General features: G+C 73.1%; 50 protein-coding genes, 1 tRNA gene and 1 CRISPR repeat array (2 of these 52 cut by a window edge). Of the genes, 36 read left to right on the top strand and 15 right to left on the bottom strand.

Annotated features, from left to right (window positions below):
• A CRISPR array of direct repeats spans positions 1–723; the repeat unit is 37 nt; unit sequence GTCGCACCGGCCGCACCAGGCCGGTCACCGTTGGAGG (it extends 271 nt beyond the left edge of the window).
• 371 nt (positions 724–1,094) lie between these two features.
• The gene (locus BTM25_RS18150) at positions 1,095–2,396 is read right to left on the bottom strand and encodes a sensor histidine kinase (protein ID WP_103564041.1); all 1,302 of its coding nucleotides are present in this window, start codon (positions 2,394–2,396) and stop codon (positions 1,095–1,097) included.
• Positions 2,397–2,404: 8 nt separating this feature from the next.
• The gene (locus BTM25_RS18145; RefSeq protein ID WP_103564715.1) at positions 2,405–3,058 is read right to left on the bottom strand and encodes a response regulator transcription factor; all 654 of its coding nucleotides are present in this window, start codon (positions 3,056–3,058) and stop codon (positions 2,405–2,407) included.
• Positions 3,059–3,321: 263 nt separating this feature from the next.
• Here BTM25_RS18145 and BTM25_RS18140 point away from each other — a divergent pair, with 263 nt between their 5' ends.
• The 14 genes from BTM25_RS18140 (at position 3,322) to BTM25_RS18070 (ending at position 19,272) form a co-directional block, all read left to right on the top strand.
• Complete coding sequence (locus BTM25_RS18140; protein WP_235828466.1) at positions 3,322–5,343, top strand: ABC transporter ATP-binding protein; 2,022 nt, start codon at positions 3,322–3,324, stop codon at positions 5,341–5,343.
• A gap of 309 nt (positions 5,344–5,652) precedes the next feature.
• Complete coding sequence (locus tag BTM25_RS18135; RefSeq protein ID WP_103564039.1) at positions 5,653–6,810, top strand: peptidoglycan-binding protein; 1,158 nt, start codon at positions 5,653–5,655, stop codon at positions 6,808–6,810.
• On the top strand, positions 6,807–7,562 hold the full coding sequence (locus BTM25_RS18130; protein ID WP_103564038.1) for an ABC transporter ATP-binding protein: 756 nt from the start codon (positions 6,807–6,809) through the stop codon (positions 7,560–7,562). The genes BTM25_RS18135 and BTM25_RS18130 overlap by 4 nt, the downstream gene beginning before the upstream one ends.
• Positions 7,559–8,755, top strand: a complete 1,197-nt coding sequence (locus tag BTM25_RS18125) for an ABC transporter permease (RefSeq protein ID WP_205648139.1) — start codon at positions 7,559–7,561, stop codon at positions 8,753–8,755. Before BTM25_RS18130 ends, BTM25_RS18125 begins: the two co-directional genes overlap by 4 nt.
• 39 nt (positions 8,756–8,794) lie before the next feature.
• A complete protein-coding gene (locus BTM25_RS18120) occupies positions 8,795–9,799 on the top strand; it encodes a ParB N-terminal domain-containing protein (RefSeq protein ID WP_235828465.1) in 1,005 nt (334 codons plus the stop codon).
• A 344-nt stretch (positions 9,800–10,143) separates the two neighbouring features.
• Complete coding sequence (locus tag BTM25_RS29265) at positions 10,144–11,079, top strand: helix-turn-helix domain-containing protein (protein ID WP_146059074.1); 936 nt, start codon at positions 10,144–10,146, stop codon at positions 11,077–11,079.
• A gap of 265 nt (positions 11,080–11,344) precedes the next feature.
• Positions 11,345–11,698: a hypothetical protein gene (locus tag BTM25_RS18105; protein WP_146059073.1), complete on the top strand. Its 354-nt coding sequence runs from the start codon at positions 11,345–11,347 to the stop codon at positions 11,696–11,698.
• 254 nt (positions 11,699–11,952) lie between these two features.
• Positions 11,953–13,017: a 4-hydroxyphenylpyruvate dioxygenase gene (hppD, locus tag BTM25_RS18100; protein ID WP_103564034.1), complete on the top strand. Its 1,065-nt coding sequence runs from the start codon at positions 11,953–11,955 to the stop codon at positions 13,015–13,017.
• Between the two features lie 112 nt (positions 13,018–13,129).
• Complete coding sequence (locus BTM25_RS18095) at positions 13,130–14,623, top strand: tryptophan 7-halogenase (protein WP_103564033.1); 1,494 nt, start codon at positions 13,130–13,132, stop codon at positions 14,621–14,623.
• 13 nt (positions 14,624–14,636) lie between these two features.
• A complete protein-coding gene (gene aroH, locus BTM25_RS18090) occupies positions 14,637–15,002 on the top strand; it encodes a chorismate mutase (protein WP_103564032.1) in 366 nt (121 codons plus the stop codon).
• A 531-nt stretch (positions 15,003–15,533) separates the two neighbouring features.
• Positions 15,534–15,758 (top strand): MbtH family protein, encoded by a 225-nt coding sequence (locus BTM25_RS18085; protein WP_103564031.1) that lies wholly within the window; start codon positions 15,534–15,536, stop codon positions 15,756–15,758.
• 67 nt (positions 15,759–15,825) lie between these two features.
• The gene (locus BTM25_RS18080; protein WP_103564030.1) at positions 15,826–16,665 is read left to right on the top strand and encodes an alpha/beta fold hydrolase; all 840 of its coding nucleotides are present in this window, start codon (positions 15,826–15,828) and stop codon (positions 16,663–16,665) included.
• A 74-nt stretch (positions 16,666–16,739) separates the two neighbouring features.
• Positions 16,740–17,786 (top strand): 3-deoxy-7-phosphoheptulonate synthase, encoded by a 1,047-nt coding sequence (gene aroF / locus BTM25_RS18075; protein ID WP_103564029.1) that lies wholly within the window; start codon positions 16,740–16,742, stop codon positions 17,784–17,786.
• Between the two features lie 481 nt (positions 17,787–18,267).
• Complete coding sequence (locus BTM25_RS18070) at positions 18,268–19,272, top strand: ParB/RepB/Spo0J family partition protein (RefSeq protein WP_103564028.1); 1,005 nt, start codon at positions 18,268–18,270, stop codon at positions 19,270–19,272.
• Positions 19,273–19,563: 291 nt separating this feature from the next.
• Here the strand turns inward: BTM25_RS18070 and BTM25_RS18065 are convergent, their stop codons facing one another.
• The 3 genes from BTM25_RS18065 to BTM25_RS18055 all read right to left on the bottom strand — a co-directional run bounded on the left by BTM25_RS18065 (position 19,564) and on the right by BTM25_RS18055 (position 21,971).
• Entirely contained in the window at positions 19,564–20,703 is a 1,140-nt protein-coding gene (locus BTM25_RS18065; protein ID WP_103564027.1) for an alpha-hydroxy acid oxidase, read from the bottom strand.
• The gene (gene hppD / locus BTM25_RS18060; protein WP_103564026.1) at positions 20,687–21,784 is read right to left on the bottom strand and encodes a 4-hydroxyphenylpyruvate dioxygenase; all 1,098 of its coding nucleotides are present in this window, start codon (positions 21,782–21,784) and stop codon (positions 20,687–20,689) included. The genes BTM25_RS18065 and hppD (BTM25_RS18060) overlap by 17 nt, the downstream gene beginning before the upstream one ends.
• Before the next feature lie 111 nt (positions 21,785–21,895).
• Positions 21,896–21,971 (bottom strand) — tRNA-Leu (locus tag BTM25_RS18055).
• Between the two features lie 286 nt (positions 21,972–22,257).
• Here BTM25_RS18055 and BTM25_RS18050 point away from each other — a divergent pair.
• From BTM25_RS18050 to BTM25_RS18040, 3 genes are all read left to right on the top strand, one after another.
• Positions 22,258–23,523: a prephenate dehydrogenase gene (locus BTM25_RS18050; protein WP_205648138.1), complete on the top strand. Its 1,266-nt coding sequence runs from the start codon at positions 22,258–22,260 to the stop codon at positions 23,521–23,523.
• A 641-nt stretch (positions 23,524–24,164) separates the two neighbouring features.
• Positions 24,165–26,870, top strand: a complete 2,706-nt coding sequence (locus tag BTM25_RS18045; RefSeq protein ID WP_103564025.1) for a helix-turn-helix transcriptional regulator — start codon at positions 24,165–24,167, stop codon at positions 26,868–26,870.
• A gap of 128 nt (positions 26,871–26,998) precedes the next feature.
• Positions 26,999–28,315 carry an aminotransferase-like domain-containing protein gene (locus tag BTM25_RS18040; RefSeq protein ID WP_205648137.1) on the top strand — a complete coding sequence of 439 codons (1,317 nt, stop codon included), beginning with the start codon at positions 26,999–27,001 and terminating at the stop codon, positions 28,313–28,315.
• Between the two features lie 20 nt (positions 28,316–28,335).
• On the opposite strand, the gene BTM25_RS18035 is transcribed toward BTM25_RS18040, so the two are convergent.
• Positions 28,336–28,791 (bottom strand): cold-shock protein, encoded by a 456-nt coding sequence (locus BTM25_RS18035; protein ID WP_235828464.1) that lies wholly within the window; start codon positions 28,789–28,791, stop codon positions 28,336–28,338.
• A gap of 360 nt (positions 28,792–29,151) precedes the next feature.
• Between BTM25_RS18035 and dpgA the strand changes: the two genes are divergently transcribed.
• The 8 genes from dpgA to BTM25_RS18000 all read left to right on the top strand — a co-directional run bounded on the left by dpgA (position 29,152) and on the right by BTM25_RS18000 (position 36,935).
• A complete protein-coding gene (gene dpgA / locus BTM25_RS18030; RefSeq protein ID WP_103564711.1) occupies positions 29,152–30,321 on the top strand; it encodes a 3,5-dihydroxyphenylacetyl-CoA synthase DpgA in 1,170 nt (389 codons plus the stop codon).
• Entirely contained in the window at positions 30,318–30,980 is a 663-nt protein-coding gene (gene dpgB / locus BTM25_RS18025; protein WP_103564712.1) for an enoyl-CoA-hydratase DpgB, read from the top strand. Before dpgA ends, dpgB begins: the two co-directional genes overlap by 4 nt.
• Before the next feature lie 156 nt (positions 30,981–31,136).
• Complete coding sequence (dpgC, locus tag BTM25_RS18020) at positions 31,137–32,429, top strand: (3,5-dihydroxyphenyl)acetyl-CoA 1,2-dioxygenase DpgC (RefSeq protein WP_103564023.1); 1,293 nt, start codon at positions 31,137–31,139, stop codon at positions 32,427–32,429.
• Positions 32,426–33,226: an enoyl-CoA-hydratase DpgD gene (gene dpgD / locus BTM25_RS18015; RefSeq protein WP_103564022.1), complete on the top strand. Its 801-nt coding sequence runs from the start codon at positions 32,426–32,428 to the stop codon at positions 33,224–33,226. The genes dpgC and dpgD overlap by 4 nt, the downstream gene beginning before the upstream one ends.
• Positions 33,227–33,371: 145 nt before the next feature.
• Positions 33,372–33,896, top strand: a complete 525-nt coding sequence (locus tag BTM25_RS30370) for a hypothetical protein (protein ID WP_235828463.1) — start codon at positions 33,372–33,374, stop codon at positions 33,894–33,896.
• A gap of 8 nt (positions 33,897–33,904) precedes the next feature.
• On the top strand, positions 33,905–35,023 hold the full coding sequence (locus BTM25_RS18010) for an efflux RND transporter periplasmic adaptor subunit (RefSeq protein ID WP_235828462.1): 1,119 nt from the start codon (positions 33,905–33,907) through the stop codon (positions 35,021–35,023).
• Complete coding sequence (locus BTM25_RS18005) at positions 35,020–35,739, top strand: ABC transporter ATP-binding protein (protein ID WP_103564020.1); 720 nt, start codon at positions 35,020–35,022, stop codon at positions 35,737–35,739. Before BTM25_RS18010 ends, BTM25_RS18005 begins: the two co-directional genes overlap by 4 nt.
• A 59-nt stretch (positions 35,740–35,798) precedes the next feature.
• On the top strand, positions 35,799–36,935 hold the full coding sequence (locus BTM25_RS18000; RefSeq protein ID WP_103564710.1) for an ABC transporter permease: 1,137 nt from the start codon (positions 35,799–35,801) through the stop codon (positions 36,933–36,935).
• Between the two features lie 43 nt (positions 36,936–36,978).
• On the opposite strand, the gene BTM25_RS17995 is transcribed toward BTM25_RS18000, so the two are convergent.
• Positions 36,979–38,298, bottom strand: coding sequence for a cation:proton antiporter (locus BTM25_RS17995; protein ID WP_103564019.1), 1,320 nt, complete (start codon positions 38,296–38,298; stop codon positions 36,979–36,981).
• A 368-nt stretch (positions 38,299–38,666) separates the two neighbouring features.
• Between BTM25_RS17995 and BTM25_RS17990 the strand changes: the two genes are divergently transcribed.
• The 3 genes from BTM25_RS17990 to BTM25_RS17980 all read left to right on the top strand — a co-directional run bounded on the left by BTM25_RS17990 (position 38,667) and on the right by BTM25_RS17980 (position 41,860).
• Positions 38,667–39,140 carry an SCP2 sterol-binding domain-containing protein gene (locus BTM25_RS17990; RefSeq protein ID WP_103564018.1) on the top strand — a complete coding sequence of 158 codons (474 nt, stop codon included), beginning with the start codon at positions 38,667–38,669 and terminating at the stop codon, positions 39,138–39,140.
• Between the two features lie 180 nt (positions 39,141–39,320).
• Complete coding sequence (locus BTM25_RS17985; RefSeq protein WP_103564017.1) at positions 39,321–40,127, top strand: MerR family transcriptional regulator; 807 nt, start codon at positions 39,321–39,323, stop codon at positions 40,125–40,127.
• A gap of 446 nt (positions 40,128–40,573) precedes the next feature.
• On the top strand, positions 40,574–41,860 hold the full coding sequence (locus BTM25_RS17980; RefSeq protein WP_235828461.1) for a PucR family transcriptional regulator: 1,287 nt from the start codon (positions 40,574–40,576) through the stop codon (positions 41,858–41,860).
• A gap of 137 nt (positions 41,861–41,997) precedes the next feature.
• On the opposite strand, the gene BTM25_RS17975 is transcribed toward BTM25_RS17980, so the two are convergent.
• From BTM25_RS17975 to BTM25_RS17965, 3 genes are read right to left on the bottom strand one after another with little or no spacing between them, the layout of a single operon-like run.
• The gene (locus BTM25_RS17975) at positions 41,998–43,839 is read right to left on the bottom strand and encodes a CocE/NonD family hydrolase (RefSeq protein ID WP_103564016.1); all 1,842 of its coding nucleotides are present in this window, start codon (positions 43,837–43,839) and stop codon (positions 41,998–42,000) included.
• 52 nt (positions 43,840–43,891) lie between these two features.
• Positions 43,892–44,623, bottom strand: coding sequence for an aspartate/glutamate racemase family protein (locus BTM25_RS17970; RefSeq protein ID WP_205648136.1), 732 nt, complete (start codon positions 44,621–44,623; stop codon positions 43,892–43,894).
• On the bottom strand, positions 44,620–46,122 hold the full coding sequence (locus BTM25_RS17965; protein ID WP_103564015.1) for an NCS1 family nucleobase:cation symporter-1: 1,503 nt from the start codon (positions 46,120–46,122) through the stop codon (positions 44,620–44,622). Before BTM25_RS17965 ends, BTM25_RS17970 begins: the two co-directional genes overlap by 4 nt.
• A gap of 135 nt (positions 46,123–46,257) precedes the next feature.
• On the opposite strand from BTM25_RS17965, the gene BTM25_RS17960 reads away from it, so the two are divergent.
• The gene (locus BTM25_RS17960) at positions 46,258–46,863 is read left to right on the top strand and encodes a helix-turn-helix domain-containing protein (RefSeq protein WP_103564014.1); all 606 of its coding nucleotides are present in this window, start codon (positions 46,258–46,260) and stop codon (positions 46,861–46,863) included.
• On the opposite strand, the gene BTM25_RS17955 is transcribed toward BTM25_RS17960, so the two are convergent.
• Positions 46,864–47,727 carry a hypothetical protein gene (locus BTM25_RS17955; protein ID WP_235828460.1) on the bottom strand — a complete coding sequence of 288 codons (864 nt, stop codon included), beginning with the start codon at positions 47,725–47,727 and terminating at the stop codon, positions 46,864–46,866.
• 44 nt (positions 47,728–47,771) lie between these two features.
• Between BTM25_RS17955 and BTM25_RS17950 the strand changes: the two genes are divergently transcribed.
• The 3 genes from BTM25_RS17950 to BTM25_RS17940 are packed head-to-tail and all read left to right on the top strand — an operon-like array spanning position 47,772 to position 50,557.
• The gene (locus BTM25_RS17950; RefSeq protein ID WP_103564013.1) at positions 47,772–48,605 is read left to right on the top strand and encodes a 2,3,4,5-tetrahydropyridine-2,6-dicarboxylate N-succinyltransferase; all 834 of its coding nucleotides are present in this window, start codon (positions 47,772–47,774) and stop codon (positions 48,603–48,605) included.
• Between the two features lie 48 nt (positions 48,606–48,653).
• A complete protein-coding gene (gene dapE / locus BTM25_RS17945; protein ID WP_103564012.1) occupies positions 48,654–49,709 on the top strand; it encodes a succinyl-diaminopimelate desuccinylase in 1,056 nt (351 codons plus the stop codon).
• Between the two features lie 47 nt (positions 49,710–49,756).
• A complete protein-coding gene (locus BTM25_RS17940) occupies positions 49,757–50,557 on the top strand; it encodes an LOG family protein (protein WP_103564011.1) in 801 nt (266 codons plus the stop codon).
• A 12-nt stretch (positions 50,558–50,569) separates the two neighbouring features.
• On the opposite strand, the gene BTM25_RS17935 is transcribed toward BTM25_RS17940, so the two are convergent.
• Complete coding sequence (locus tag BTM25_RS17935) at positions 50,570–52,018, bottom strand: FAD-dependent oxidoreductase (RefSeq protein WP_103564010.1); 1,449 nt, start codon at positions 52,016–52,018, stop codon at positions 50,570–50,572.
• Between the two features lie 63 nt (positions 52,019–52,081).
• Here BTM25_RS17935 and BTM25_RS17930 point away from each other — a divergent pair, with 63 nt between their 5' ends.
• Positions 52,082–52,651 carry a TetR/AcrR family transcriptional regulator gene (locus BTM25_RS17930; protein WP_103564009.1) on the top strand — a complete coding sequence of 190 codons (570 nt, stop codon included), beginning with the start codon at positions 52,082–52,084 and terminating at the stop codon, positions 52,649–52,651.
• On the opposite strand, the gene BTM25_RS17925 is transcribed toward BTM25_RS17930, so the two are convergent.
• Together BTM25_RS17925 and BTM25_RS17920 are read right to left on the bottom strand one after the other, a co-directional pair.
• Positions 52,623–53,507, bottom strand: coding sequence for an alpha/beta fold hydrolase (locus tag BTM25_RS17925; RefSeq protein ID WP_103564008.1), 885 nt, complete (start codon positions 53,505–53,507; stop codon positions 52,623–52,625). The two genes, BTM25_RS17930 and BTM25_RS17925, sit on opposite strands and share 29 nt — an antisense overlap.
• 21 nt (positions 53,508–53,528) lie before the next feature.
• Complete coding sequence (locus tag BTM25_RS17920; RefSeq protein ID WP_103564007.1) at positions 53,529–54,386, bottom strand: helix-turn-helix transcriptional regulator; 858 nt, start codon at positions 54,384–54,386, stop codon at positions 53,529–53,531.
• A gap of 171 nt (positions 54,387–54,557) precedes the next feature.
• On the opposite strand from BTM25_RS17920, the gene BTM25_RS17915 reads away from it, so the two are divergent.
• Entirely contained in the window at positions 54,558–55,580 is a 1,023-nt protein-coding gene (locus BTM25_RS17915; RefSeq protein WP_103564006.1) for a zinc-dependent alcohol dehydrogenase family protein, read from the top strand.
• Here BTM25_RS17915 and BTM25_RS17910 read toward each other — a convergent pair.
• On the bottom strand, positions 55,558–56,061 hold the full coding sequence (locus BTM25_RS17910; RefSeq protein WP_103564005.1) for a winged helix-turn-helix transcriptional regulator: 504 nt from the start codon (positions 56,059–56,061) through the stop codon (positions 55,558–55,560). The genes BTM25_RS17915 and BTM25_RS17910 overlap by 23 nt on opposite strands.
• Before the next feature lie 87 nt (positions 56,062–56,148).
• Here BTM25_RS17910 and BTM25_RS17905 point away from each other — a divergent pair, with 87 nt between their 5' ends.
• Positions 56,149–56,742: a dihydrofolate reductase family protein gene (locus BTM25_RS17905; protein ID WP_103564004.1), complete on the top strand. Its 594-nt coding sequence runs from the start codon at positions 56,149–56,151 to the stop codon at positions 56,740–56,742.
• A 17-nt stretch (positions 56,743–56,759) separates the two neighbouring features.
• Positions 56,760–56,770, top strand: the beginning of a protein-coding gene (locus BTM25_RS17900; protein ID WP_103564003.1) for a PPOX class F420-dependent oxidoreductase. It continues 367 nt past the right edge of the window; the window shows 11 of its 378 coding nt (coding positions 1–11); the start codon lies at positions 56,760–56,762; its stop codon lies off the right edge, out of view.

Raw genomic sequence — 56,770 nt, 5'->3', positions numbered from 1 at the left:
TCGCCCGGCACGGCGACGCGTCGCACCGGCCGCACCAGGCCGGTCACCGTTGGAGGTTGCAGAAGCCGCCGCACGCTACGTCGTCGATCATCTGGTCGCACCGGCCGCACCAGGCCGGTCACCGTTGGAGGTGATGATGGGATTGTGCGCCCATACCGCAATGGCCCACGTCGCACCGGCCGCACCAGGCCGGTCACCGTTGAAGGGCGATGGCGCAAGCGCCACCCTTGACAGAACCGTCCGGGTCGCACCGGCCGCACCAGGCCGGTCACCGTTGGAGGTTTCGCGGCCGGATGGCTGGCGGGGCGCGGCGAAGTCGCACCGGCCGCACCAGGCCGGTCACCGTTGGAGGGCCCAGCCGATGAACGCGGCGTCTTCGGCGGCGCGCTGGTCGCACCGGCCGCACCAGGCCGGTCACCGTTGGAGGTCCATCGCCTCGTCGGCCAGCGCCCGGGACTTGGTCGTCGCACCGGCCGCACCAGGCCGGTCACCGTTGGAGGCACGCCCGGCGGGCCTGGGTGGACAGGTCCTTGATCCGCGTCGCACCGGCCGAACCAGGCCGGTCACCGTTGGAGGATGTCGGGCGAGGACGAGGCTCCCACCACCGCGCAGGTCGTCGCACCGGCCGCACCAGGCTGGTCACCGTTGGAGGGCCGGGCCAGGGGCGGGTGGCGGCCAGGTCGCAGGTCGCACCGGCCGAACCATGCCGGTCACCGTTGGAGGGGCGGCCGAACGTGGACGTGGTGGGCGTACGTTGGCGGTCGCACCGGCCTAACCAGGGCCGGTCACCGTTGGAGGGCCAACGCGCCGAAGCGGACGCAGCGCACCGAGGGCTGTCGCACCGGCCGAACCAGGCCGGTCACCGTTGGAGGACGTCACCCACACGCCGCACCGCACGGGCTGCGGGAGGTCGCACCGGCCGCAGCGGGCCGGTCACCGGTGGAGGGTTGGGCGAACTGTTTGGGCCGAGCCACATCGCCCGGATCGCGCCGGCCGCAGTGGCCTTGGCGGCGCGCAGCTGTTCTCGCGGGTGGTGCCGCTGACCGCGCGTGTGCGGAACGCCTCGCGTGGCTGGGTGGCGTTCGCTGAGTGGGTCAGGTTGTGGCGGGGGTGGGGGTGCGGTGGGGGGCTGGGTGCGGTGGGGCTGGGACGGGTGGGAAGGTCACTGTGATCGTCAGGCCGCCGGTCGGGCCGGGGACGGTCGTGATGGCCGCGTCGTGGGCTTGGGCGATTGCCTGGACGATCGAGAGGCCTAGGCCCAGGCCGTCGCGGCGGGCCGTGCGGGTGTCGTTGAGGCGCTGGAACGGTTGGAAGAGGCGTTCCACCTCGTCCGCCGGGACGTCGGGGCCGGTGTTGGACACGGTGACGTGGGCGTTGCCCGATGGGTCGGTGCCTGTTGTTATGTGCAGGCGGCCGTCGGGGATGTTGTGGCGCAGCGCGTTGTCCACAAGGTTCGTGATCAGGCGTTCGGCCAGGCCCGCGTTTCCTGCGGTGGGGGCGCCGTTCAGGTCGGCGTGGACGGTGACGTGGCGGTAGTTCGCCTCGTCCGCCCGGCTGGACAGGACGTTCCGGGCGATCGCCGCCAGGTCGAGGGGGCGGCGGGTGTCGATGCCCGTCTGGCCGCGCGCCAGCGTCAGCAGCGCCTCGATCAGGCGTTCCTGGTGGGAGCCGGCGGCGAGGATCCGTTCGTGGGCCTCGCGCAGGCTCTCCAAAGACGGGTCCGGGTCGGACAGGGCCAACTGGCCCAGGGTGCGTTGGCGTGCCAACGGGGTGCGCAGTTCGTGGGACGCGTTCGCCACGAACTGCTGCTGCGCGTGGAACGAACTCTCCAGGCGGGCCAGCAGGCTGTCGAAGGTGTCGCCGAGGGTCTTCAGCTCGTCCGACGGGCCCGTGAAGCCCAGGCGTTCGTGCAGGTTGTTCGCCGAGATGTGCCGGACGGTCGTCGTGATCGTCCGCAGCCGGTGCAGGATGCGGCCCGCGATGATCCAGCCGAGCAGGATCGAGATCACCGTCATCAGCGCCAGCGCGACGCCCGACTGGACGAGCAACTGGTGCATGATCGCCTCGCGCTGCGCCTTCGCCATCTCGCCCATCAGCACGAAGTTCCCGCCGTCCCGGTCGCCCGGGGACGACTTGGGCAGCGGCGGCGGGGGAGCCGACGACGGCAGCGGCGGCTGAGACGTCGCGGGCGGGGCATGCGGCGCGGGCTGCCCGATGTGCCCAGACGCGGCCCCGTTCTTCGTGGCCTGCGCGACGAGCACGTACGTCACCGCGAGCAGCGCCAGGCTGGACAGCAGGAACAGCGCCCCGTAGACCAGGGTGAGGCGCAGCCGGACGGTCCGGCGGGGGAGCCGCAGCCCCCCGGCCCGCCGGACGAGACGGTCGTTCACGGACATCGCGGGCCTCAGATCCGGTAGCCGCTCTTGGACACGGTCTGGATGATCGGCGGATCGCCGAGCTTGGCGCGCAGCCGGCTCACCGTGATCTTCACGGCGTTGGTGAACGGGTCGGCGGCCTCGTCCCACACGCGCTCCAGCAGCTCCTCCGCCGAGACGGTGCGGCCCTCGGACGTCACCAGCAGCTCCAGCACGCCGAACTCCTTCGGGGTCAGGCCGAGCGGACGGTCGGCGCGCCACGCGTTCCGCCGCGCCGTGTCCACCACCAGGTCGTGGCGGCGGACGACCGGCGGGACGGCCGGGTGGGCCCGCCGCGCGAGCGCCCCGATCCGGGCGATGAGGACAGGGAAGTCGAACGGTTTGGAAAGGTAGTCGTCCGCGCCGAGACTGAGGCCGTCCACCAGGTCCTCGCTGGTGCCCGCCGCCGTGAGCATGAGGATCCGCGCCCGGCAGCCGCCCGCGATCAGCTCCGCGCACACCTGGTCGCCGTGCATGCCCGGAAGGTCCCGGTCGAGCACGATGACGTCGTAGTCGTTGGTGCAGGCGCGCTCGTGGCCGTCGAGGCCGTCGAACGCGACGTCCACCGCCATCTGTGACCGCCGCAGCCCGACCGCCACCGCGCCGGCCATCTCCTCGTCGTCCTCGATCACCAGGACCCGCACCGCACCCCGCTCCTCGACGTCCGCCGTCCGGCCGATCACTAACGGTAGTCGACACCGCCGACGGAATTACAAGATCGGTTAATGATGATGCGCCACCAGCGGTTTCGCCGGGGTTTCAGCGGCCGGGCTCGTCCAAGTGCAGGGCCTATCCGGTTGGACGGTGGCCAGGACGACCGAAAAAAGCAACGCTGTTCCCGTCGATCCGCGAATTCAGGAGGTGACCCTGCATGATCGGTGGCCCCGGGCCGGTGATGATGCGCGGCATGGGTCCAGGGGACCCCGTGACCCGGCAGCAGATCAAGCCGGGGACGACCCGGCGGGTCCTCCCCTATGCGAGGCCCTACCGGACGAGCATCGCCTTTCTGTTAATGATGACGGCGGCGAGCGCGACGATCACCGTCGTCACGCCGCTGCTGTTCAAGTACCTGATCGACGACGGCATCGCCAAGCGCGACACGTCGATGGTCGTGTGGATCTCGGTCGCGACGGCCGTCCTCGCGGTGCTGGCCGCGCTCGTCGGGTACGCCGAGAGCTTCTTCTCCGCGCGGATCAGCGAGGGCCTCGTCTACGAACTCCGGACGACGGTGTTCGACCACGTCCAGCGGCAGCCGCTCGCGTTCTTCACCCGCGCGCAGACCGGGTCGCTGGTGAGCCGGCTGAACACCGACGTCGTGTCGGCGCAGCAGGCGCTGAGCCAGCTCCTGTCCACCGTGGTGTCCAGCATCCTGACGCTCGTCCTGGTGCTCATCACCATGTTCTATCTGTCGTGGACCATCACGCTGATCTCGCTGGTCGTGCTGCCGCTGTTCATCCTCCCGGGCAAGCTCGTCGGCAAGCGGCTCCAGCGCCTCATGCGCGAGGCGATGCAGCTCAACGCCGAGATGGGCTCGCTGATGAACGAGCGCTTCAACGTGACGGGCGCGATGCTGGCCAAGCTGTACGGCCGTCCGGACCAGGAGGCGGGGATGTTCTCCCGGCTCGCCGGACGCGTCCGCGACATCGGCGTCGTGACGTTCGTGCAGGGCCGCGTACTGTTCCTGTCGGTGGCGCTGCTCAGCTCGCTCGCGACGGCCGTCGTGTACGGCGTCGGCGGCGGGCTCGTCATCCACGGCGCGTTCGAGATCGGCACGCTCGTCGCGCTCGCGACGCTGCTCACCCGGCTGTTCGGCCCGATCAACATGCTGTCCAACGCGCAGTCGAACATCCTGAGCGCGCTCGTCAGCTTCGACCGGCTGTTCGAGATCCTGGACCTGAAGCCGCTGGTCGCCGAGCGGTCCGACGCCGTCGCGCTGCCCGCGGCGGCCGACGGCACCGCCCCGGAGATCGAGTTCGACCACGTCTCGTTCCGCTACCCGGCGGCGGCGGACGTGTCGCTGGCGTCGCTGGAGTCGATCGCGCTGCCGATGCCCGAGCGCGCCGAGAACGCCTGGACGCTGCGCGAGATCAGCTTCACCGCCCCGGCGGGCACGCTCACCGCGCTCGTCGGGCCGTCCGGCGCGGGCAAGACGACGATCACGCACCTCGTCCCGCGCCTGTACGACCCGGGGGAGGGGACGGTCCGGATCGGCGGACGCGACGTCCGCGACCTCACCACCGCGTCCCTGCGCGACACCATCGGCATGGTCACCCAGGACGCGCACCTCTTCCACGAGACGCTGCGGTCCAACCTGCTGTACGCGCGGCCCGACGCCACCGAGGACGAGATCATCGAGGCGTGCAAGGCCGCGCAGATCTGGGACCTCATCACGGCGCTGCCCGACGGCCTGGACACGGTCGTCGGCGAGCGCGGCTACCGCTTCTCCGGCGGTGAGAAGCAGCGCCTCGCGATGGCGCGGCTGCTGCTGAAGGCGCCGCCGGTCGTCGTGCTGGACGAGGCCACCGCGCATCTGGACTCCGAGTCCGAGGCGGCGATCCAGCGGGCGCTGAAGACGGCGCTGGCGGGCCGGACGTCACTGGTCATCGCGCACCGGCTGTCCACCGTCCGCGACGCCGACCAGATCCTCGTCCTGGACCAGGGGCAGATCCGCGAGCGCGGCACGCACGACGAGCTGCTCGAACTCGACGGGCTGTACGCCGAGCTGTACCGGACGCAGTTCGCCACGCAGGGCCGCAGCAACGGCTCGCGGCCGGTGCCCGAGCCCGTCGGCGGCCCCGGCCCGCGTCCGGGCGGCCCGGGTCCGATGCCGGGCGGCCGCGGCGGACCCGGCGGCCCCGGCCCGATGCCCGGTCCGGGCGGCCCGCGCCTGATGGGCCCGCCGCCGGGCGGCGGTCCCGCCCCGTTCTGAGCGCACGATCCGAAGGCCCGCGGGCGTGTTCCGCGGGCCTTCGCACGTTCCCGGGACGAACCACCACTCACCGGACGTAATGCCGTCCTTTCTCGGCCGTAAAAGCCGACGATTTCCAGGAAATGCCCGCGGGTCCGGGAGGCGTCCGCGCGGCCCGTCCCCGCTGAAACCTTCCAGAAACCGGCCCTCCCGTAGAAAGAGGCCACACCAGTAATCAGGCAGGTAGCGGAGGCACGCCGTGAATGGCAGCACCAGCCGAATCCCCGGCCCGACCGCGGCCCGGGACCGGCGACACCAGGGGAGCGGATCATGAGCGCGACGCACGTCTCGGTGGACGGCCCCGGCACCGGCCCGGCGGAGAGCCCGCGGCCCCGACGCCCCCGGCGCGGACGGCGCGGCCGCATCATCGCGGTCGTCGTCATCGTCCTCGCCGGCGCGGGCGCGGCGGTCGTCGTCACCGACCCGTTCGGCGGGTCCGGCAAGGCGCCCTCGATCGACAGCGACGCCCCGACGGCCCTCGCGAAGGTCACCCAGGGCACGCTGGAGGCCCGGACGCAGGAGAACGGCACGCTCGGCTACGCGGGCAGCTACGACGTGATCAACCAGGCCAGCGGCACGATCACCAAGCTGCCGTCCGTGGGCAAGATCTTCCGGCAGGGACGCGCGCTGTACTGGGTGAACGGGAAGCCGGTCGTCCTGCTGTACGGCGCGTACGTCCCGGTCTACCGGGCGCTCAAGGAGGGCATGAAGGGCGTCGACGTCCGGCAGCTCAACGCCGCGCTCGTCGACCTCGGCTACGCCTCGGGGACCGGGCTCAGCTCCACGTCGTCCTACTTCAGCTCCTCGACCGCGTACGCGCTGGAGCAGATGCAGGACGACATGGGACTGGACGAGACCGGTGAGCTGCCGCTCGGCCAGGCGGTGTTCATGCCCGCCAAGGAGATCCGCGTCCTGACCGTCACCGGCGTGCGCGGCGGGCCGATCGCCCCCAAGAGCACGGTGATCACGGCGTCGTCCACCGACCGGCAGGTCACGGTGTCGCTCAACGCGAGCCAGCAGACGCAGGTGAAGGAGGGCGACAAGGTCACCATCACGCTCCCGACCGGACGGACGACGAACGGCGTGGTGCGGTCGGTCGGCAAGGTCGCGAAGAAGGACTCCAGCGGCGGGTCGGCGAAGATCACGGTGAACATCCGGCCGACGGACCAGAAGGCCACCGGACGGCTCGACCAGGCGCCCGTCCAGGTCGCCATCGTCACCGACACCGCCAAGGACGTGCTGTCGGTGCCGGTGAACGCGCTGCTCGCGCTGGTCAGCGGCGGGTACGCGGTCGAGGTCGCCGAGGCAAACGGCGTCCGCAAGCTCGTCCCGGTCGAGACCGGCCTGTTCGACGACAGCGCGGGACGCGTCGAGGTCAGCGGCAACGGCCTCGCCGCCGGGCAGAACATCGTGGTGCCGGCCTCATGACCGGGATCCACGCGATGCCGGGGCCGACGCGGACGCTCACGCCCGGCGAGCCCGTCCTCCAGCTCGACGGCGTCAGCAAGGTCTACGGCGGGGAGGCCCCGGTCACCGCCCTGGACGACGCGACCTTCACCATCAACCGCGGCGAGCTGGTCGGCATCGTCGGGCCGTCCGGGTCGGGCAAGTCCACGCTGCTCCAGGTCATGGGCACGCTGGACCGGCCGACCTCGGGGACCGTCCACATCGTCGGCGAGGACGTCGCCCGGATGAGCGACCGCGACCTCGCCCGGCTGCGCGCCACCAGCATCGGCTTCATCTTCCAGCAGTTCTTCCTGTCCGACTACGCGACGGCCGTCGAGAACGTCGCGAACGGGCTGCTGTACGCGGGCGTCCGGTACAAGGACCGGCTCACGGCGGCGCGCGAGGCGCTCGGCCGGGTCGGCCTCGCCAAGCGCGCCGAGCACCGGCCCTCGCAGCTCTCCGGCGGTGAGCGCCAGCGCGTCGCGATCGCCCGCGCGCTCGTCGGCAACCCCGCGATCGTGCTCGCCGACGAGCCGACCGGCAACCTCGACAGCGTCTCGGGGAACACGGTGTTCTCGCTGCTCAAGGAGCTGAACGCCGAGGGAACGACGCTCGTCATCATCACCCACGACCGCGACATGGCGGCCCGGCTGCCGCGCCGCATCGAGGTCCTGGACGGCCACATCGTCGCCGACACGGCCGGCCCGGACGCCAACGAGAGGCCGCTGTCATGATGACCACGACACCCGGGCGGCTCGCGCCGTCCGACCTCGCCCGGGTCGCGGGCGAGGGGCTGCGCACCCGGCGGATGCGCGCGGCGCTGTCCGCGCTCGGCATCGCGATCGGCGTCGCGGCGATGGTCGCGGTCCTCGGGCTGTCGGCGTCGTCGCAGGCCGGCCTGCTCGCGCAGATCGACAAGCTCGGCACCAACCTGCTGACCGTCACCGCGGGCAAGACGCTGACCGGCGACGACGCCGAACTGCCCAAGGAGGCGCCCGGCATGATCGGGCGCGTCGGGCCCGTCCTCCAGGTGCAGAGCACCGGGACGACCAAGGCCAACGCCTACCGCAGCCCGCTCATCCCGACGATCAACACCAACGCGCTGTCGGTCAACGCGTCCAGCCTCGACCTGCCGAAGGCGCTGCGCGCGACCGTCGCGCGCGGACGGTACCTCAACGCCGCGACCGCGCAGCAGCCCGTCGCCGTGCTCGGCGCGATGGCCGCCAAGCGGCTCGGCATCGACCGCATCACCCCGAACCTGCGGATCTGGGTGGGCGGCCAGTGGTTCTACGTCTCGGGGATCCTCAACCCGGTCGTCCTGACGCCGGAGATCGACACCTCGGTGCTCGTCGGGTATCCGGCGGCGCAGAAGTACCTCGGGTTCGACGGGCACCCGTCCACGATCTACGTCCGGACCGAGACCGAGCAGGTCAAGGACGTCTACAACGTCCTCGCCGCGACCGCGAACCCCGCCAACGCCAGCGAGGTGACGGTCAGCCAGCCGTCGGCCGCGCTGGAGGCCCGCGCCGCCGCGCAGTCCGCGCTGAACGGGCTGTTCCTCGGGCTCGGCGCGGTCGCGCTGCTGGTCGGCGGCATCGGCGTCGCGAACACGATGGTCATCTCGGTGCTGGAACGAAGGTCGGAGATCGGCCTGCGGCGCTCGCTCGGCGCGACGAAGGGCAACATCCGCGTCCAGTTCCTGTCCGAGGCGATCCTGCTGGCCGCGCTCGGCGGCGTCATCGGGGTCGCGCTCGGCTCGGTCGCGACGTTCATCTACGCGGCGATCAAGGGCTGGTCCACGGTCGTGCCGGTGCTGGCGTGGGGCGGCGGGTTCGGGGCGTCGGTCGCCATCGGCGCGATCGCCGGACTGCTCCCGGCGCTGCGCGCGGCGCGGATGCAGCCGACCGAAGCGCTGCGGACGGTCTGACCGGACGTGTCCATGATCGCCGCACCGGAGGAACCGGACGTGGAAGCTGAGGGGACACCCCTGTCGCCGGTGGTGCGGGTCGCGGTCGCCGCGCTCGCCCCCGGCGGCTCCCCGCGGCTCTCCGGCACCGATCCCGCGCATGTGGAGGTGCTGGCGGAGACGCCGGACGACCTGCCGCCGGTCATCGTCCACCGCGCGACGATGCGGGTGATCGACGGCGCGCACCGGCTCGCCGCCGCCCGCCGCCGGGGCGCCGAGACGATCGCCGCGGTGTTCTTCGACGGCACCGAGGCCGAGGCGTTCGTCCTGGCCGTCCGGGCGAACGCCGAGCACGGGCTGCCGCTGTCGCTGACCGAGCGCAAGCACGCCGCCGAGCGGATCATCGCCTGGCACCCGCGCTGGTCGAACCGGCGGGTCGCGGCCACGGCGGGCCTGTCGCCGAGCACGGTCGCCAACCTGCGGCGGCGGATGCCGCCGGGCCTGGCGGGCGAGGGGTCGCGGGTCGGGCGCGACGGCCGGGTCCGGCCGCTGGACGGCGCCGAGCGGCGCCGCGCCGTCGCCGACCTGCTGCGCGAGAACCCCGACCTGTCGCTGCGGCGGATCGCGCTCGCGGCGGGCGTGTCGCCGGAGACGGTCCGCGCGGTGCGCAACCGGATGCTCGGGACGGACGAACGGCCCGCGCGCCCGGAGGGCCGCCGCGAGCCGTCGCGGCGCGAGCCCGCGCCCGAACCGCCGCCCGACCCGCGCGTGGACGTGCCGCTCGCGCGCCTGGCGGGCCGCGACCCCGTCGCGGTGCTGCGCCGGCTCGCCGCCGACCCCGCGCTGCGGTTCAGCGAGACGGGCCGCGAACTTCTCCGGCTGCTGCACATCCAGATGATCCGCGAGGAGGAGTGGGACCGGATCATCGAGGAGATTCCCGCGCACTCCAGCGGCCTGATCGCCCAGCTCGCCCGCGAGCGCGCCCGGATGTGGGTGGAGTTCGCCGCGCAGATCCAGCGCGGCTTCGGCGCCGCCCGCGACTCCGCCCGCGACCCCGAGGCTTGACACGCGGCGGCTCCGGCGCGCGTCCGTCCCCCCGCGCACCCGAGGTCTGACGTGCGGCGGGTGGGTTCCGCGCGGGTGTGCGGTGCGGCGCGTGACGCCGGGGGTTGACGCGGGCGGGCGGCCCGATGCGGCCAGTCCGGGGTGGCCTGCGGGCTCCCGCTCTGACGCAGAATGGAGGACGCGGAGGACGTTCGGCCTGCCGTCCGTCGCCGCGACGGGCGCCGGGCGGGCGCCTTTTGGAAGGGCGCGGAGTGGGGCCGCGCGCGTACCCCGTCGGCTGACGGGGCGTTCAGTGCTGCCCCCGTCCGGCCGACACGGAGAACGGATCCGTTTGGGGTAGCGCCATGACCGCCGACCTGACCGCCGAACCGCATGAGGAGCCCGCCGCCCCGGCGCTCCCGCAGGACCCGCCGGTGCTGCTGCCGGTCGCGTCCCTCACGACGGGCGACTCGCCGCGCCGCACGCCCGTCGACCCCGAGCACGTGCGCCGCCTGGCCGCGTCCGGCACGCCGTTCCCGCCCGTCCTCGCGCACGCGCGGACGCTGCGCGTGATCGACGGGCTGCACCGGCTCGCCGCCGCCCGGTTGCGCGGGGACGAGCGGATCGCCGTCCGGCTGTTCACCGGCGCCGAGCGGGACGCGTTCGTGCTGGCGGTGCGGGCCAACGCCCTCCACGGGCTGCCGCTGACGGCGGCCGACCGGCGGGCGGCGGCGCTGCGGATCTTCGCCTCACATCCGGCGGCGTCCGACCGGATGATCGCCGGGATCGTCGGGATGTCGGCGCGGACGGTCGCGCGGCTGCGCGCCGCCGGGGAGGCGACCGCCGCCGCCCGCGTCGGCCGGGACGGCCGGGTCCGGCCCGCCAGCGGCGCCGCCGGCCGCCGCCGCGCCGCCGCGCTGGCCGCCGCCCACCCCGACTGGTCGCTGCGCCGGATCGCGCGGGAGGCGGGGATCTCGCCGGAGACCGTCCGGGACGTGCGCCGCCGGACGAGCCGGGGTGAGGACCCGGTGCCCGAGCGCCGCGCCCGTCCGGTCCCCGACGGCCCCGACGACGGCGGCACCGCCGACCGGCTGCGCGACGACCTGCTCCAGAGCGAGGCCGGACGGGCGCTGCTGCGGCTGCTGAACTCCCACGCCGTCGACGCGGGCGAATGGGAGCGCATGAAGCAGACGCTCCCGCCGCACTGCGGCGACATCGTCGCCGATCTCGCGCTCGAATGCGGACGGGTCTGGAACGCCTTCGCCGAACGCGTGGAGCGTAGAATAGGGGACGTCGCCTGAACCGTGGGGCAAAACGCGCTGATACGTTCCTGAAACCGTTCTTCCCATAGAAAGTCCCGTGCGAATGAACGGGATGTGCGGAGGATGCGTGGAACGCTCGGCAACGCGCCGGGGAACCGCCCGCAACGGGCGCGGCCTCGGACTGATCGTCCTTTTCTGTGTCGCCGTCACGGCGGCGGCCTGCGGCGGTGATCCACCGCGCCGGGGCGCCGCCGCGACGACCGGCGCCCCGGCGCCCGCATCGGCCGGCGACGCCCGGCAGCGGGTGGCGTTCGCCCAGTGCATGCGGCACAACGGCGTGCCGAACTTCCCCGAGCCCAAGGGCGACGCGCCCATCGCCGTGCGCGCGACCGACCGGATCGACGTCCGCTCGGCGGCGTTCCGCAAGGCGCAGAAGGCGTGCTCGCCGCTCCTTCCCGGCGGCTCGGGGCCGCAGGCGTCCAAAGCGGCGCGGACGGCCGCGCAGAAATACGCGCGCTGTATGCGCGAGCACGGCGTGAAGGATTTTCCCGACCCCATGGGCGACGGCGGACTCGTCATCGGTTCGCGGTCGAAAATCGACCCGGAAGGGGGCCCGTACCAGGACGCGAAAGCGGCCTGTGATTCGGCGCTGAGATGACCGCTCCGCGATGAATCCACGGTGTCCTGCCGCCGGTGTCGTCCAGCGTTGACGCGGGGATCGGCCGCGTGTTTCGGTGACGAAACGCGCGGCGCCGCACGAGGGCGCGGCGCCGGCGATCCCGGCGTTCCGTCCGCCGGCGGGAGACCGTCCAAGTGCCGCCGAACGCGCGGTTGGACGTCGGGACTCCCGGCCGGCGGACGGGCCGGACGACCGGGCACGCCTGGCCGGCGCGCCCCGACGGAGGAGTTTCCGTGGACATCCGATCGGTCGATCACATCGAGTTATTCGTCGCGGACGCGGACCAGGCGGCGGCGCGGCTCGCGCACGCCTACGGGTTCGCGATCACCGGGCGCAGCACGCCGTGGGGCGCGGGGGAGGCGGGCTACACGTCCGTCCTGCTGCGCCAGCGCGACATCACCGTGCTGCTGACCGCCGCGACCGGCAGCCGCCACCGCGCCGCCGAGTACGTCGAACGGCACGGCGACGGCGTCGCCGTCATCGGCCTCACGGTCGACGACGCGCAGGCCGCGTTCGCCGCCGCCGTGGAACGCGGCGCCGAGCCGGTCGCGCCGCCCGAGACGCTCGGCCCCGACGGCGGACGCGTCACGTTCGCGTCCGTGGCGGGCTTCGGCGACGTCGAGCACCGCTTCGTCTCCCGGGAGCGGCCGGGCGGCCCGTTCGCGCCGGGCGCGTTCGCCGAGACCGGCGACCCGGCGGGCGAGGGCCTGCTGACCGACATCGACCACTTCGCCGTGTGCGTCCCGACGGGCGACCTCGACCCGATGATCCGCCGCTACGCCGAGGTGTTCGGGATGGAGGTCACGTTCGAGGAGCAGATCGTCGTCGGCAACCAGGCGATGCGCTCCAAGGTGATCCAGAGCCGCTCGCGCGGGCTGACGTTCACGATCCTGGAGCCCGACACGTCCCGCTCGCCGGGCCAGATCGACGCGTTCGTCGCCGGGCACGGCGGCCCCGGCATCCAGCACGTCGCCTACCTGACCGACGACATCGCCCGCGCCGTCGGGACGATCTCGGCGCGCGGCGTCCGCTTCCTGACCACGCCGGACGCCTACTACGACGAGCTGCCCGGCCGGCTCGGCCAGGTCGGCGTCCCGACCGAGACGCTGCGCGAGCTGAACATCCTCGCCGACCGCGACCACGGCGGCGTCATGCTCCAGATCTTCACCGAGTCGGCCCACCCGCGCCGCACCTACTTCGACGAGGTCATCGACCGGCGCGGCGCCCGCACGTTCGGCAGCAACAACATCAAGGCGCTCTACGAGGCCGTCGAGCGGCAGTCGGCGACGGGCCGCTGACCGGGCGGCCCGACTGGTGGACGGTGCCGTGCGCCGCGCACCATGACCGGGACGCAGGCCGCGACGTCGGGCTTCGGCGTCATCGCAACAGCCACGAGAAGGGCGACGGCACATGGGAACCGAAGGTCACGAGGAGTTCGACGTCGTGGTGGTCGGCGGCGGCCCCGGCGGATCGACGCTGGGGACGCTGGTGGCGATGCAGGGCCACGACGTCCTGCTGTTAGAGAAGGAGACCTTTCCCCGGTACCAGATCGGGGAGTCGCTGCTGCCGTCCACGATCCACGGCGTGTGCCGGATGACGGGCGCCACCGACAAGATCATCGACGCGGGCTTCATGCTCAAGCACGGCGGCACGTTCCGCTGGGGCGCCAACCCCGAGCCGTGGACGTTCTCGTTCTCGGTGTCGCCGCGCACCGCCGGCCCGACGTCCACGGCGTTCCAGGTCGAGCGGTCCAAGTTCGACAAGATCCTGCTGGACAACGCGGCCGAGAAGGGCGTGCAGGTCCGGCAGCAGGCGTCGGTGCAGAACGTCGTGGAGGAGGACGGGCGGGTCGTCGGCGTCGTCTACACCGACGCGTCCGGCGAGCGGCACGAGGTCCGCGCGAAGTGGGTCGTGGACGCGTCCGGCAACCGCAGCGGCATCCACAAGGCCGTCGGCGGCAAGCGCGAGTACTCCGACTTCTTCCGCAGCCTCGCGCTGTTCGGCTACTTCGAGAACGGCAAGCGGATGGCCGAGCCGACGTCGGGGAACATCCTGTGCGTCGCGTTCGACAGCGGCTGGTTCTGGTACATCCCGCTCAGCGACACGCTGACCAGCGTCGGCGTCGTCGTACGGCACGACATGGCCGAGAAGATCCAGGGCGACCCCGAGAAGGCGCTGAACTCGCTCATCGCCGAATGCCCGATGATCAAGGACTTCCTGTCCGACGCGACGCGCGTCACGACCGGCCAGTACGGCGAGATCCGCGTCCGCAAGGACTACTCCTACCGGCAGACGAAGTTCTGGAAGCCGGGCCTGGTGCTGGTCGGCGACGCGGCGTGCTTCGTGGACCCGGTGTTCTCCTCCGGCGTCCACCTCGCCACCTACGGCGCGCTGCTGGCGGCCCGCTCCATCAACAGCGTGCTGGCCGGGACGGTCGACCAGGAGAAGGCCTTCGAGGAGTTCGAGGCCCGCTACGTGCGCGAGTACAGCGTGTTCTACGAGTTCCTGATGTCGTTCTACGACATGCACGTGGACGAGGACTCCTACTTCTGGTCGGCCAAGAAGGTCACCCAGAACCAGTACGGCGAGCTGGAGTCGTTCGTGGACCTGGTCGCGGGCGTGTCCTCGGCCGAGTTCGGGCTGAACGACGCCGAGTCCGCCGCGCTGCGCTTCAAGAAGGCGTCGGCGGAGTTCGCCGGGGCCGTGGACGCGATGGCCGCCGAGGGCGACAGCATGGTCCCGCTGTTCAAGTCGTCGGTCGTCCGGCAGGCGATGCAGGAGAGCGGGCAGGTGCAGGGCCGCGCGCTGCTCGGCGCCGACCTGGGCCCGGACACGCCGATGTTCCCCGGCGGGCTCGTGACGTCCGACGACGGCATGCTCTGGCAGGCGCCCGCGCAGGGCTGACGGGAGCCGTCCGATGACCCTGCTCGCGATCCGCGGCGCCGTCCAGGTCGAGCGCGACACGCGGGACGCCATCCTCGCGGCGACCGGTGAGCTGGTCGGCGCGGTGCTGGAGCGCAACGTGCTCGGCGCGGCCGACCTGGTCAGCGTGCTGTTCACCGCGACGCCCGATCTGACCGCCGAGTTCCCGGCCCTGGCCGCGCGGCTCGGCGGCCTGGCCGGGGTGCCGCTGATGTGCGCGGCCGAGATCGACGTGCCGGGCGCGGCGCCCCGGATCGTGCGGCTGCTCGCGCACGCCGAGGCCGACCGGCCGCGCTCGTCCGTCCGGCACGTGTACCTCGGCGGGGCGCAGGTGCTGCGTCCCGATCTCGCCCGGAGCTGAGGGCGGGACCGCGCCCGCTCCACCCCGCGCCGCGAGGCGGCCGGGTGGAGCGGGCGGGCCGAACACGATCCGCCCGCGGTGCGGCCAGGCCCACCGGCTCCCCGAGGCGGACGGCGGACCGGCGAACCGGCCCGGGACGATCGACGACGGCAACGCCCGCCGGCCTGCGGGGCAGGCCGGGCCGCTCCGGACGCTCCTTCGGGCGGGCCGCCGGCCGCGGGGGCGCCATGTCGCCATGACTCGACCGGGGTCCGCCGCTCGTCATCGCCTGTCTCCGTCCGTCGGCGGATCGTGTTCGGCTCGACCGTACGAGACGGGAAGTTTCGTTCCGGTATCAGAACCGGCGGGGACGGTCACGGCGCGTGGTCGCGCCCCGAGGGCGTTCCGATTCGCCCTATTTATCGGAATTACCGGCGCAGTTCTGGACGGCGAGTCGCAGCTCTTGCCCGTTTCTCGACGGGTCGGTTACGTTTTCCGGCAGGACCACCGAAGTTCTCCCAGAGCGTTTCGGGAAGACCAGAGAGGCCGATCATGACGAACCCCTTTGAAGACGAAAACGCGTCCTATTACGTGCTCGTCAACGACGAGGGCCAGTATTCGCTCTGGCCGGCTTTCGCGGACGTCCCGGCGGGCTGGACGGTCGCGCACGGCGAGGACGGGCGCGCCGCGTGCCTGGCCTACATCGAGGAGAACTGGACCGACATGCGGCCCAAGAGCCTGGTCGAGGAGATGAAGCAGTACGAGGCCGCCGGCTGACCCGTCCGCTCCGGGCGCCCGGCCGCCGCGCCGGGCGCACGCCGCCGCGAACAAGGAGGGCCGACCGATGCCGGTCGTCTCGATCAACGGCGTCCGGGTGGGCTATGAGGTCCACGGCGCGTCCGGCCCCGTGGTGCTGCTGGTCACCGGCACGGGCGCGCCCGGCCGCGTGTGGCGGACGCACCAGGTCCCGGCGCTGCTGGCGGCGGGCTACCGCGCCGTCACCATGGACAACCGCGGCATCCCGCCGAGCGACACCGGCGGGGACTTCACGCTCGCGGACATGGCCGCCGACACGGCCGGGCTGATCGAGCACCTCGACGCGGCGCCCTGCCGGGTCGTCGGGTTCTCGCTCGGCGCGATGATCGTCCAGGAACTGCTCGTCGCGCGGCCCGACCTGGCCGAGCGGGCGGTGCTGATGGCGACGCGCGGCCGGTCCGACCCGCTCGCGGCGGCGGTCACGGCCGCCGAGATCGAGCTGTGCGACAGCGGCGTCCAGATTCCGGCCCGGTTCAACGCGGTGATCCGGGCGCTCCAGAACCTGGCCCCGAGCACGCTCGCCGACGACGACCGCGTCCGCGACTGGCTCGACATCCTGGAGATGTCCGCGCCCGACCTCACGGCGATCCGGGGCCAGCTCGGCGTCGACCTCATCCCCGACCGCCGGCCCGCCTACGCCGGGATCGGCTGCCCCTGCCTCGTCCTCGGCTTCGCCGACGACCTGGTGGCCCGCCCCGGCCTCGGCCGGGAGGTCGCCGCCGCGATCCCCGGCGCCCGCTACGAGGAGATCGCCGGCTGCGGGCACTACGGCTACCTGGAGCGTCCGGACGCGGTGAACGCCGCGCTGCTCCGCTTCCTCGGCGCCCCGGCCGACCGGTCGGCGGTCGTGACGCGCGCCGGGGCCTGACGAACTTTTTCCGCATTTCCCCCGCGTCCGGACACCTCTCTCCCTCGGGCGCGCGACCGAGGAGGAGAACGATCATGGTGGTGGTGATGGCCCCCGGGGCCACGCAGGAGGACATCGACGCGGTCGTCGCGCTCGTCCGCACGGCGGGCGGGGACGCGTTCGTGAGCCGGGGGGTGTCGCGGACGATCATCGGCCTGATCGGCGACGTCCCCGACTTCGAGCGGCTGAACCTCGGCGGACGGCGGGGCGTGCTGGAGGTCGTGCGGATCTCCGTCCCGTACAAGCTGGTCAGCCGCGAGCACCATCCGCAGCGCTCGGTGATCCGCGTCGGCGGCGTCCCGATCGGCCCGGACACGCTGACGGTGATCGCCGGGCCGTGCGCGGTGGAGACGCCCGAGCAGACGCTGGAGGCGGCGCTGATGGCGCGCGCGGCGGGCGCGTCGCTGCTGCGCGGCGGGGCGTTCAAGCCCCGGACGTCGCCGTACGCGTTCCAGGGCCTCGGCGTCGAGGGGCTGCGGATCCTCGCCGACGTGCGCGCCGAGACGGGCCTGCCGATCGTCACCGAGGTCATCGAGCCGGGCGCGGTCGAGCTGGTCGCGTCCTACGTCGACATGCTCCAGATCGGGACGCGCAACGCGCAGAACTTCGCGCTGCTCCAGGCCGCCGGGGACGCGGGCCTGCCGGTGCTGCTCAAGCGCGGGTTCAGCTCGACGATCGAGGAATGGCTGATGGCGGCCGAGTACATCGCCCAGCGCGGCAACCTCGACATCGTGCTGTGCGAGCGCGGCATCCGGACGTTCGAGAAGGCGACGCGCAACACGTTGGACATCGCCGCCGTCCCGGTCGCGCAGCGGCTGTCGCACCTGCCGATCATCGTGGACCCGTCGCACTCGGGCGGGCGCCGCGAGCTGGTGGTGCCGCTGACGCGGGCGGCGATCGCGGTGGGCGCGGACGGGGTGATCGTGGACGTCCACCCGCGTCCCGAGGAGGCGCTGTGCGACGGCCCGCAGGCGCTGTCGGGGCCGGACATCGCGGAGATCGCCGACACGGCGGCGGTCCTCGCGCCGCTCATGGGCCGGACGCTGACGATGCCGGCGCCGGCCGCCGCCACGATCGCCTGAAGCGGGGCATTCGTCCCAAATGTTGAAATAGCAACTTTGGGAGGAAAAGTCGGTGTTGATCGTAAAGACGACCCTGTGTAGGGCACCCCTAGGGGTCACGGCCTAGGGGTGCCGATAGGGGTTGCCTAGGGGTTCATGCCCTGAACAGGCCCCATTACCGTCAAAGCATCGGAGGACGCCGCAATTCCAGTCGTTCGCCCGTGCCGACCGCCACGCCGAGGAGGGTGAGGCTGTGGCGAGGGAGCGCACCACCAATTTCGGGGAAATGCCGAGATTCGGGGCCTTTGCTACTGGTGCCGTCGGGACGGGCCCGGACTGGATCGACGCCTGACCGATCGGTCTGTCCGTCCTCCGCCCGGAGGCGGCCCGACCGTGTCTCGCGTGCGGTCACCGGCGGGCGGCCGGAGCACCGCGCGCCAGGTGGGGACCGGTCGTCGCGAGGCCGCTCGCGCACGGCCGGATCAGATCACGAGGAGCTGGCATGCAGCTTGATCAGGCCGAGTTCGACCGCGGACCCGTCGTGCGGGTACCGGTCGACGCGCTCACCGTGGCGGGATCGCCACGGCTCGCGGGGGAGGATCCGGAACACGTCGAGACGCTGGCGGCGTCGGAGGAGGAACTGCCGCCGATCATCGTCCACCGCGGGACGATGCGGGTGGTGGACGGCTTCCACCGGCTGCGGGCGGCGCGCCTGCGGGGGCAGGAGACGATCGCGGTCCGGTTCTTCGACGGAGGGGAGGCCGACGCGTTCGTCCTCGCCGTCCGCTCGAACGTCACCCACGGGCTCCCGCTCTCGCTCGCCGACCGCAAGCGGGCGGCCGAGCGCATCATCGTCTGGCACGCCGAGTGGTCGGACCGCAGGGTCGCGTCCGTCACCGGCATCGCGCCGCGCACCGTCGCGGAGATCCGGCGCAGGCTCGCGGGCGGCGCCGGACCCGAGGGCATCAGGATCGGGCAGGACGGCCGGGTCCGCCCGATCGACGGGTCCGCGGGCCGCCGGGTCGCCGGCGACCTGCTGACCGAGAACCCCGCCCTGTCCCTGCGGCAGGTCGCGCGCGTCGCCGGGATCTCCCCCGAGACCGTGCGCGACGTCCGCAACCGGCTGGCGCTCGGGCTCGACCCCGTCCCGCAGCGGCGCCGCGACCGGGCCGCGCAGAACCGGACGGCCGACGCCGACGGCGCGCGGGCCGTCCCGGCGATCGGGCTCAACCGGGCCGCCGGACGCGGGCGGCGCGGCCCCGCGCCGGACCGCGCCGCGCTGGTCGCCCGCCTCAAGGCCGACCCGGCGCTGCGGTTCACCGAGACCGGCCGCAACCTGCTGCGGCTGCTGACCGTCCACGCCCTCCCGGCCGAGGAGTGGGAGGCGCTCAGCGGCAACGTGCCCCCGCACTGCAGCGCGATCGTCGCGGACCTGGCCCGGCAGTTCGCCGGGATCTGGAACGACTTCGCCGTCCGCGTCGAAGCCGACATCGCGAAGATCAGCTAACCGTCCAAGCGCCGCATCCGAACGGTTGGACACCTGGACGCGCCCCGCCGCCCTCCCCGCCGGCGGCGGGCCGCGCCCCGCCCAATAGAACCCCCCACAAGAACACCCCGCGAAGACGCCGGGCAGAACGTCCGGCCAGAACGCCCGGGCAGGTCGTCGGGCAAGGACGTCGGGCAAGGACGCCCGGCAGGCACGCCCGAAGGACGCCGGGCAACGACGCTGGGCAAGGGCGCCCCGCGAAGTCGCCCGGCACGGATGCCCGGGGGGACGTGCGTCCCCCCGGGCATCCGCTTAGGCGCTCGCGTTGCTCAGGCCGCGTTCCGGCGCCGGGCGGTGCGGTTGCTGTCGGCTGACGGTCCGCAGGCCGCGCGCGTCGCTGGGGTCGTGGCAGCCCGCCAGGCCGAGGGCGTCGCGCAGTTCGCCGCCGAGCAGGTCCAGGACGCGGCGCACGCCGTCCTCACCGGCCGCCGCCAGGCCCCACACCAGCGGCCGTCCGACCAGGACCCCGGACGCGCCGAGCGCCAGGGCGCGGAGCACGTCCGTCCCGCTTCGGACCCCGCTGTCGAGCAGCACCTCGCACGCGGGGCCCGCCGCGTCCGCCACCGCGGGCAGCGCGTCGATGCTCGGCACCGCGCCGTCGAGCTGCCGTCCGCCGTGGTTGGAGACGACCAGCGCGTCCACGCCGAACTCGGCGGCGCGGCGCGCGTCCTCCGGCGCCAGCACGCCCTTCAGCACGAGCGGCAGCCGCGTCAGCGCCCGCAGCCGCTCCACCGACGCCCACGTCAGCCCGGACGAGAACGCCTGCCCGGTGTGGGCCGCCACCGACGACGCGCCCGCCGCGCGGTGGTGCGCCGCGCCGCCCGTGTCGACCTCGGCGGCGCGCACGCCGTCGGGCAGCGCGAAGCCGTTGCGGACGTCGCGCAGCCGCCGCGCCATCCACGGGACGTCCACGGTCAGCATCAGCGCGGCGCACCCGGTGTCCTCGGCGCGCCGCACCAGCTCGACCGTGCGGCGCTCGTCGCGCAGCCAGTAGAGCTGGAACCAGACCGTCCCGCCCACCGCCGTGAGCGCGTCGAGCGGGACGCTGCTCAGCGTGCTCGCCGTGAAAGGCACTCCGGCCGCCGCCGCCGCGCGCACCGCCGCCAGCTCCCCTTCGGGATGGACGAGCCGCTGGTAGGCGACGGGCGCGGCGGCCACCGGCAGCGCCGCCGGACGGCCGAGCAGCGTCGTCGCCGTCGTGCAGCCCGACACGTCCCGCAGGACGCGCGGCACGACGAACAGCGCGTCGAACGCGGCGCGGTTGGCGTCGAGGGTGGTCTCCCGGCCGCTGCCGCCCGCCACGAAGTCGCGGACCTCGGGCGGCAGCGCCGCGGCGGCGGCCCGCTCGGCGTCGTCGAGGCTGTGCAGGCCGAGGTCACCGCTGGAACGCACGCCGGCCCGTCCTCTCCAGCTCGACGGCCTCGTACAGCGCCTTGATGTTCGCGCTGCCGAACTCGGCGGCGTCCTGCCGCTCGATGATCTCGAAGTAGAGCGTGTGCCGGGGGTGGTCGGACGCGGTGAAGATCTGGAACAGCCGGCCCGCGTGGTCCTCGTCGGCGACGACGTGGGTGGCGCGCAGCGCGGCGATCCGGTCCGCGTCCAGCGCGATGCGCTCGCCGAGCAGGTCGTAGTAGGCGTCCGGGGTGCGCAGGAACCCGACGCCGCGCGCCGACAGCGCCCGGACGGCGCGCACCGCGTCGCGGGCGGAGAACGCCAGGTGCTGCACGCCGGGGCCCTGGTGGCTCTTGAGGAACTCGTCGACCTGGCCGGGCGCGGCGTCGAGGTCGGGTTCGAGGAGCGTGAGCGTCACCGCGCCGGACGGGCTCTGCACGACGGTCGACTCGATCGCCTGCGCGCCGACGACGATCCGCTCCTGGAAGATCTCGGTGAAGCCGAGCGCGCGGACGTAGAAGGCGGCGGTGGCTTCGAGCGCGCCGCCGTCCACGCAGACCGCGACGTGGTCGAGCCCGGTGATGCCGACGTCGCGGGGCCGCTCGGCGCGTTTGGGCAGCGACGGGACGAGCCCGACCGGCAGCCCGGGACCGTCCCCGGCGGGACGTTCCACGAGCGTGTGGGCGACGTCCCCGAACCCGGCGAGCACGGCGGTGACGGCCGGTCCCTCGCCCGCGTGCCGGGACGGCCGCCGCAGCGGGGTCGCGCCCGCCGCCACCGCCGCGTCGAACACGGCGGTCGCGTCGGTCGTGCGTAACGCGATGTCGGCGACGCCGTCGCCGTGCGCCGAGACGTACGCGGACGCGGGATGGTCGTCGGACGTGGCCTGCGTGAGGACGAGGGTGACGTCCCCGTGCCGCAGCGCCACGGACCGGTGGTCGCGGGACCCGCCCGAGCCGACGACGGTGAAGGCGTACCGGTCCACCCACCCGAACGCCGCCGCCTCCAGGTCGGCGACGTACATCTCGACATAGTCGATCGACAGATCGGGACCGCGGCCGGCGGCACGCGAAGCGTTCATGGAGTTCTCCGCTCGAACAGGAACAGTTTTGCTGAAACTGTAGAAGCGGGATCGCCGATCTGGCCACGGAAAGCGACGGCGGAAGCGGGCGCGGGGGGCGCGGGTCGAAACTGGTATCCCCGGTCGGACTCGAACCGACAACTAGACCCTTTTAAGGGGTCCGCCTCTGCCTTTGGGCCACGGGGACGGGGACGATCCTACGGGGGGCCGGTGGGCGTCTCCAGTCCGTACGAACGGTGGACGCGCAGCCACCCGGATCCGTTTACCTGTCCGCGTCGGTCATATGCGGTTCACCTTCGGTGCGCAATTGCGGGGTAACCGTCCAGAGTCGCGCGCCTGGCCGTCGCGCGGGCGTCCCGCCTACGCTGGGCCGCGCCTTTATGGTTTCGCGGCCGAGGCCGCCGCGACCACGAATCGGGCGCCGGTCGCGCCGTATTCCGGCCGCACCGCGGCCCATGAACGGGTGATGTCTCGTGATCCGCAGCATGTGCGTCGTCGGCACCGGCCTGATCGGCACGTCGGTGGCGCTCGCGGCGCGGCGCCGGGGTGTCGCGGTGTACCTGTCCGACCGCGATCCGGTGGCCGCGCGGACGGCGGCGGCGCTCGGCGCGGGCCGCGCCGAGCCCCCGCCCGGGCCGGTCGACCTCGCGGTGCTGGCCGTCCCGCCGAGCCGGGTCGCGGCGGTCCTGGCCGAGCGGCAGGGGGGCGGCCTCGCGCGGGCGTACACGGACGTGGCCAGCGTGAAGTCCGCGCCGGAGTGCGCCGTGCTCGCGACGGCGCCCGATCCGTCCCAGTTCGTCGGCGGGCATCCGCTCGGCGGCCGGGAGCGGTCAGGGCCGCTCGCGGCCACGGCGGAGCTGTTCCACGGCCGTCCGTGGGCGCTGGTCCCGCACGCCGGCACCGCGCCGGACGCGTTCGACCTCGCGCTGGACCTCGTCGCGCTGTGCGGGGCCGCGCCGGTGGTGCTGTCGGCGCGCGAGCACGACGAGACGGTGGCGCTGACCTCGCACGTCCCGCACCTGGCGGCGAGCCTGATGGCCGCGCGGCTGCTGGACGGCCCGGCCGGGACGCCGCTGCTCGCCGGGCAGGGCCTACGCGACACGACGCGCATCGCGGGCGGCAGCGCACGGCTGTGGGCCGACATCCTGCGCGGGAACGCCGCCGCCGTCGCGGCCGTGCTGCGCGCCCTGAACGCCGACGTGTCCGCGCTGGTCGCGGCGTTCGACGCGCTCGGCGACGCCGACGGCCCGGCCGCGGCCGCCGGCCTCGCCACCCTCACCGACCTGCTGGAACGCGGCGTGGCCGGTCTCGGCGAGGTGGCCGCGCCGCGCGTGGACGGCCCGGCCGACACGGTCCCGGTGCGGGTGCGCTGCCCGGGCCGTCCCGGCGAACTGGCACGCCTGCTCGCGGCGGCGGCGCCGTTCGGCGGCAACACCGACAACGCCGCCGTCACGGCGGCCCCCGACCTTTCCGGACGCGCGCCGCGTGACGTCGGCGCGGACGTCGGCGCTGGTACCGGGGCGGGGGAGCGCGTCCGGGACCCCGGTGCGGCGGCCGCCGGCGCGGACGCGGTGCTGGACGTCCGGTTCGCCGTGCCCGCGCCCACGGCGGCGGGGTTGGCGGCGGGACTGCGCGCAGGGGGCTGGGACGCGCGGGCCGAGCCGTCGTCCAGTCCGGCGATCCACGCGAAAAAGGCCGTCGCGGACGCGCGCCGGTCACCCGATCCGGTGCGTCCGTAGGCGAAACGCGGGGCGAAGGCGGCCGCCGGGCGGCGGCGGCCGGTCAGATCACGGATCGGGAACGTCGGCTCGGCGGGGCGTCCTGGCGCGGTACTCCGACTCGGTGGCAAAATGATCGTAAAGTCGATCCAGGTCCCGGGAGGCGGTGTCGGTGCGGCGAATGACGGACGTGGATCTCTCGCGGAAGGAACCGGTGTCCTCGGCGCCAGGATCGGCTGACCGGTGACCGAATGGTCACGTAGGTGGTTTTCTCCCTATCGTCACGTGCGCCCATCGTCGATGTGGGGCTCTTTTCGCTCCGAAAATGCGCAATTCGTCCGAGTTCGTCCGGTCGTTCGTCTCACACGTCGTCGCGCGCGAAGTGAAGCGGATAGTGACCGGAAGAGGAACGGCCCCGCCGGACTGCGCAGGTCAACGTACGATCCCCACGCGTTGGCATCGCTTGATCGCGAAACGGTCATTGCGGCCGTTCTTGCAGCGTGTAAGACTCTTCTGGTAATGGAACGGTCACGGAGAGCGGCTCCCTTCGTACCTCCCCGTGCACCGGTGGCACGCGCACAAACGATCACGAAGGACGCGGCGCCGGTGAGCGGGCCTCCGCCCGGCGGCACCGCGGGCAGTGACCAGCAACGGGGAACTTTGTGAAGCTCATTGAAAGGGATGACGAGTTCCGCCTGCTCGACCGTCTCTACACCGGATGCGTCGGCGGCAGAGGAGCGGTGGTGCTCACCGGGGGACCGGCGGGCTCGGGGAAGACCGCTCTCCTGCACGCCTTCGCCGACCGCGTCGCCCGGCGGGGCGGGCGCTTCTTCGCGGTGACGGCGTCGGGCAGCGAACGGATGGATCCCTTCGGCCTCATCGACCACCTGCTCAACACCATCGGGGGACGGGACGGCGACGCGCGGGCGCGGGCCGACGGCTCCGGCGACCTCGGCCGCGAGATCCTCAGCGGCCGGCAGACGCCGATCGACGTGCTGCAGGGCGTCCACGCGGCCGTCGCCGAACGCTGGAACGACCGTCCGCTCGTCATCGGCGTGGACGACGTCCACTTCGCCGACGAGCCGTCCCTGCAGTGCCTGCGCTACATCGCCCGGCGCATCGAGTCGTCCGCGATCATGATCGTGTTCAACGAGTGCTCCTCGCACGAACGGCGCCTGGCCACCCTGCACGCCGAGACGCTGAACCTGCCCTACGCCCACCGCATCCGGCTCGGCCTGCTGGCCGACGACGGCGTCGCCGCCCACGTCGAGCAGCGCCTCGGCCCGGACACGGCGCGGCGCGTCGCGGCGGCGTGCGCGGCGGCCGGCGGCGGGAACCCGCTGCTCACGCAGGCGCTCGTGGACGACCACCAGGCCGCGTCCGCGCCCGGCGCGCTCGTCCCCGGCGAGTCGTACCGGAACGCGGTACTGCGCTGCCTGTACCGCTCCGATCCGTCCGCGCTGGCCGTCGCGCGCGCCGTCGCGGTCCTCGGCGACCCCGTCGTGCCGGGCCTGGTCGCCGACCACCTCGGCGCGGACGCCACGAGCGTCCGGCGCGGCCTGGCCGACCTGACCGCCGCCGGGCTGCTCGCCGACCTGAGGTTCCGGCACGAGGAGGCGCGGCAGGCAGTCCTCGGCGACGTCCCCCCGGACGACCTGCGCGCCATGCACGGCCGCGCCGCCGGGCTGCTGCACGAGACCGGCGCGGGAGCGGTCCGTGTCGCGCGCCGCCTGGTCGCCGCCGACGACGTGGGCGCGCCGTGGCAGATCGAGATCCTGCGCGAGGCGGCGCAGGAGGCGCTGGCGCTCGGCGACGCGGCCGAGGCGGTCGGCTACCTGCGGCACGCGTCCGGGCTGTGCGCCGACCCCGTCCTCCAGTCCCGCATCACCGCCGCGCTCGCCGACGCCGCCTGGCACCTCGACCCGGCCACGGCGTCCCGGCACCTGCCCGGCCTCGCCGACGCCGTCCGCGCCGGGACGCTCACCGGCCGCGAGGCGATGATCCCGGTCAACCACCTGCTGTGGCGCGGCGACTATCCCCAGGCGCGCGACCTGCTGAGGATCGTGGAGTCCCGCGAGGACGACCACCGCGGCCTCCCGCCGAGCCTGCCGATCTCGTCCGACCTGTCGCTGACCCGGCTGTGGCTGCACTTCTGCTTCCCCGGGCTCGCCGGGCTGCCCGACGGCGCGTCCCCCGACGGCGCCGCCGTCCCGACGGTGTGGGGCGGGCCGACCGCCGCGCTGACCTTCCTCTCCCAGATGACCGGCCGCGACGGCGAGGACGGCACGTTCCGCGCGACCGAGCAGATCCTGCGCAGCACCCGCGCGGACGGCCCGCTCGCGCTCACGCTCGTCGCGCTGATGTCGCTGATCCACACCGACCAGGTGGACGAGGCCGTCTGGTGGGCCGACCGGCTGCTCGCCGAGCCGTGGATCCGCAAGGTCCCGCTGCGCCGCGCGCTGTTCGCGACGCTGCGCGCGTCGGCGGCGCTGCGCCGCGGCGACGCCGCCGAGGCCGCCGAGCACGCCCGCGCCGCGCTGACCGCGATCTCCCCGGCGGCGTGGGGCGTGGTGATCGGGGTGCCGCTCGCGGTGGCCGTCCGCGCGGCGACCGACCTCGGCGACGCGGGCGCCGTCGGCTCCTACCTCAACCTCCAGGTGCCGGAGGCGATGTTCGACACCCCGTTCTCGTTGCCCTACCTGGCCGCGTTCGGCCGCCACCAGCTCATGATGGGACGGCCGCAGGCCGCGCTGGAGAACTTCCGGGCGTGCGGGGTCATGCTGACGGACTGGGGCCTGGACGCGACCGGCCTCATCGACTGGCGCAACGACGCCGCCGAGGCGCTGCTCGCGCTCGGCCGGGCGGAGGAGGCGCGGGTGCTCGCCGAGGAGCAGATCGCGCTGTCGTCCGGCGTCCCGTCCCGGCCGCGCGGGGTGGCGCTGCGGCTGCTCGCCGCGACGGGCGGGCTGAAGGAGCGCGTCACGCTGCTGGAGGAGGCGGTGGACGCGCTGCGCGCCAGCGGCGACCGGCGTGAGCTGGGCCGCGCCGAGGCCGACCTGCGCACCGCGCGGTCGGCGCTGGACGAGCACGGCCGCGCGCGGATGGGGCCGCTGTGGGCGCCGGAGCTGCCGGACGAACCGTCCGGCCCGGACGGCCCCGAGGCGGAGCTGACGGCCGCCGAGCAGCGCGTCGCCGCGCTCGCGGCGGACGGCTGGACCAACCGGCAGATCGCCGCGAAGCTCTACATCACGGTCAGCACGGTCGAGCAGCACCTGACGAAGATCTACCGCAAGCTGAAGGTCCGCGGCCGTCCCGACCTGGCGTCGGTCTTCACCGAGCCGCCGCCCCCGCGCGAACGCGTCACCTGAGGCGGTGGCCCGGGAGGTCGGTCGGGGTCGGTCGGGGCGAACACCGTCCAGCGGACAGCGTTGTCCGCCGGGCGGGCGCGTGTGATTCTGGGCCGCGACGACAGCCCACGATCACCTGGGGGGTTCCCGTGGACCGCACACCTGCGGACGGCGCCGACCTGCGCCGCGACGAGCTGCACGCCAGCCTCTCCGCGCCCGTGCTCGACACGATGAACTTCCTCAACGAGATCACGATGCGCTACCCGGACGCGGTGTCGTTCGCGCCGGGCCGTCCCTACGACGGGTTCTTCGACACCGAGGACGTCATCGCCCACCTGCGCCGCTTCCTCGCCCACCTGGAGGAGCAGGGCCGCACGCCGCAGCAGGTCCGCACCGCGATCTACCAGTACGGCCCGACCGCCGGGCAGATCCGCGAGCTGATCGCCGATTCGCTGCGGGTGGACGAGGGCGTCGACGTGGATCCCGCGTCGATCGTGGTGACGGTCGGCGCGCAGGAGGGGATGCTGCTGGCGCTGCGCGCCCTGACGGCCGGCCCGGACGACGTGCTGCTCACCGCGAGCCCCTGCTACGTCGGCATCACCGGCGCGGCGCACATCCTCGACATCCCGATCACGGCGGTGCCCGAGCGCGCGGACGGCCTGCACGCCGCCGACGTGGAGGCCGCGATCGTCGCCGAGAAGGCGCGGGGTCGTCGGCCGCGCGCGTTCTACGTCGTCCCGGACCACTCCAACCCGTCGGGGAACACGGTCGCCCGCGGGGCCCGCGAGGCGCTGCTCGACATCGCGCATCGGCACGGCGTGCTGATCCTGGAGGACAGCCCGTACCGGATGGTCAGCCCCGGCGAGCGGCTGCCGTCGCTGAAGTCGCTCGACCGGAACCGCACGGTCGTGCAGCTCGGGTCGTTCTCCAAGACCGTCTTCCCGGGTGCCCGCGTCGGCTATGTGGTCGCCGACCAGCGCGTCGCGGACGGGACGGGCGGCACCGTCCTGCTCGCCGACGAACTCGCCAAGATCAAGAGCATGGTCACGGTGAACACGTCGTCGCTCAGCCAGGCGGCCGTCGCGGGCGCGCTGCTCGCGGCGGGCGGCAAGATCTCCGAGCTGAACGCCGGCCCCGCCGCCTACTACGGCGACGCGATGCGGACCGTCCTGGACCACCTCGACCGCAACCTGCCCGCCGCGCGCCGCGCCGCGCTCGGCGTCGCGTGGAACCGGCCCGAGGGCGGGTTCTTCCTGGCGATGAGCGTGCCGTTCCGCGCGGATGAGGCCGCGCTCACCCGCTCGGCCCGTGAGTTCGGCGTGATCTGGACGCCGATGTCCTACTTCCACCCCGAGGGCGGCGGCCACGACCAGCTCCGGCTGTCCACCAGCTACCTGAGCGAGGCGGAGATCGCCGAGGGCACCGCGCGGCTCGCCCGGTTCCTGGAGGCAGAGAGCGCCCGCTGACTTGGGTGGTCAGCAGGTGGTCATTCGTCCACCCAGCCGTGCTTCTGCGCGAGCGGCAGCAGCGTGTCGCGCAGCCGCACGATCTGCGCCCCGGTGAGATCGGGGACGCCGCGCAGGAACAGTTCGGTGACCTCCTCGCGGAACTCCGACGGCGCGAGGACGTCGCACAGCACGTCGTCGCCGTTCGGCCCGCCCACCGGGCCCGCCGCGCGGGCCGTGACCTCGGAGAACGCCTCACGGCGGCCGGGCGGCGGCCCGACCACGCGCACCGCGAACGCCTTCGGCCCCCGCTCGCCCTCCATGACCTCGAACTCGACGATCGTGCCGGGCATCAGCCCCGACTTGTCGTCGTCGGCGAGTTCGTTGGCGTGGACGAAGACGTCCGGACCGCCCTCGTCGGGCGCGATGAACCCGTAACCGCGGACCTCGTCAAAACGCAGAACTCTTCCCGACAGCACCACAGGAACCATCCACATCAACGCAGTGTGCGCCCGGAACGGGTCGGCATCGCGTTCTCGCCGCCTGGTCGTTTCCGGGCCGAATCGCCGTCACTCTAGCACCGGGCACCCCGTGGAACGGTCGATTCCCGGCGACGTGCCGCGGCGTGTGGCCGGTTGTGGCGCCCCGGCGCGACCAGCGGGTTCGGCACGCCGTCCGAGGCCGGGGCCGGTCGCCGCCACTGGACGCTGGCCCGTCCGGCGCGGCGTCGCGCATGATGACGGCGTTCCAATTACGAGCAGTTCCCGACCTTTCCCGGAAAGGGTGAGCGTGTTGTCCAGGAGCAGCAGGGCGCAGCGGTTGCGCAGCAAGCCGAGAATGTGGGGATGGACGTTCCGATGACCGTCGAAATCGAAGCCGTCGCCGACCGCGTCTTATCCGCGGAACCGCTGACCGCCGATCTTCTCGCCCCGGGCGTCCTGCCCGTGCCGGGTATCCCCCAGCCCGCCCCGGCGCCGCGCCTGCTCGGCGTCGCGACGGCCGCGTCCGCCACGTCGTTCACGCAGCGCGAGGTGCTCGACGCCTTCGACATCACCGACCCGAAGGTCCGGTCGGTGTTCCTCAACAGCGCGATCGAGCGCCGCAACCTCGCGCTGCCCGCGCCCGGTCCCGACGGCGTCCGCGCGTCCGAGCCGCAGGGCGACCTGCTCGACAAGCACAAGGCGATGGCCGTCGAGATGGGCGGCGCCGCGCTGGTCGACTGCCTCAAGAGCATCGGCGCGGACCTGTCGGACGTCCGCCACCTGTGCTGCGTCACCTCCACCGGCTTCCTCACCCCCGGCCTCTCCGCGCTGATCATCCGCGAGTTCGGCCTCGACCGGCACACCAGCCGCTCCGACATCGTCGGGATGGGCTGCAACGCCGGGCTGAACGCGCTGAACGTCGTCGCGGGCTGGTCCGCCGCGCACCCGGGCGAACTGGCCGTCGTGGTCTGCGCCGAGGCGTGCTCGGCCGCGTACGCGATGGACGGCACGATGCGCACCGCCGTCGTGAACAGCCTGTTCGGCGACGGCGCCGCCGCGCTCGCCGTCCGCGCCCCGGCCCCCGGCGAGACCGGCGGCCCCGAGGGCCCGCGCGTCCTGAAGTTCGCGAGCTGCCTCATCCCGGACGCCATCGACGCGATGCGCTACGACTGGGACCGCGACCAGGGCCGCTTCAGCTTCTACCTCGACCCCCACATCCCCTACGTCGTCGGCGCGCACGCCGAACTGGTCGTCGACCGGCTGCTCGCCGGGACGGGCCTGCGGCGCAGCGACGTCCGGCACTGGCTCGTCCACTCCGGCGGCAAGAAGGTCATCGACGCGGTGGTGGTGAACCTCGGGCTCAGCCGGCACGACGTCCGGCACACGACGGGCGTCCTGCGCGACCACGGCAACGTGTCGAGCGGCTCCTTCCTCTTCTCCTACGAACGACTGCTCCGCGAGGGCGTGACCGCGCCGGGCGAGTACGGAGTGCTGATGACGATGGGTCCCGGTTCCACGATCGAGACGGCGCTGGTCCAGTGGTGAGCGCCGACGAGTTCGTCATCGAGGTGGACGGCGCCGCGCCCCTGGCCGCCGCGCCCGTCAAGGAGGTCGGCGCGCTCTGCGACCGGGTCGAGGACGCGGCCGGCACGGGCGTCGTGATCGTCCACGTGTCCGGCGCGCCCGGCCCCGACCGCGTCGCCGGGCTCGGCGTCGCGCAGGTCAGCAAGTGGGAGCGGGCGCTGCGGCGGCTGGAGCGGCTGCCCGCCCCGATCGTCGCGGTCGCGCGCGGCGACGTCGGCGGGGTCGCGCTGGACGCCCTGCTCACCGCCGACTTCCGGGTGGCCGCGCCGGGCACCCGGCTGCTCGTCCCGGTGGACGGCGACGCGACCTGGCCCGGCATGACCCTGTTCCGGCTGGCCCGCCGCGATTTCGGGGCCGTCCGCCGCGCGGCGCTGCTCGGCGTGCCGGTCGAGACGGCCGACGCCCGCGCGCTCGGCCTGCTGGACGAGATCGCCGAGGACGCCGTCGAGGCGGTCGCGGCGCTGGCGTCCGCCGCGTCCGGCCTGTCCGGGACGGAACTGGCGATCCGCCGCCGCCTGCTCGCCGACGCCGCGTCCATGAGCTTCGACGACGCACTCGGCCAGCACCTGGCCGCATGCGAGCGGGCCCTGCGCCGCGCCACCGGACAGGGGACACCATGACCGCCCCCGCACCACACGCCACAGGCTCGCGGGAGGCACAGTGAGCGAGCCGAAGGCGCGCGCCGCGCGCTGGACTGAGGAGCGGCGGGAGCTTGCGACCAGAGCGACGAGGGAAGCGCGCGGCTTGAAGCGCGCCGCAGGCTCGCGGGAGACACAGTGACTGAGTTGTTCGCGGCTGGGCGGGCGGCGGTTTCGGCGGCGGCGGGGCGGGTCGATGATCTGCTCGCGGCGCTGCCCGTGCCCGCCCGCCGCGCGCCCGAGCAGCGTGCCGCTGCCGCCGCCGCGCACGAGGAGGCGCGGGCGTTGCGGACGCGGTTCCTCGCCGCGCACGCCGACGACGTGTACGCGGAGCTGACGGCGGACCGCACGCGTTACCTGCGGATCGAGGAACTGGTGGAGGCCGCCGCGGCGGCCTTCCCCGGCCTCGTCCCGGACGCCGTCCGGCTCAAGGAGGAGCGCGGACGGGAGCAGGCCGCCAAGGAGGGCCACGAGATCGACCAGGGCATCTTCCTGCGCGCGGTCCTGCGGTCGCCGGTCGCGGGTCCGCACCTGCTGGACGCGATGCTGCGTCCGACCCGGCGGGCGCTGGACCTGCTGCCGGAGTTCCGCCGGACGGGCCGCGTCGCGATGGAGGCGGTCGTCCTGGAGCGCCGCGACGGCGCGGCGCACCTGACGATGTGCCGCGACGACCGCCTCAACGCCGAGGACGAGCGGCAGGTCGAGGACATGGAGACGGCCGTCGACCTCGCGCTGCTGGACCCGGACGTCCGGGTCGGGGTGCTGCGCGGCGGCGAGATGTCCCATCCCCGGTACCGGGGACGGCGCGTGTTCAGCGCGGGCATCAACCTGAAGATGCTGCACTCGGGCGACATCCCGCTGGTCGGGTTCCTGCTGCGGCGCGAACTCGGCTACATCAGCAAGATCGTCCGGGGGGTGCTGACGGACCGTCCGGGCGCCTGGCACACGCCGACGGTCGAGAAGCCGTGGGTCGCGGTCGTGGACGGGTTCGCCATCGGCGGCGGCGCGCAGCTCCTCTACGTGTTCGACCACGTCATCGCCGCGGCCGACTCCTACGTCAGCCTCCCGGCGGCGAAGGAGGGCATCATCCCGGGCGCGGGCAACTTCCGGCTCGGGAGGTGCGGCGGCCCCCGGCTGTCGCGCCAGGTCATCCTGCACGGACGGCGCCTGCACGCGTCCGAGCCGGACGCGCGGTGCGTCCTCGACGAGGTGTGCGAGCCGGACGCCCTGGACGCGGCGGCCGAGCGCGCCGTCGCCGACCTGTCGGCCCCGGCCGTGCTCGTCAACCGGCGGATGATCAACCTCGCCGAGGAGCCGCCGGACGCGTTCCGCGCCTACATGGCCGAGTTCGCGCTCCAGCAGGCGCTGCGCCTGTACGGGGAGGACGTCATCACCAAGGTGGGACGGTTCGCCGGGAAGGGGACGTCGTGAGCGGCGGCCCCCGCGTCCGGTACGAGAAGAAGGACCACGTCGCGTACGTGACCCTCGACCGTCCCGAGGTCCTCAACGCGATGGACCTGCGCACGCACGAGGAACTGGCGGCGGTCTGGGACGACGTCGAGGCCGACGACGAGGTCCGCGTCGCCGTCCTCACCGGCGCCGGGGACCGGGCGTTCTCGGTCGGGCAGGACCTCAAGGAGCGGGCGCGGCTGAGCGGCGACGGCGCCCCGCCGACCACGTTCGGCAGCCGCGGCCAGCCCGGCTGGCCCCGGCTCACCGAGCGGTTCACCCTGTCCAAGCCGGTGCTGGCCCGGGTGGACGGGTACGCGCTCGGCGGCGGCTTCGAGCTGGCGCTGGCGTGCGACCTGATCATCGCCTCGGAACGGGCGGTGTTCGGGCTGCCGGAGGTCCGGCTGGGCCTGGTGCCGGGCGCGGGCGGCGCGTTCCGGCTGCCCCGGCAACTGCCGCTGAAGCTCGCGATGGGCCATCTGCTGACCGGCCGCCGGCTGTCGGCCGCGACCGCGCTGCGGTTCGGGCTTGTCAACGAGGTCGTCCCGGCCGAGCGGCTGGACGACGCCGTCGCCGAGTGGACGGGCGACCTCATCCGCGCGGCGCCGCTGTCGGTGCGGGCGATCAAGGAGGCCGTCCTGACGTCGCTGGACCTGCCGCTGGAGGACGCGTTCACCGCGTCCTACGTGTGGGAGGAGCGCCGCCGCCGCAGCCTCGACGCCGACGAGGGCCCGCGCGCGTTCGCCGAGAAACGCGAACCGGTCTGGCGCGGACTGTAGCGGTTCCCGGGCCGTCCAAACGCTCCGCCGGAGCGGTTGGACGGCCCGTTTCCGCCGCTCCGGCGGCCCTAATCTTGTTTTAATCCCCCGGGCGATTGCATGGTCCTCGCCGCGGCACGGCGCCGCGTTCGGAAATCGAGGACCCATGAGAATCAGAACGCTCTTCGCAGCCGCGCTGCTCCCGGCCCTGCTGACGCTCTCCGCGTGCGGGAACGGCCCCAAGAACGACGGCGTCGCCAGCGTGAACGGCGGCAAGGCGAAAGGCACGGCCTCGCCCACGGCGACGCTGAGCCAGGAGGACGCGCAGCTCAAGTTCGCCCAGTGCATGCGCCAGAACGGCGTCCAGGTCGAGGATCCGGACCCGAACAACCCCGGCAAGATCAGCATCAAGGCCGAGGGCAAGGGCAAGGGCAAGGTCGACATGGACGCCGCGCAGAAGAAATGCGGGAAGTTCCTCCAGCAGGGCGGGATGGGCGGGCACAAGCCCACCGCCAAGGAACTCGACCAGATGGTGAAGATGGCGCAGTGCCTGCGCGACCACGGCCTCGACGCGAAGGACCCGGACGAGAACGGCGGCATGCGCATGAACGTGAAGGAGGGCATGGACCCGAAGAAGGTCGAGCAGGCGCAGAAGGAGTGCCAGCAGAAGTACCCGGAAATCCGCAAGTGAGCGCGCCGGTGAGCGACGCGCCGCCGACGGGGAGCGGGGCGCCGCCGCCGGGCCGGGCGCAACGGCGGCGCCGGGGGCGCGGCCCCTACGTCGCGTCGGCGGTCGCGCTCGCGCTCGCCGCGGGCGGCACGGCCGTCGTGCTCGCGACGCGGGACGGCGGGAACGCCCCGGCCACGGCGAACACGAGCCCGGTCACCACGGCACCGATCACTCGCGGGGACGTGATCGACACCGAGTCGGTGGACGGGAACCTGACCTACACCGGGTCGCGCGACATCTCCGCGCCCGGCCAGGGCACCGTCACCTGGGCGGCGAGCGAGGGGTCGGTCGTCACGCGGGGGCACGTGCTGCTGCGCGTGGACAACAAGCCGCTCATCCTCCTCTACGGGTCGATGCCGTCCTACCGGACGCTGCGCGACGGCGTCGCGGACGGCAAGGACGTCTACCAGCTCGAAAGCAACCTCCGCGCCCTCGGCTACGGCTCGGGGATCACCGTGGACAAGAAGTTCACGGCGGCGACGGCGGCGGCGGTCAAGGAGTGGCAGGACGACCTCGGCCTCACCGAGACGGGCGCCGTGGAGGCGGGGCAGATCGTGTTCCAGCCCGGCGCCGTCCGGGTCGGCGACGTCCAGGCGGAGAAGGGCGAACGGGTGTCGCCCGGCATGAAGGCCATGACGATCACCGGGACGCGGCCGATCGTCCACATTCCGCTCGCCACGTCCAAGCAGTCCCTGGCGAAGAAGGGCGCGCGGGTGACGGTCGAGATGCCGAGCGGCAAACGGGTCCGGGGGCGGATCTCGTCCGTCGGGAAGGTCGCGAAAGCGGGGACCGAGAAGGACGACACCGCGACGATCGACGTCTACGTGACGCTGAGCGGCGAGGCGACCGGCGGGCTCGACCAGGCGCCCGTCAGCGTCGAGCTGGAGAGCGACCGCGCGGCCGGGGTCCTGTCGGTGCCGGTCGAGGCGCTGCTCGGGCTCCGCGAGGGCGGGTTCGGCGTCGAGGTGGTCGACGGCGCGGCCAAGCGGATCGTCCCGGTCGAGACCGGCACCTACGGCGGCGGACGCGTGGAGATCAGCGGCGAGGGCCTGCGCGAGGGCATGAAGGTCGAGGTGCCGCGCTCGTGAACATCGTGGAGCTGGCCGGCGTGACGAAGGTGTACCCGGGCGGGGTCGAGGCGCTGCGCGGCGTCGATCTCGTGGTGGAGGAGGGCGAGCTGACGGCGATCGTCGGGCCGTCGGGGTCGGGGAAGTCGACGCTGCTGCACCTGGTCGGGACGCTGGACCGCCCGTCCGGCGGGACGGTCCGCATCGCGGGCTACGACGTCGCGGCCCTGTCGGACCGGGAGCTGTCGGCGCTGCGCGCCCGGCACATCGGGTTCGTGTTCCAGTCGTTCCACCTCGCCGACGGGGTGTCCGCGCTGGACAACGTCGCCGACGGCCTCCTGTACGGCGGCGTGTCGCTGCGCCGACGGCGGGAGCTGGCGCGGGCGGCGCTGGAGCGGGTCGGGCTCGGGCACCGCGTCGGGCACCGTCCGAACGAGCTGTCGGGCGGGGAGCGGCAGCGCGTCGCGGTGGCGCGGGCCGTCGCGGGGGCGCCGTCGCTGCTGCTCGCCGACGAGCCGACCGGCAACCTCGACACCGCGGCGGGCGCGGAGGTGCTCGGCGTGCTGCGCGACCTGCACGCGTCCGGGACGACCATCGCGATCATCACGCACGACCTGGAGATCGCGCAGTGGGCGCCGCGCCAGGTCCGCGTCCGCGACGGCCGGATCGTCGGCGACGGCGGCGCCGGCACGGGCCGCACGGTCGGCGCGTTCACCGGCGCGGGGGTGCCGCGGTGACGGCGCTCGCGAAGCTGTCCCCGGCGCGGCTCGCGCCGCGCGACGTCGTCCGGACGGGCATGTCGGGGCTGCGGTCGCGGCCCACGCGGGTCGTGCTGTCGGCGCTCGGCATCGCGATCGGCATCGCGACGATGGTCGCGGTCATCGGGATCTCCTCCTCCAGCCGCGAGCAACTGCTGGACCAGATCGACCGGCTCGGCACGAACATGCTCACGGTCGAGCCCGGCCAGACGATGTTCGGCGACTCGGCGAAGCTGCCGCTGAAGTCGGTGGAGATGACCCGCAGGATCGGGCCGGTGCTGACGGTGTCGGCGACGGGGAACCTGGAGGCGACCGTCCGGCGCAGCCCCCTCATCGACGCCGAGTCCACGGGCGGGCTCGGCGTCCGGGCGACATCGCCGGAACTGCTGCGGACGCTGGACGGGTCCGTCCGGTCCGGGACGTGGCTCAACACCGCCACCGCGCGGTACCCGGCGGTCGTCCTCGGCGCCGAGGCGGTCAAGCGGCTCGGCGTCGACAGCGTCGGCGCGCAGGTGTGGATCGGCGGCCGGTGGTTCACGGTCGTCGGGGTGCTGAACCCGCTGCCGCTCGCGCCCGAGATCGACCGGTCCGTGCTCGTCGGCTGGGACGCGGCACGCCGCTACCTCGGCTTCGACGCTCACCCCACCAAGATCTACGAGCGGTCCACGGACGTGTCGGTGGAGGCCGTCCGGGACGTCCTCGCGCGCACGGTGAACCCGCGCAACCCCGAGGAGGTGAACGTCAGCCGTCCGTCGGACGCCCTGGCGGCGAAGGCGGCGGCGGGCAGCGCGTTCACGAACCTGCTGCTCGGCCTCGGCGCGGTCGCGCTGCTGGTGGGCGGGGTGGGCGTGGCGAACACGATGGTGATCTCGGTGCTGGAACGACGCCGCGAGATCGGTCTGCGCCGCTCCCTGGGCGCGACGCGCGGCCAGGTGCGCACGCAGTTCCTCACCGAGTCGCTGCTGCTGTCGGCGCTCGGCGGCGTGGCGGGCGCGGTGCTGGGCGGCGCGGCGACCGTGGCGTTCGCGTCCTACCGGGGGTGGCCGCCGGTCGTCCCGGCCTGGTCCTTCGGGGGCGCGGTGGGCGCGACGCTCGTCATCGGGACGATCGCGGGCCTCTACCCGGCGATGCGGGCGGCGCGGCTGTCGCCGACCGTGGCCCTCACGACGGCCTGACCGGGTGGCCCACCCGCCGGGGGACGGGTGGGCCACGGGCGTGCTACTCGGTCGCGGGTTCGGTCGTCCGGTTCTCCAGGCGGAGTTGTTCCTCCGCGGTGTGCTCCACGCGGTCCATCGCCATGCGCAGCAGCGGCGGGGCCATCACCGAGGTGACCACGGCGACGAGCACGATGATCGTGTAGGTGGCGGAGTCGAGGACGCCGAGGCGCAGGCCGACGGTCGCGACGATCACTTCGATCACGCCGCGCGCGTTCATGCCCGCGCCGAGCGCCAGGGCCTCCCAGCGGTTGAGACGGCTGAGCCGGGCGCCCAGATAGGCCCCGGCGAACTTGCCGACGATCGCGACGACGAGGATCAGCACCCCGGCCAGCGCGATCTTCGGGTGGCGCAGGGCGCCGAGGTCGATGCGGAGTCCGGCCGTCGCGAAGAAGATCGGTGCGAGGCAGCCGAGGACGACCGTCCGCAGCGACGCGGTGCGCGTCCGCGCGAACCGGCCGGTGCCCGCGATGAGCAGCCCGCACAGGAACGCGCCGAACACGGCCTCCAGCTTGAGCGCCTGCGTCGCGGCGCCCGCGAGCAGGATCATCGCGGCGGCGACCGCGATCGTCCGTTCGGGGGAGTCGCCGGCGGTCCGCAGGACGAGCCGGGCCAGCGGACGTCCGATGAGCACGGCGACGACGAGCACGAGCAGGAGCCGGCTCACCGCGAGCACCGCGTCGTGCCCGGCCGAGCTGCCCGCCGCCATCGCGGACACGACGGACAGCATGACCCAGCCGAACGCGTCGTCCACGGTGCCCGCGGTGAGGGTGAGCTGCCCGATGTTGCGGTGCAGCAGGTTCATGTCCATCAGCGTCTTGGCGATGACGGGAAGGGCGCTGACGCACATCGCCACACCGAGGAACAGCGCGAACACGTCGGTGTCGGCCCCGGCGCGGCCCCCGCCGAGCAGGTCCGGCAGGACGTAGCCGAGCCCGACCCCGGCGACGAACGGGATCACGAGCCCGGCGAGGCTGATCCGCAGGGCCGTGACACCGCGTCTCCGGACGAGACCGAGGTCCATCTCGATCCCGGTGAGGCCGACGAGCAGCAGGACGCCGACCTGGCCGACGGCGTCCAGGAGATGGGCCTGGGACGGGTCGGCCGGGAACAGCCAGTGCGCGGCGTCGGGGGCGACCCGGCCGAACAGGGTCGGGCCGACGAGGATCCCGGCGGTCAGTTCCCCGACGACCGGGGGCAGGCCGAAGCGTGCGGCGAGGCGCCCGAGGGCGATCGCCAGGGTCAGCAGGACGCCGACCTGGAGCAGGAAGACCAGTAAATGGTGGGCCTCGATGGGAGGCGCGGTGGCGGTCGCGAGCGGCATCGACGACTCCTGGGGGGAATGCGCACCGAGTGGCGGGCGCGCAGGGAGCCTTCAGCGTAGGCACGCGGGTCGCGTTCCGTGGAGGGGGTCCGGCGCCGCAGTCCGGTCGGTGACACGATCCGGCCGCACCGTTCCAACGTGACGGATGTGACGTCGCCGCCCGGCCGCGCGCTGACCTTCGTGGAGCCCCTTGTGTTGGGTGAGCGTTTCCGGACGCGAATTTATGTGCCATCGCATTTTGTGCCGTCAAACGAAGGGATATACATGTCGCGGGTGGAGCCCGGCCGGCTCGCCCGTGAACCTGTTCCCGGGGCCGGCCCGCCGGTCCCCGGTCCCCGGACGACCGTCCGGCCAGCACGAGGAGCCCCATGACCGAGATCGCGATCGACCTCAACGACACCGCCGCCGTCAACGCCCTCTTCGACGAGATCGCGTCGCCCGCCGAACTGCGCGGCATCCTGGACGCCCCCGGCGCGGACGAGGGAACGATCAACGGGTTCGTCGGCGTCATCGGCGCCGAGCGGCTGCTGGACCGGGTGTTCGACCTCATGGCGGGGCACTTCGTCGCGGCCCGCGCGGGCAACGAGAGCGGCGTCGTGCAGTGGAACGTGCGCGTCGACGGGGCCGAGCACGTCTACCACATCGTCGTGGAGAACGGCACGGCCACGCGGTACGCCGGCCCGGCCGACAAGCCGCGCGTCACGCTCACCCTCACCGCCGCCGACCTGCTGCGGCTGTGCGCGGGCAAGCTGTCGGGCGTCCAGGCCGTGATGAGCGGCAAGATCAAGCTGGCCGGCGACATGATGTGGGGCGCCAAGCTCCCCGGCTGGTTCAACATCTGACCGGTCCGGTGTCCGGGTCCGTCCGCAGCCGGTTCGGACGGGCCCGTCCGCGCCCCGCCGAGCAGGGCGGAAGCGCTTATCTTCCATGCATCCATGGCCCACGCGCAGGTGGGGTATGGCCGCCGATGTGCCTAGGATGAGTGTCGTCAACGGCGACGCCGACCTAGATCAGAAGCGGGTATGGACAGCTACCGAATCGACGATCTCGCGCGCATGGCCGACACGACCGTCCGGAACGTGCGCGCGTTCCAGGAGCGCGGCCTGCTCCCCCCGCCGCGCATGAAGGGCCGCACGGGCTACTACGACGACTCGCACCTCGCGCGCATCCGCGTCATCGGGAACCTCCAGGAGCGGGGCTTCACGCTCGCGAGCATCGGCGAGATGCTGTCGGCCTGGGAGAGCGGCCACAACCTCGCGGACGTGCTCGGCGTCGAGCGCGTGCTGACCGAGCCCTGGTCGGGCGAGGAGCCGGAGTACCTGAGCATCTCCGAGGTCGTCGAGATCTTCGTCCCCGGCCTCGTGGAGGACGACTTCGCGGGCAAGTCGCCCGAGCTGTTCCCGATGCTGGCCCGCGCCGAGGAGCTCGGCTTCATCCGCTGGGCGGGCGACCGCTTCGAGGTGCCGAGCCCGCGGCTGTTCCGCGTCGGGGTCGAACTGCACGCCGCCGGTGTCCCGCTGTCGAGCATCTACGACATCGCCGGGGAACTCCGCGCGGACTGCGCCACGATCGCCGACCGGTTCGTCGCGCTGGCCGTGAAGCAGGCCGACCTGGAGGACCCGTCACAGCTCGCCGCCCGCGCGGACCTGCCGGAGATCGCCAAGCTCATCGCCCGGCTCCGCCCGCTCGGGATGGAGGCCATCCAGGGGATGCTCGCCCAGGAGTTGCACGCGCGGATCCAGGCGGCGTTCAGCGACCGGATCGAGACGTTCCTCGACCTTCTTCCCAAGGAGGTCCCGCTGACGCCGAAGGACCCCGGGCCGTCCTGACGGGCGGGCCCCGCCGCGCGCCGCGCGTCGGCGGGCGGGCCATGCGGGTCACGTGAACCCCCTCGGCGTCGGTCGAGACGTAGTGGACCTTTCACGCCTTCATCGCCGCGTCGCCGGGGAACGTTACCGACCCGGCCGCTCGCGGATCATGCCGCCGTTCCGTGGTACACGAAGCTCCGGTTCATGCATATGCGGCGCACGTCGTGACCGGACGGCGGGTGCCGTCGAGTCTCCCGGACGCCCCTCGGCGACACGCGTTGTGAACGTTGTGTCGCACTTGAACTTCGTTCAGTGAGAATATGGCGTTTCGTCGGCTTACTATCGGACACCAACAGGCGGAAGCGCTCACTGAGTGAGTGGTTCGTTCGAGGGGGCTCTTGACAACCCCTGCCCCTTGTCTCACTGTATGGTCCATAAATCTATGGAACATAGATTGGCGGTGCTGCGTGGTGATCGGAACTCGGGAGCTGGAGGGCGTCCGGTCCGCCGGCCATGCCGTTTCCCGGGGCGCGGCCGGGGGCGACGCGTCCGGCGACGGCCCGGCGACGCTGCTCGCCGAGGTCGCGCCGGTGATCAGCCGGGAGGCCGCCGAGGCGATCCGCCGTGAGCTGTCGGTGTACGCGTCCGAGGACGTCCAGCACGGGCTGGAGCTGGCGATCGGCATCGGGATCGGCCACTTCGTGGACTCCCTCGCCCGTCCCGACCTGGACGACGACGCCGTCCTCGCGTTCTTCGCCCGGCTCGGCGCCGACGAGACCCGCGCCGGACGGAGCCTGCTCACGCTCCAGAACGCCGTGAACATCGCCGCGCGGGTGCTCGTCCGGCACCTGACCCGCGTCCTCGCGCCGTGGGACCTGATCTCCACCGCGTCGTACGGGCGGGTGATCGAAGAAGTCTTCCCGTTCGTCAACCGCATCATGGCGGCGGCGGCGCAGGGCCGCGCCGACGTGCGCGGCGGCGACGCGGCCGGTGACCTGGACCGCGCGCGGCGGGCGCTCGTCGGCGTCCTGCTCGGCGACGCCGAACCCGACGCCGACGACCTGGCCCGCCTCGCCCGGCAGGCGCAGTGGCACCTGCCGCGCGCCGTCGCGGTCGTGGTGCTGTCGGGCGACGACGAGGACCAGCGCCGCCCGTGGGGCCTCGCGCCCGACGTGCTGGAGGGCCTGTACCTGACCGAGCCGTGCCTGGTCGTCCCGGACCCCGACGGCCCCGGCCGCGCCGCGCAGCTCGCCGCGGCGCTGGCGGGCCGCGCCGCCGCCGTCGGCCCGACCGTCGCGGTCGCCCGCGCCGCCCGCTCCCTGGCCTGGGCGCGCCGCACGCTGGCGCTCGCGGGCGCGGGCCGGCTCCCCGGCGAAGGCCTCGTCCGCGCCACCGACCACATGCCCGCCCTGGTGATCCTCCAGGACCCCGAACTGGTCACGCACATCGCCGCGCGCCGCCTGGCCCCGCTGCACGAACTGCGCCCCGGCAAGCGCCACGCCTACGCCGAGACCCTCCAGGCGATGATGGAGCACAGCTTCAACGCGCAGGCCGCCGCCGAACGCCTGCACGTCCACCCCCAGACGATCCGCACCCGCCTGCGCCGCCTGGACGAACTCTTCCAGGGCTCCTTCCAGGACCCGGACCTGCACCTGGAGTTCCTGATCGTCCTGCGCGCCTGGCTCGACGCCGCCACCCCCGACACCGACCCCGACTGGTTCACCCCACCCCCCGCCCCCACCCGCCGCCGCTGACCACCTGCGCGGAAGCAAAAGGAGGCCGCGCGATGGGGTTGGAGACGCTGCGGGCGTACGCCGCTGCGCTCGGCGGGCACGTCGACGTGACGATCAGTGTCGGTCCGCACTCCATTCGCGTGGCCTGAGCCGAGGGGTCAGGGGCGGGTGGAGAGGGTCAGGGTGGACGGGCCGAGGGTGTAGGCGCCGCCGAAGAGGTCGGGGAGGTCGGCGAGCGGGACGAGGTGCGGGAAGTCGGCGGTCGCGACGCGCAGGCGCAGGCGGTGGCCCGCCGGGACGGTCGCGAACGTCGGACGCACCTCGACGTCGTAGCGCGTCATCTCGCCGGGCTTCACGGGCTTGCGGGACGCCTTGGTCAGGACGTGGTAGGGGCTGATCCAGTCGCCGTCGCGGGCCGGCCAGGAGCGCGTGCGGTCCAGGGCGCGCAGGGAGCCCAGTTGGGCGCCGCCGGAGAGGTCGGTGGAGCGGCCGTCGGGGGCCACGTCCTCCAGGGTGAGGGCGAACAGGGTCTCGGGACGGGTGGACGACGCGCGCAGCGTCGCGCCGATCGGCCCCGCCAGCTTCAGCGGACGGGTCAGCGGCGCGGTGCTGTAGGTGCGTTCGCCGTCCCCGGAAGTGGGCTTGCGCTGCGGGCCGGTGCAGACGCCCGGCATCCCGATCCCTTCGAGGAGCTGTGAGAGCAGGCCCGCCGCGAACTGGTCGGTGGAGCGCGTGCAGGGGTCCGACAGCGGGGTGTACTTGATCGTGTCGCCCGGTCCGGCGCCGGGGGCGTCCGACGTGAGACGTCCGCCGGACTGCAACGACAGGCGCTGGAGGCGCGCGTCGGAGAGCGGGTACGTGGCGGTGGAGTATTTCGCGCCGCCCGGCTCGACGACGTGCAGGGGCGTACGGGTGTCGGTTATTCCGTTGTCGCGTCCCTTGAGCCAGTGGTCGAACCACTGGAGCTGCAACGCGGACAGGTCGTAACCGCCGCCCATCCCGCCGTGCGTCCACGGCCCGGTGAGGAGCTGGTACTTGGACGACACCGGCTGGCCGGGCTTCATCGGCGCGGTCACCGGACGTCCCGCCGCCGCGTTCTGCAGCCCGCTGTAGAGCTGCGGCTCCCCGCGCTGGAACACGTCGTACAGACCGCCCACGAGATAGACCGCGACGCCGTTCGCGACGATCCGCGACAGCAGCCGGTCGGGCGCGCGTTCCTTCCACCACGCGTCGAAGTAGCGCCGGGACCCATTGGTGAGCATGTCCCGCGCCATCGTCAGCTCGAACGGCCCCGCCTGGAGAAGGTGCTGGTAGGCGAGGGTCAGCGCGGTCGCCGGGTCGAACGGCAGCTCCAGGAACGGCGTCAGCGTGCGCGTCACCCCGTACCCGAACACCAGGCCGAGCGGCGACAGGACGTTCAGCGCGCCGCCGCTCGTGAACAGGTCGCGGTAGGGGTCGGCGGTCGCGGCCATCGGGAAGATCGCCTTGAGCGGCGAGTTCGGCCCGACCTCGGCGGCGGTGAAGAGCTGGTCGATCGCGACATAGGAGAGCCCGAGCATCCCCACCTTGCCGTCGCCGCCGGGCAGCCGCGCCGCCCACCGGACGACCTGCGCCCCGGCCTTGGCCTCCGCCGGGCTGAACAGGTCGAACGCGCCCTCGGACCCGCCCGTCCCGGGGACGTCCACGACCGCCGCGATGTAGCCGTGGCGGACGAGGTCGGGGTTGAACCCGCCCATGCCCGCGCCGCCCGCCAGCGCGGACGGCGTCTTCCCGTACGGCGTGAACCCGACGATCACCGGGAACCGGCCGGCGGCGGGCTTGCCGGTGGACGGGTCGGCGGGGGAGTGGACGTCCGCGCGCAGGACCGTCCCGTCGTGCAGCCTGATCGTCAGGTTGCGCTGCACGCTGATCCCGTACCCGCCGGGCGCGGCGGCGCGGGCCGGGACGACGGCGCTCGTGAGCAGCAGGAGGGCGGTCGTGAGGACGGCGAGGCTGCGCATGTCGCGGCTCCCTGGGAAGTCGGCCGCCGCGAACACTAACAGACGTCAGTGTTTACTCGAAAGACCGGGTGAACTCCGCCAGCAGCCCCGCCTGCGGTTTGGGCGGGGGCGGCGCGTACTCGCCGTGCGTGCTCGTCCGCAGGCCCAGCGCGACCAGCGATTCCACGAGCTTGGTCGCCGCCGCCACGCCGTCCACCACCGGGACGCCGAGCTTCGCCGAGATCGCCCCGGTCAGTTCGGTCATGCCCGCGCAGCCGAGCACCAGCACGTCCGAGCGGTCCGTCGCCAGCGCCGCGGCGCACCGGTCGAGGACGGCGGCGCGCGCGGACGGCGAGTCCAGCTCCAGCACGGGCACGTCGCACGCGTGCACGCCCCGGCACGCCGCCGCGAAGCCGTAGCGGTGCGCCAGCTCCTCGGTACGGCCGATCGTCCGGGCCAGCGTCGTGACGATGCTGAACCCGCGTCCGAGCAGCGTCGCCGTGTGCATCGCGGCCTCGGCGATCCCGACGACCGGCCCGGACGCGACCTCGCGCGCCGCGTCCAGCCCCGGGTCGCCGAAACAGGCGATGACGAAACCGTCGGCGTCCGGTGCCGCCGCGATCTCGGCGAGCACGCCCGGGACGGCGAGCGCCGCGTCGTAGTGGCTCTCCACCGAGGCCGGGCCCATCGCCGGGCCGACGGCCGTGACGACGGTCCCGGACGCCGCGACCGCCCGGGCGCCGCGGCCGATGGCCTCGGTCATCTCCCGGGCGGTGTTGGGGTTGACCAGGGTGATCCGGATCATGCCGGGTCCATCACCTTGATCATGGGTCGGCTCCGCTCCAGCAGGGCCAGGGTGACGAAGCCGAGACCGCAGCCGATGAACCAGGAATAGTTCGAGATCCAGGTGACGTCGACGGTCGCGACGTCCAGGTCGAGAACGAGTTTCGGGACGAGCACCGCGAGAATGGCGGGCACCCCGCCCGCGACCAGCGACCACACCGCGTTCGGGTTGTAGCCGCGCCGGAACCAGTAGCGTCCGCGCGGGTCGAGCGTGAACATGTCGTCCACTGCGACGCGTTGCCTGCTCGCGATGTAGTAGCCCGCGATGAGCGCGCCGAACAGCGGCCCGATGAGCGCGCCGAGCAGGTCGAGCGTGTAATGGATCGCGGTCGGGTTGGAATACCAGTTCCACGGCGTGAGGACCACCGAGCCGACCGCCGCGATCATTCCGCCCGTCCGCCAGGAGATCTTCTGCGGATTGACGTTGGAGAAGTCGAACGCGGGCGAGATGAAGTTCGCCACGATGTTGATGCCGACCGTCGCGATGACGAACGTGAGCCCGCCGAGCAGGATCGCGAACGTCGTGTCGATGCGCTCGACCGTGTGGATCGGGTCGGTGATGAGTTCCCCGAACACCGGGACCGTCGCGGACGCGGTGATGACGGTGAGCAGCGAGAAGAACAGGAAGTTCACCGGAAGCCCGAGCAGGTTGCCGCGCTTCACCGCGTCGAACGACTTTCCGTAGCGGGAGAAGTCGCCGAAGTTCAGCATCGGCCCGGAGAAGTACGACACGACCAGCGCGATCGCGCTGAGCATCGTCGTGAACGAGTGGGTGACGTCCAGGTGCCTGCCCTGCGCCAGGTTGAAGCTGATGTTCCCCCAGCCCGCCTTCGCCACGAGGTAGACCGCGAGCGCGATCATCACGACGTAAACGGCCGGGCCGGCCCAGTCGATGAACCGCTTGATGGCCTCCATGCCCTTCCAGAACACCGCCGCCTGCGCCACCCAGAGAATGGCGTAGGCGACATAGCCGAGCGCGGGCAGGCCGAGGAACGTGTGCTGGTTCCAGCTCGCCGTGGACGGCCAGAACTTCAGGAAGACGATGATGAGGGACTGCGACGCCAGATACGTCTGGACGCCGTACCACGCGATCGCGATGAGCCCCCGGATGACCGCCGGAATGTTCGCGCCGCGCACCCCGAAGACCGACCGGTTGATGACCGGGAACGGAACCCCGGTGACCTGGCTCGGCTTGGCGACGAGATTGCAGAAGAACTGCACGATGAGGATGCCGGCGAGCAGCGCGATCAGCACCTGCCAGCTCGCGAGGCCGAGCGCGAACAGGCTGCCCGCGGTGACGTAACCGCCGACGCTGTGCACGTCGGACATCCAGAACGCGAAGATGTTGTAGGAGGACCAGTTCTGCTCGCGCAGCGGAGCGAGGTCCTCGTTGGTCAGACGCGGGTCGTGAACGGGTTCCGGGGGCCGGACGGCCTCGGCGGCCGGTGCGCTGTCGGGCATGGCGATTCCTCGCGGGGACCGGGTCCGTTAAGCAATCACTTAACGGTTAGGGTGAACTTATGCCTGAACAGGCGGCCGGAAATTTCGGCGTTGTAAAACCCGTGTGACAGACGAACCGGAGCCCGGAACCCCCGCATGAGCGCTGAACCGGACCTGTCGGCCCTGGACGCCGCCGCCCTCGGCGCACGCCTGCGCCAGCTGCGCGAGCGCGCCGGGCGCTCCCTGCGGTCGGTGGCCCGCGATCTCGGCATCTCGCCGAGCGCCGTGTCGCAGATCGAACGCGGCACGATGCGCCCGTCCGTCAGCCGCCTCATCACGTACGTGACGGTGCTCGGCGTCTCGCTCGCGGAGGTGTTCGAACCCGTCGCGGCGCGCGCGCCGGAGCCGGACGACGCGCCGCGCCGGTTCACGATCCGCCGGGCGTTCGAGGTCGCGCCGCTGCGGCTGGCGGGCGGCGTGACGTTCCGGCGGCTGTCACCCGTCCCGACGTCCGGCGTGGAGTTCTTCGAGTCGACCTATCCGCCGAACGCGCAAGCGGGCGCGCACGGTGAACTGCTGCGGCACGAGGGCTACGAGGTCGGGACGGTCACCGCGGGCGAACTCACGATCGAGTTCGCGGAGGAGGTCGTCACGCTCGGCGCGGGCGACTCGATCACGTTCCCGTGCGACCGTCCGCACCTGATCGGGAACCGGTCCGCCACGACGACCGCCGTCGCGACCTGGCTGATCGTCCACCCCTGATCAGCGGATGACCACGCGGTCGGCCTGCGCGCCGTGGTCCGGGGTCCAGCCGTCGTGGCCCGCGTGCGACGTCCAGCGCCGTCCGTCGAACCGCACCTCGCGCAGCCCGTACGCCTTCGCGTGCGTCACCGCCCACGCCGCGACCGCCCAGCCGGACCGGCGCGTCCCGACCTTGACCGCGTCCGCCGCCGGGGCCGGCGAGCCCTGCGCGGCCGTCAGGACCCGCAGCCTGCTGCCGAACGTGCGGCGCAGCTCGCGGATCGCGTCCGCGCGCCGCGCCGGGACCTCCCGGTTCGGCGGGTACCAGCACCGGACGGCGCCCGGCTCGCGTCCGGTGAAGCCCGCCGCGAGCAGTTCGCCGAGGTCCTCGTGCTGGGCGTAGGCGGTGCCGTCCGCGCTGCGCTGCACCTCCTGCGCCGCGTCGTGCAGGTCCAGGTCGAGGTAGTCCTTCACCTTGACGAGCGCGTCGAAGAACTTGCTCGTGGACTGGACGGGGTCGCGCAGCTTCTCCGGGCTGCCCCAGCCCTGCGACGGACGCTGCTGGAACATGCCCACCGAGTCCCGGTCGCCGCCCGCGAGGTTCGTCAGCCGCGACTCCTGGTACGCCGTCGCGTACGCGATCACCGCGGCGCGCTCGGGGAGCTGCTTGCGGAACGCGACGCCCGCGATCGTCGCGGCGTTCTCGGCCTGGTCGACGTCCAGGGTCTGGCTGCCGACGGACGTGTGGACCTCGCAGCTCGTCCCGTGCAGGTACGGCCGCAGCCGCTGGAAACCCACGTACGCGCCGACGCCGAGCGCGAGCACGACGACGAGACCCACGGCGGGCCACCGCCAGCGCCGGAACCGCCCCTCCGATGCAGCCACGCGACGACCGTACCGGGATCGGGCCACCACTAAGCTCAGGGGTCATGACCGAAACGTTCACCAGCCCGATCGCGTCCGTCATCGACGAGCTGTGGGAGAAGCGCGCCGGCCTCACGCCCGACGACGCCGACGCGCGCGCCGCCGTGGTCGCCGCCGTCGACCAGATCGACGGCGGGGAGGCGCGGGTCGCGCACGTCGACGCCTCCGACGAGGTCGTCGTGGACGAGCGGGCCAAGCGCGCGATCCTGCTGAGCTTCAAGGTGCTCGGGATGGTGCAGGCGCAGGTCGGCGACTTCCGCTACCACGACCGCATCCCGCTGAAGACGCGGCTGGACGGCGTCCGCGTGGTGCCCGGCGCGATCGCCCGCTGGGGCTCCTACCTCGCGCCCGGCGTCGTGCTGATGCCGTCGTTCACCAACATCGGGGCCTACGTCGACTCCGGGACGATGGTGGACACCTGGGCCACGGTCGGGTCGTGCGCGCAGATCGGGAAGAACGTCCACCTTTCCGGCGGTGTGGGCATCGGCGGCGTGCTGGAGCCCCCGAACGCCAAGCCCGTCATCATCGGCGACGAGGCCATGATCGGCAGCCGCTCGATGATCGTCGAGGGCGCGCGGGTCGGCGTCGGCGCGGTGATCGGCTCGGGGACGAACCTGTCGGCGTCCATGCCGGTCATCGACGTCGAGACGGGCGAGGAGATCAGCCGGGGCCGCGTCCCGGACTGGTGCGTCGCGGTCGGCGGCACCCGCATCAAGGAGTTCGCGGGCGGGTCGTTCGGGCTGCCGGCGGTGCTCGTCCTCAAGCGGCTCGACCCCGGGCAGCGGCACGACAAGGCCGCGCTGAACGGCATCCTGCGCGACCACGGCCTCGACACCTGACCTGGCGGGACGGGGCGGCGCGGCCCCGTCCCGTTACCCTTGCCGTCCATGGGCCTCGATCTCAGCTCCGACGCCGCCGCCCTGACGGCCGCGCTCGTGGACGTCGCGTCCGTCAGCGGCGCCGAAGGGCACCTCGCCGACCTGGTGGAGGCGGCGCTGCGCGCGCTGCCGCACCTCACGGTGGACCGGGACGGCGACACGATCGTCGCCCGGACGACCCTCGGCCGCGCGGAGCGGATCGTCCTCGCCGGGCACCTGGACACCGTGCCGGTGAACGCGAACCTGCCGTCCCGCGTCGAGGGCTCCCGGCTGTACGGGTGCGGGACGTCGGACATGAAGAGCGGCGTCGCCGTCCAGCTCCGGCTGGCGGCAGCGCTGACGGCGCCGTCGCGCGACCTCACCTATGTGTTCTACGAGTGCGAAGAGGTCGAGGCGGAGCGCAACGGGCTGCTGCGGCTCGCCGGACGGCGTCCCGAACTGCTCGCCGGGGACTTCGCGGTCCTGCTGGAGCCGACCGGCGGTCTCATCGAGGGCGGCTGCCAGGGGACGATGCGCGTCGAGGTCGCCGCGACCGGCGCCCGCGCGCACAGCGCCCGCGCCTGGATGGGCGCCAACGCGATCCACGCTGCGGGCGGGATCCTCGACGTCCTGCGCGCGTACTCGCCGACGCGTCCCGTGGTGGACGGGCTGGAGTACCGCGAGGGCCTGAACGCCGTGTTCGTGCGCGGCGGCGTCGCGGGCAACGTCATCCCGGACGAGTGCGTCGTCACCGTGAACTACCGGTTCGCGCCCGACAAGTCCGTGGCGGACGCCGAGGCGCATCTGCGGTCCGTCTTCTCCGGGTACGCCGTGACGGTCGTGGACGCCGCGCCCGCCGCCCGCCCCGGCCTCACCCATCCGGCCGCCGCAGCGTTCGTCGCGGCCAGCGGCGCCGAGGTCCGCGCCAAGCTCGGCTGGACGGACGTGGCGCGCTTCGCCTCCCTCGGCGTCCCCGCCGTGAACTACGGCCCCGGCGAGCCGACGCTCGCCCACACGCAGGAGGAGTCCGTCGAGATCCCGCTGATCGGGGAATGCGAACGTCGCCTGCTCGCCTGGCTGGCGTGACGGCGGATTCACCGTTACGCCCCGTCCGGTCCGGCTACGGTGACCCCATGGCATCTGAGACCGAGTCCGGGACGCGCCGGCAGGGACCGGCGACGCTGCGCGGACGCGCCGTCCCGCAGACCACCACCGACCAGCGGCTCCTCGACAGCCGCGGCCCCTCGGACTGGCTGCACGCCGACCCGTGGCGCGTGCTGCGCATCCAGGCCGAGTTCGTGGAGGGCTTCGGGCTCCTCGCCGAGTTGCCGAAGGCGGTCAGCGTCTTCGGCAGCGCACGGATCCGTCCCGGTTCGCCGGAGTACGACCTCGCCGTCGAGATCGGCGCGCGGCTGCACCGCGCGGGCTACGCCGTGATCACCGGCGGCGGTCCGGGGATCATGGAGGCCGCGAACAAGGGCTGCGACGAGGACGGCGGGCTGTCGGTCGGGCTCGGCATCGAGCTGCCGTTCGAGCAGAAGCTCAACGACCACATCGACGTGGGCCTCGAGTTCCGGTACTTCTTCGTCCGGAAGACGATGTTCGTCAAATACTCGCAGGCGTTCATCGTCCTGCCCGGCGGCTTCGGGACGCTGGACGAACTCTTCGAGGCGGTGACGCTCGTCCAGACCGGCAAGATCACGCGCTTCCCGATCGTCCTGGTCGGCCGCGAGTTCTGGCAGCCCCTGGTCGACTGGATCAACGGAACTCTCCTGACCAGGGGCCTGGTCTCCACCGACGACCCCCGGCTTCTGCACCTGACGGACACGCCGGAAGAGGCCGTCCAGATCGTCGTGGACGCGCACGCCAAGGCCGAGCAGGCCATCATCGAGGCCCGCGCCCAGGCCGAGACCGCCGCCGAGGAAAGCTCCTGACTCCGATTTCGGTCAGCTCACTGTGGCCAGGTACGCGGTGACGGCCGTCGCGTCGGTGGTGCGCAGTCCGATGTGGCCGTCCGGGCGGACCAGGACGAACTCGTCGTCGAGTGCCTGGTAGGCGCTGCGTGCCGCCGCGTGCGGGTCGAGCAGGTCGGTGCCGATCGAGTAGGCGTTGACTCCCGCGACCTCGGGCAGTGGGCCGGCGCCGAACCGGTAGAGGGTCCAGTCGCCGCCGCGTTGCAGCTCGAACAGGCGCACCGGGCGTCCGTCGGGCCGGGAGCAGGTCGCGTCGGGGCTGCGGTCGCCCGGGTGGGGGCCGGCGCCGTCCCAGGCGGGGCTGAGCGGGCCGCCGCGATAGGTGATCCCGAGGCCGGACATCACGTCGAGGTCGGCGTCCTCGAACTTGGAGAAGCGCGTCAGCAGCTCCTTGGAGAGGCCGAGCACGGCCGCCGCCATCGGCAGTCGCTCCTGCTCGTAGGTGTCCAGCAGCGATTCCGGGGCGCCGTTGAGGACGGCGGCCAGCTTCCAGCCGAGGTTGATCCCGTCGTGAACGCCGGTGTTCATGCCCTGGGCGCCGGCCGGCGCGTGGACGTGGGCGGCGTCTCCGGCGAGCAGGACGCGTCCGACGCGGTAGCGGTCGACCATCCGCTCGTTGTAGCGCCAGCGCGAGGTCCAGAGGGCTTCGCGGAGGGTGACGGTTCCGGGGCCGTAGGCGTCGTCCACGAGCGCCTGGTAGGTGGCGAGCGTCGGCTTGACGTCGCCGTCGCTCTCGTTGATCTCGGCCTGGAGCACGAACGAGTCCGTCGCGGGCAGCGGCACCAGCGACAGGCGCTGACCGCCCGAGCGGCGCCGGGCGTGCCACCAGTCGCGGTCGACGCCGTCGAGGCGGAAGTCCCCGAGCAGCATCTGCTTCTCCTCGCGGGTCACGCCGAGGAACGACACGCCCGCGAGCTTGCGGACGGTGCTGGACCCGCCGTCCGCGCCGACCAGCCATCCGGCGCGCAGGCGCTCACCCGAGGAGAGTTCGACGGCGACGCCGTCGCCGCCGGGCCGCATGTCGGTCAGGCGCGTGCCGAACTCGACCCGGACGCCGTACGTCGTGAGCAGGTCACGCAGGGTTTCCTCGAGTCGCCACTGCGGAAGGACCATCGGACGGGCGAACGGCGTGGTCGGCGTCTGCTCGACGCCCTTGGTCATGTCGTGCTCGTGCGCGGTGCCGTCGGGGTCCACGTAGCGGATCACCAGGCGGGACCGTCCGGCGGCGAGCAGGCGCCGCGCCACGTCGAAGCCGTCCAGGAGTTCGAGCGTGCGCGGCTGGACGCCCTTCCCGCGGCTTCCGATCTGGGGTCCGGGCTGGGCGTCGACGAGGCGCACGCGCGCCCCCTTGCGGGCCAGTGCCGCAGCGGTGATCAGGCCTGTCGGGCCCGCTCCCACGATGAGTACGTCGGTGGTGGTCATATCGCCACCATACGCTAACACGTTAGGTTTTCATAACGCGTTAGTCTTTACTATCCTGGTCGGATGGATCCGAAGGCGGGGCGCCGGGAGCGCAAGAAGGCGGCGACGCGGAACCACATCGCGGAGGTCGCGCTGCGTCTCTTCGCCGAGCGCGGATACGACGAGGTCGGCATGCGGGACGTGGCGCGCGAAGCCGACGTCGCCGTGACCACCGTGTTCGCGCACTTCGCGTCCAAGGAGGCACTGGTCTTCGACCAGGACGAGCAGCATGAGGAACGCCTGGTCGGCGCCGTGGCGAACCGGCCCCCCGGCCGGTCGCTGATCGACGCGCTGCGCGCCGAGGCGCTGAGCGCGGCCCGGTGGTTCTCCGCGCCGGAATCCATCGCGTTCTGGACCCTGGTCGAGAACTCGGCCGCGCTGCGCGGCTACGCGTCCCGCATGCAGGCCCGGCACGAGCAGGCGCTCGTCGCCGCCATCGCCGCGGACCCCGAGGCCCCCGCCACCGCGACCGCCCGCCGCGCCCTCGCCCGCTTCGCGCTGGAGGCCTACTCCCTGGCCCGGCAGGCGGACGACCCTCTGGCCGCCGTAGAGGAGACCTTCGACCTCATTCAGAACGGCTTCGCGCCCCGGTAGCCGCGCGGCGCTCACGCCGGACGTTTCTTCGCGTGTGGTGCAGCAGGGCCGATACGAACGCATCCCATACGGGTTCGGGGACGTCGTGTCCGGCGCCTTCCAGGACCAGCAGGTCCGCGCCGGGGATCGCGTCGCGCAACGCCTCGCCGTGCGGGAGCGGCAGGAGCGGGTCGCGGTCGCCGTGGACGACGAGCGTCGGCGCCGCGATGTCGCCGAAGCCGCCGCGCACCAGGCCTTCGACGTCGATGACGTAGTGGTTGACCAGCGTGGACGCGTAGTTCCGCGCCCGCGCCACGTCGCGTTCGGCCAGGGCGCGCATCGCGGGCTCGTCGAAGTGGCCGCCGGCGCAGGCTTTCGCGCTTGCGACCACGTACCGGACGACCGCCGCCGTGTCCGAGGTGTCCGGCTCGTCCGGCATCTTCAGGTCGCTCGACGGCGGCGGGAGGTCGTCCGCGCCGGTCGAGGTCGACACGAACGTCAGGGACGCGACGCGCTCGGGGTAGTCCACGCCGAGGATGAGGCCGATCCCGCCGAACATCGACTGGCAGACCAGGTGGGCGCGTTCGATGCCCAGGACGTCCTGGATGCCGAGCGCGTCGCGGGCCAGGTCGGTGTACGAGTACGTCGGTGCGCCCGGGGGAGAGGCGGTCGACCGGCCGGTGTCGCGGTGGTCGTAGCGGACGACGTACCGTCCGCCCGCCGCGATGCGTTCGCACAACCGGGCGTCCCACCACAGCATCGAGGCGGACGACCCGGCGACGAGCAGGACGGCCGGGTCCGTCCGGTCCCCGAAGGTCTCGACGCACAGCTCGACGCCGTTGACGGTGTGCAGCCGCTCGCCGCTGGTGCCGGTCATGGTGGTCTCCTTGATCCCCGATCAGGGACGGTGTTCCTGAAGGTGGGTGGCGGCCCAGCTCGCCAGGAGGCGCAGGGCGTCCTCGCTGGGAGTGCCGGGCGCCGCGGTGTAGACGGTGAGGTGGAGGTTGTGGTCGGCGTGCAGCGCGATGGATTCGTAGTCAAGCGCGAGGTCGCCGACGGCCGGGTGGTGAAAGGACTTGGTGCCCGTGTGGTGGATGCGGACGTTGTGCTGCGCCCAGCGCGTCCGGAAATCATCGCTGCGGGTGGACAGCTCGCCGATGAGATCGGTGAGGTTGCGGTCGTAGGGGTCGCGTCCCGCTTCGGTGCGCAGGAGCGCGACCGTGATGTCGGCGGCGCTGTCCCAGTCGGTGTAGAAGTCGGCGGCGGCGGGATCCAGGAACTGGAAACGGGCGACGTTCGCGGGACTGGAACTCTGGAAGATCGGCGCGTACATCGCGCGGCCGAGCCGGTTGGCGGCCAGGACGTCCATGCGGCCGTTGCGGATCATCGCGGGCGCGTCGACCAGCGCGTCGATCAGCCGCTGGAGCCCCGGGCGGACCTTCGGCGCGGGCCGACGCCGCGGACGTGCCGGCGCGTTCGCCGCACGGGCGAGATCGAACAGGTGCGAGCGCTCGGCGTCGTCGAGGCGCAGGGCCCGCGCGACGGCGTCCAGGACGGTCTCGGACACGCCCGCCAGCCGCCCGCGCTCCAACTGCGTGTAGTAGTCGATCGACACCCCGGCGAGCAGCGCGACCTCCTCGCGGCGGAGGCCGGGGACGCGCCGGTTCGTCCCGTAGACGGGCAGCCCGGCCTGCTGCGGGGTGATCCTCGCCCGGCGTGAGGTGAGGAACTCGCGGATGTCGTCCCGGTTGTCCATGCCGTCCAGGCTACGAGCGGCGCGCCCGGCGAGGGGGGTGCCGACAACCCCTGGAACGACGGACTCTCCTCAACCGCCCGGTCGTGCGGGTTGCATGGACGGCGCCCGGATCGGGAAGGTCCGGGGCTCGCTCACCCGTCGAGCACCCGTCACCGAACGAGGAGGAGACTCATGCGCGGAGTGGTTCTGACCGGGCCCGGCGACGTGCGCGTCGAGGAGCGCGCGGACCCGCGGATCATCGAGCCGACCGACGCGATCATCCGCGTGACGGCCGCGTGCGTGTGCGGATCGGACCTGTGGCCCTATCGCGGCGTCGACAAGAGCGCCGGCCCGGCGCCGATGGGCCACGAGTACGTCGGCGTGGTCGAGGAGACCGGCGCGGACGTGCGGAACGTGAAGGCGGGGGACTTCGTCGTCGGGTCGTTCTTCGCCTCCGACAACACCTGCGAGATCTGCCGGGCCGGGTACCAGTCCCGCTGCGTGCACGCCGTACCGATCGGGGCGATCGGTACGCAGGCGGAATATGCCCGGATCCCGCTGGCCGACGGGACGCTCGTGGCCACCCCCGGACCCCCGGACGCCGACCTGGTGCCGTCGCTGCTGACCGCGTCCGACGTGCTCGGCACCGGCTGGTTCGCCGCCGTCGCCGCCGCCGCGGGACCCGGCCGGACGGTCGCGGTCGTCGGGGACGGCGCGGTCGGCCTGCTCGGCGTCCTCGCCGCGCGGGAGATGGGCGCGGAGCGGATCGTGATGTTCAGCCGGCACGCCGACCGGCAGAAGCTCGCGATCGACTTCGGCGCCACCGACGTCATCGCCGACCGCGGGGACGCGGGCGTCGCCGCGCTCAAGGACCTGCTGGGCGGGCTCGGCGCGCACGGCGTGATCGAGGCGGTCGGCACGCACGAGTCGATGATGCAGGCGATCCGGTCGACGCGTCCCGGCGGCCATGTCGGTTATGTGGGCGTGTCGCACGATGTGGAGCTGCCGGGCAACGAACTGTTCTTCGCGGCCGTCCACCTGCACGGCGGTCCCGCTCCCGTCCGCCGCTTCCTGCCCGAGCTGATCGACCTGATCTGGAGCCGGCGGATCGACCCGGGCAGGGTGTTCGACCTCGTCCTGCCGCTGGAGGAGGCGGCCGAGGCGTACCGGGCGATGGACGAGCGCCGCGCCGTCAAGTCCCTGCTTCGTCCGTGACGTCGGCGGGCGACGTCTCCTGCGGCGGCCGGCCGGACGCGCCGGGGCCGGGCAGCAGGTCGATGTCGCCCGCGTGCATCGGCGCCCCGCAGTGCGGGCAGCGCAGGTCCACGGTGCCGATCTCGCCGCATGCGCGGTGGCGGTAGAGCACAGGCGGCCCCGCCTCGCCCGCCAGCCATCTGTCACCCCAGCGCGTCATCACCATGAGCAGGTCGACCAGCTCGGTGCCCTTCGCCGTCAGGTGGTACTCGTAGCGCGGACGGGCGTCGTACGGACGGCGTTCCAGCACGCCCTGGCCGACGAGATGCGCGAGCCGCTCGGTCAGCACCTTGCGGGAGATCCCGAGATCGGCCTGGAGCTGGTCGAACCTGGTCATCCCGACCCAGACGTCGCGCAGGATCAGCGGCGACCACGGCTCGCCGATCACGTCGAGCGTGCGCGCGATGGAGCAGGCCATCGCCCCGAAGTTCGTGCGTTGCATGGGATCAGTCTAACTCTTGGGGTTCCCTTAGGGAACTTTGCTCTGCTACGGTCATGGAGTCTCTTCAAGGAACTCCAGGAGGACGGGATGAGCAAGGTCATGGCCGCGCACGCGGTCTCGGTGGACGGTTACATCACCGGCCGCGACGCCGGCCCCGGACGCGGGCTCGGCGACGCCGGGACGCTGTTCGACTGGTACTTCGACGGCGACACCTCCAGCGCCGTGTTCGACGGGTTCCGGCTGAGCGGGCCGAGCGCGCGGGTGTTCGACGCCCTCGCCGGCCGCGTCGGCGCCGTCGTCGCGGGCCGCGCCACCTACGAGGACTCCGACGGGTTCGGCGGCGCCAGTCCCCATCCGGGAGCGGCGCTGGTCGTCCTCGGCCACAGGCCGGTGCCTGGGATGTCCGACCGTCAGACGCTCGTGACCACCGGCGTCCGGGACGCGATCGCCGCCGCCCGCGAACTCGCCGGGGGCAAGGACGTCGGCCTGATGGGCGGCGGCGTCGCGACCGCGGCGCTGGCGGAGGGGCTGGTGGACGAGGTCGTCCTGCACCAGGTGCCCGTCCTGATCGGCGGGGGCCGCCGGTTCTTCCGGGAACTGCCCGCGCACGTCCGGCTGCGGCTGATCGAGGCCGTCCCGGCGCCCGGCGTCACCCACCTGCACTACGCCGTCGAACACTGACACCAAGGAGAAGAACCATGCTGAACCC

Origin of the sequence: Actinomadura rubteroloni (assembly GCF_002911665.1) — a bacterium.
Taxonomy (GTDB): Bacteria; Actinomycetota; Actinomycetes; order Streptosporangiales; family Streptosporangiaceae; genus Spirillospora; species Spirillospora rubteroloni.
The sequence above is the reverse complement of the archived record's forward strand: the minus strand, read 5'-3'. Positions and strand labels throughout refer to the sequence as shown.

What these genes read in the sequence shown, in the direction of transcription:
- BTM25_RS18150 (WP_103564041.1), bottom strand. Translation starts at nt 2,396, where the DNA reads ATGTCCGTGAACGACCGTCTCGTCCGGCGGGCCGGGGGGCTGCGGCTC.
- BTM25_RS18140 (WP_235828466.1), top strand. Translation starts at nt 3,322, where the DNA reads ATGGGTCCAGGGGACCCCGTGACCCGGCAGCAGATCAAGCCGGGGACG.
- BTM25_RS18135 (WP_103564039.1), top strand. Translation starts at nt 5,653, where the DNA reads ATGAGCGCGACGCACGTCTCGGTGGACGGCCCCGGCACCGGCCCGGCG.
- BTM25_RS18130 (WP_103564038.1), top strand. Translation starts at nt 6,807, where the DNA reads ATGACCGGGATCCACGCGATGCCGGGGCCGACGCGGACGCTCACGCCC.
- BTM25_RS18125 (WP_205648139.1), top strand. Translation starts at nt 7,559, where the DNA reads ATGATGACCACGACACCCGGGCGGCTCGCGCCGTCCGACCTCGCCCGG.
- BTM25_RS29265 (WP_146059074.1), top strand. Translation starts at nt 10,144, where the DNA reads ATGACCGCCGACCTGACCGCCGAACCGCATGAGGAGCCCGCCGCCCCG.
- BTM25_RS18095 (WP_103564033.1), top strand. Translation starts at nt 13,130, where the DNA reads ATGGGAACCGAAGGTCACGAGGAGTTCGACGTCGTGGTGGTCGGCGGC.
- aroH (WP_103564032.1), top strand. Translation starts at nt 14,637, where the DNA reads ATGACCCTGCTCGCGATCCGCGGCGCCGTCCAGGTCGAGCGCGACACG.
- BTM25_RS18085 (WP_103564031.1), top strand. Translation starts at nt 15,534, where the DNA reads ATGACGAACCCCTTTGAAGACGAAAACGCGTCCTATTACGTGCTCGTC.
- BTM25_RS18080 (WP_103564030.1), top strand. Translation starts at nt 15,826, where the DNA reads ATGCCGGTCGTCTCGATCAACGGCGTCCGGGTGGGCTATGAGGTCCAC.
- aroF (WP_103564029.1), top strand. Translation starts at nt 16,740, where the DNA reads ATGGTGGTGGTGATGGCCCCCGGGGCCACGCAGGAGGACATCGACGCG.
- BTM25_RS18070 (WP_103564028.1), top strand. Translation starts at nt 18,268, where the DNA reads ATGCAGCTTGATCAGGCCGAGTTCGACCGCGGACCCGTCGTGCGGGTA.
- hppD (WP_103564026.1), bottom strand. Translation starts at nt 21,784, where the DNA reads ATGAACGCTTCGCGTGCCGCCGGCCGCGGTCCCGATCTGTCGATCGAC.
- BTM25_RS18035 (WP_235828464.1), bottom strand. Translation starts at nt 28,791, where the DNA reads ATGTGGATGGTTCCTGTGGTGCTGTCGGGAAGAGTTCTGCGTTTTGAC.
- dpgA (WP_103564711.1), top strand. Translation starts at nt 29,152, where the DNA reads ATGACCGTCGAAATCGAAGCCGTCGCCGACCGCGTCTTATCCGCGGAA.
- BTM25_RS30370 (WP_235828463.1), top strand. Translation starts at nt 33,372, where the DNA reads ATGAGAATCAGAACGCTCTTCGCAGCCGCGCTGCTCCCGGCCCTGCTG.
- BTM25_RS18000 (WP_103564710.1), top strand. Translation starts at nt 35,799, where the DNA reads ATGTCGGGGCTGCGGTCGCGGCCCACGCGGGTCGTGCTGTCGGCGCTC.
- BTM25_RS17995 (WP_103564019.1), bottom strand. Translation starts at nt 38,298, where the DNA reads ATGCCGCTCGCGACCGCCACCGCGCCTCCCATCGAGGCCCACCATTTA.
- BTM25_RS17990 (WP_103564018.1), top strand. Translation starts at nt 38,667, where the DNA reads ATGACCGAGATCGCGATCGACCTCAACGACACCGCCGCCGTCAACGCC.
- BTM25_RS17985 (WP_103564017.1), top strand. Translation starts at nt 39,321, where the DNA reads ATGGACAGCTACCGAATCGACGATCTCGCGCGCATGGCCGACACGACC.
- BTM25_RS17975 (WP_103564016.1), bottom strand. Translation starts at nt 43,839, where the DNA reads ATGCGCAGCCTCGCCGTCCTCACGACCGCCCTCCTGCTGCTCACGAGC.
- BTM25_RS17970 (WP_205648136.1), bottom strand. Translation starts at nt 44,623, where the DNA reads ATGATCCGGATCACCCTGGTCAACCCCAACACCGCCCGGGAGATGACC.
- BTM25_RS17965 (WP_103564015.1), bottom strand. Translation starts at nt 46,122, where the DNA reads ATGCCCGACAGCGCACCGGCCGCCGAGGCCGTCCGGCCCCCGGAACCC.
- BTM25_RS17960 (WP_103564014.1), top strand. Translation starts at nt 46,258, where the DNA reads ATGAGCGCTGAACCGGACCTGTCGGCCCTGGACGCCGCCGCCCTCGGC.
- BTM25_RS17950 (WP_103564013.1), top strand. Translation starts at nt 47,772, where the DNA reads ATGACCGAAACGTTCACCAGCCCGATCGCGTCCGTCATCGACGAGCTG.
- dapE (WP_103564012.1), top strand. Translation starts at nt 48,654, where the DNA reads ATGGGCCTCGATCTCAGCTCCGACGCCGCCGCCCTGACGGCCGCGCTC.
- BTM25_RS17940 (WP_103564011.1), top strand. Translation starts at nt 49,757, where the DNA reads ATGGCATCTGAGACCGAGTCCGGGACGCGCCGGCAGGGACCGGCGACG.
- BTM25_RS17935 (WP_103564010.1), bottom strand. Translation starts at nt 52,018, where the DNA reads ATGACCACCACCGACGTACTCATCGTGGGAGCGGGCCCGACAGGCCTG.
- BTM25_RS17930 (WP_103564009.1), top strand. Translation starts at nt 52,082, where the DNA reads ATGGATCCGAAGGCGGGGCGCCGGGAGCGCAAGAAGGCGGCGACGCGG.
- BTM25_RS17925 (WP_103564008.1), bottom strand. Translation starts at nt 53,507, where the DNA reads ATGACCGGCACCAGCGGCGAGCGGCTGCACACCGTCAACGGCGTCGAG.
- BTM25_RS17920 (WP_103564007.1), bottom strand. Translation starts at nt 54,386, where the DNA reads ATGGACAACCGGGACGACATCCGCGAGTTCCTCACCTCACGCCGGGCG.
- BTM25_RS17915 (WP_103564006.1), top strand. Translation starts at nt 54,558, where the DNA reads ATGCGCGGAGTGGTTCTGACCGGGCCCGGCGACGTGCGCGTCGAGGAG.
- BTM25_RS17910 (WP_103564005.1), bottom strand. Translation starts at nt 56,061, where the DNA reads ATGCAACGCACGAACTTCGGGGCGATGGCCTGCTCCATCGCGCGCACG.
- BTM25_RS17905 (WP_103564004.1), top strand. Translation starts at nt 56,149, where the DNA reads ATGAGCAAGGTCATGGCCGCGCACGCGGTCTCGGTGGACGGTTACATC.